Genomic DNA, 57,671 nt, shown 5'->3' with positions numbered 1-57,671 from the left:
AGTTACTCTGAAAGCCGGCGATGCTTTTGATGCCGATTTCGCCGAAGCCATTACCCAAATTCCGGCTCCTTCTCCGGAATTGAAAGGCAAAATCGTAGACGTAATAGAAAAAGGATACAAGCTTGGCGACAAGATCATCCGTTTTCCTAAAGTGGTTACGGGGCAATAAATTTCCCCAAGACCAGACAAACCTTTTGACCCAGACCTGATTACGATGAAAAAAGATTATTACGAGATATTGGGCATCAGCAAAAGCGCAGATGCCGCCGAAATCAAAAAGGCCTATCGCAAAAAAGCTATCGAATACCATCCCGACAAAAATCCGGGGGATAAGTCGGCCGAGGAAAATTTCAAAGCGGCAGCTGAGGCATACGAGATTTTAAGCGATCCTGATAAACGCAGGCAATACGACCAGTTCGGTCACCAGGCATTCAGTGGCGGAGGAGGCGGATTCCACGGAGGCCAGGGAATGAACATGGATGATATCTTCAGCCAGTTCGGTGATATTTTCGGAGGTGCGTTCGGTGGCGGTTTCGGATTTGGTGGCGGTGGCGGCCAGTCCCGTCGTCCCAAAGGAAGCAATCTTCGTATCAAAGTCAAGATGACGCTCGAAGAAGTCGTAAACGGTGTCGAGAAAAAAGTCAAGGTAAAACGCAAGGTCCAGGCCGATGGCGTTACTTACAAAACCTGTCCCACATGTAACGGCCAGGGTCAGGTGATGCGTGTTACGAACACTATCTTGGGTAGAATGCAATCGGCGTCTACGTGTCCCCAATGTAATGGAATCGGCCAGATTATCGAGAAAAAACCTGCTGCTGCCGATGCCTACGGAATGATAACTTCGGAAGAAACCGTTTCCATAAAAATTCCGGCCGGTGTTTCAGACGGAATGCAACTCAAAGTTTCAAATAAAGGAAACGATGCTCCGGGCAACGGGATTCCCGGTGATTTAATCGTTGCTATAGAAGAACTCGAACACGAGACACTCAAAAGGGAAGGCGAGAATCTTCATTTGGATTTGTACATCAGTTTCCCTGAAGCAGTTCTCGGAATCAGTAAAGATATCGATGCCGTAAACGGAAAAGTCCGTATCAAACTCGAAGAAGGAATACAGTCGGGTAAGATTCTTCGTCTTAAAGGAAAAGGAATTCCAAGCCTGAACGGATACGGAAGCGGAGATTTGCTGGTACATGTAAATGTCTGGACACCAAAGGAACTCAGCAAAGAACAACGTCAGTTTTTTGAAAAATACCTTACCGATGACAGCTTTGTGCCTGCGCCGGAAAAGACCGAAAAATCTTTTTTTGAAAAAGTAAAAGATATGTTTTCGTAATTGAAAAAACATTTTTACATTTGGAAATGTTACTAGGTAACTAGTAATTTCTTTTTCATAGCAATTTTTCCCATCCTTGTGCAAATAAGGGTGGGTTTTTTTTGCCCCCTAACCCCCAAAGGGGGAATTTTGGATCGGAAAGGTAGAAGTGTCAAAAAGACGAAAAGCAAATGCCGATTTGAAACCACGAAAGTCACAAAACAATAAAGATCCAAAAATCAGAAAAAGGACGAATTTTGAATATCAATTAATGCGTAAACGTCTGGATATTTAACCAAAATCGCAATATTCCTTCAACTCTTATCTTTTATCTGTCAACCGTTGCCTATTTTTACGGGAAATAAAACAACGCATGTCAAACATTCTCGAAGTCCGCGATGTCGTAAAAAAATATGGCGACTTCACTGCCCTCAATTCCGTTTCACTGAGTGTTCCGAAAGGAAGCATTTACGGTTTATTAGGCCCAAACGGAGCCGGAAAAACCTCTCTCATCCGTATCATCAACCAAATCACATATCCAGACAGCGGGCAGGTGCTTTTAGACGGCAAGCCACTCAGCCCGGATCACATACGCGACATTGGTTATCTTCCGGAAGAGCGCGGATTATATAAAAGCATGAAAGTAGGCGAACAGTGCCTGTACCTTGCCCAACTCAAAGGCTTGTCGCATTCCGAGGCCAAAAAGCAACTCGAATTCTGGTTCGACAAACTCGATATCAACGGTTGGTGGAACAAGAAAATCCAGGAACTTTCAAAAGGGATGGCACAAAAGATCCAATTCGTCGTGACGGTGCTGCACAAACCCAAACTGCTCATTTTCGACGAGCCGTTCTCCGGTTTCGATCCGGTCAACGCAAACATAATCAAAGACGAAATACTCGAACTCAAGAAAAACGGAGCTACTATTATTTTCTCGACCCACCGAATGGAAAGCGTAGAGGAATTGTGTGACGATATCGCCCTCATCCATAAATCGAATAAACTCATCGAAGGCAAACTCAACGACGTCAAGCGGAACCATCGGACGAATAATTATGAAGTCGGGATATTGACAGACAATGTCGAAGGCCTCATGTATGACCTGACCCAAAAATTCATGATTTCCCAGGCCGATTTCAAATCACTGAACGACGAACTCAAACTCAGTATCCAGATTGGCGAAACGCGTCCGAACGATTTATTGTCTGTACTGACCCATCGCGGACAGGTGACACATTTTGTTGAGAAAATCCCAAGTGTCAACGATATTTTCATCAATGCTGTCAGTGGCCCGACCAATGAATAATAACAATAAAAAATAAAAAATTGTCAGTAATATCACTCGTCATAAAACGCGAATTCATCGCTAAAGTCCGGAACAAATCGTTCATTGTGATGACGTTCCTGAGTCCGTTGATATTTGCCGGAATCGCTCTGCTTATCGGATATTTAAGTACGATGAAAGCAGATGTCAGGCAGATTGCCATACACGATGAAACCGGCTGGTTCGTCAATTCGTTTAAAAGCGATTCGGAATACAGATACATAAACCAATCGGATACACCGGTCAAGACACTGACTGATAGCGTCAAGTCCGGATTTTACGAAGGTGTTCTGGTCATCCCGAATTCATCCGATCCCAAATTCCTTGAAAAACACATCCAGTATTTTTCAGAAGAAAGTCCCGGAATCGGCTTTATTGAAGATATCGAAGACCTGATTTCAGACCGGCAGACAAAATTCAATTTAGAGAATGCCAAACTCGATACGCTGGCCATACGCAAAGCCGAATCTAAAGTAAGTTTGTCCATCGCCCGCGCATCCGGAGAGGAAAGCGTCAAAGGTCTCAACGAAATCAAGATCGGGATCGGCGGCGCATTTGGTTACCTGATCATGATGTTCATCATCATTTATGGAAACATGGTCATGCGAAGTGTCATTGAAGAAAAGACGAACCGCATCATCGAAATCATCATTTCATCGGTCAAGCCGTTTCAGCTGATGATTGGCAAAATCATCGGGACATCGCTCGCCGGATTGCTTCAGTTCGCCATTTGGGCGCTGATCGGGATGGCTATTTTGTTCAGTGCCAGTTTGTTTTTCGATGTTACTCCGGCCACACCAATGACATCTGTTGCGGCTACGGCAATGCAACCTCAGTTGAGCAACGCCCAGTTATATCTGACAGAAATCTGGAAACTTCCCATAGCCACGACTTTGATCGCTTTCCTGTTGTATTTCATTGGCGGTTACTTTTTATACAGTTCGTTTTATGCAGCCATCGGGGCGGCCGTCGATAGCGAAACAGATTCACAACAATTTATGCTGCCGATCATACTTCCGCTGGTTTTGGGTGTCTACATTGGATTCTTTACCGTGATCAATGACCCTCACGGAACCATAGCCACAGTATTTTCATTTGTTCCGCTCACTTCGCCAATCGTGATGCTGATGCGGATTCCGTTCGGCGTTCCAATCTGGCAGATTGCGTTATCGATAACCATTTTGTTCGCAACATTCTTTGGCGTAGTTTGGTTTGCGGCAAAAATTTACCGTATCGGGATTTTAATGTATGGCAAAAAACCGTCTTGGAAAGAGATGGTCAAGTGGCTTAAATATTAAGATTAATGGATTTTTTTGAACAGATAAAAGACTTCCTCGGAAGCAACATGATCCGCACAAAGGATATCCATTTTACATTTGGAGCCTTGATTGCGTTGATTGCCGCTTTTATCGGGACGACTTTTTTTCTGAGATACCTAAGAAAGTTCATCACCAAAAAAATTCCTCAAGGTTCCAAAAGCCGCTTCATAAGCCTGTTCCAGTTCCTGCAATACCTGATTTACATTCTCGTGATTTTTTTCACGCTTGATATTTCCGGAGTCAACATCGGGGTTTTCCTGACGGCATCGGCGGCTATTTTCATAGGCCTTGGTTTTGCGCTCCAGCAACTTTTCCAGGACTTGATTGCGGGTGTGATGATTATCATAGACCAGTCGTTATCGGTGGGCGATATCATCGAGCAGGACGGAAAAATCTGCCGCGTAGAAGAAATCAGCCTTCGATCGACCAAAGCCATCACCAAGAACGATCGCGTCATGATTATCCCGAACCACAAGTTTATGAACGACATCCTTTTCAACTGGACGCAAAACGGTTCGTTGGTCAGGGAAAATATAGATGTTGGTGTGGCCTACGGAAGCGATACTGCCCTGGTCAAAAAAGTGTTGCTGGAAGCCGTTCAGACGCATCCGAAAGTCGTAAAGGAAAATGCATCGGTTTCGTTTACGGATTTTGCGGAATCGACCCTGAGGTTTTCCGTGTTTTTCTTTGTGACCGATGTCTTTGAAGGGCAAAGCATCAAAAGCGACCTGCGGTTTGTTATTGACGATATGTTCCGCAAAAACAATATATCCATGGCATTTCCGCAACGCGATATTCACATCATACAGCAATAAAAAATAACAATAGTAATAAAGAATAAGTTGTCAAAAATACTACTCATAGAAGACGAAGCCGCAATTCGCCGCGTCCTTGGGAAAATCCTTTCCGAAGAAAGCAGCACGTATTCGGTCGAAGAAGCCGAGGACGGAATAACCGGACTCGAAAAGATAAAACAGTCCGATTACGATCTTGTGATCTGCGATATCAAAATGCCCAAAATGGATGGAGTCGAACTACTCGAAGCCGTCAAAAAAATAAAGCCGGAAATCCCAATCGTGATGATTTCGGGACACGGCGACATGGAAACGGCAATCTATGCCATGAAACTGGGCGCTTTCGATTTCATTTCCAAACCGCCAGATTTGAACCGATTGCTCAATACCGTCCGCAATGCGCTCGACAAAAAGCAATTAGTCGTCGAGAACAAGGCGCTCAAAAAGAAAATCGGGAAGAATTTCGAGATGATCGGCGAAAGCGATGCCATTTCCCAAATCAAGGACATGATCGAAAAAGTCGCCCCGACCGAAGCCAGAGTGCTCATCACCGGCCCAAACGGAACCGGAAAAGAACTCGTCGCACATTGGCTGCATGAAAAAAGCGAACGGTCTGGTGCACCTTTGATCGAGGTCAACTGTGCCGCGATTCCATCGGAACTTATCGAAAGCGAATTGTTCGGTCACGTCAAAGGTGCCTTTACATCGGCGGTTCGCGACCGGGCCGGAAAGTTCGAAGCGGCAGATAAAGGCACGTTGTTCCTTGATGAAATAGGAGATATGTCTTTATCGGCACAAGCCAAAGTACTGCGGGCGTTGCAGGAAAACAAGATTGCTCGTGTAGGCGACGAAAAGGAAATCAAGGTTGATGTTCGCGTTGTCGCTGCGACAAATAAAGACCTCAAGCTTGAAATAGCCGAAGGTCGTTTCCGTGAAGATTTGTATCACCGTTTGGCCGTGATACTCGTAAAAGTTCCGGCCCTTAACGACAGGCGTGATGATATTCCGTTGCTGGTAGACTATTTTGCATCAAAAATTGCCGACGAGCAGGGAAACGCACCAAAGTCTTTTTCATCGGAAGCCATCAAATTGTTGCAGGAATACGACTGGACGGGAAATATACGAGAACTCAGGAATGTGGTGGAACGATTGATTATTTTAGGGGGAACGGAAATCTCGGAGAGCGACGTGCGGTTGTTTGCGAGTAAATAGTTAACAGATAACGGTTAACAGATAATGGTTAAAAGTATGAATCAATAATTGTGGAACTCAAAAAGATAAACCCGAACCTGCAAAAAGCCCTCGCGGAACATAACCTTGTCCATGCGAACGAACTGCAGCAGGAAACATTCTCAACCATAAAATCAGGGGCGGATTGTATCATTGCCGCTCCGGACGGTTCCGGAAAGACAACGACACTCGTCATCAATACGATCCAGAAATTAGGCAAACCGGAAGGTGAGAGTACACGTGCGCTATTGCTTGTCGAAACCAAGGAAGATGTCTTGGAGATGGTGGAATTATTCGCGAAATATGCTACGTATACCGGCCTGCGTTTTATAGGTGTACATGAAAAAGGCGATATCGATTTTGACAAGAACCAGATTTCACTGGGAATGGATATCATCATAGGAACTCCGGAGAAGGTTAATCAGATGTTCTCATCTGCTGGCTTCAACCTGAATACAGTGAAATTTTTTGCGGTGGACGATGCCGATGTACTGTTCAAGAAGCGACAGGACAGTATTGTACTCCGACTCAGTGCCAGCGTGGCCAAAACCCAATATGTGTTTGCCTGTTCGCAGGTTACCGAACGCGTCGAAATCATCGCCGACAAAATCATGACCGAACCTTTATTTTTTGAATCCGAAGAAGACCAGGCATGAAGTGGAAAAAGTTTGTTTTGAGGTTTTCTGTCGGATTTGCCATTTTCTATGTGGCGATTTGTGTCCTGGTGTATTTTTTCCAGGTCAAGCTGATTTTCCACGCGAACCCGTTGCCCAAAGATTTCAAATTCAGTTTTGAAGGAAAATTTGAAGAACTCAATATTCCATCTTTCGACAAAACGCCAATCAACGGCATCCTTTTTCACGCCGATAATCCCAAAGGACTTGTCTTTTACCTTCATGGTAACAGCGGAAACCTTGCAGGCTGGGGAAGCATAGCCGATATTTACACCAGTCGCGGTTATGATTTGTTCATCCCCGATTACCGCGGATTCGGGAAAAGCGGCGGCACGATAGAAAGCCAGGATCAGGTGTATAAAGATTTGTCTGCGGCTTATTCCGAAATGAAAAAGCGGTATCCCGAAAGCAAGATCATCGTTGCCGGATATTCAATCGGCTCCGGATTGGCTGCCTGGGTCGCGAGCCAGAACCATCCGAAGGAACTTATGTTGCAGGCGCCGTACTTCAATTTGCTGGCCATGGCGAATTACCGCTACCCGTTCCTTCCGACATCTTTGTTGCAATACAGATTTGAAACCAATACGTATCTGCCCAACGTAACCTGTCCCATCTGGATTTTCCATGGAGACGAAGACCAGATTATTCCCGTCGTGAATTCGTATCAGCTGGCCAAAATCTTGAAGCCGTCCGATCACTTCAAAATCATCAAAGGACAGGATCATTTTAAGTTCAACCTGAACCCCGAATTCCAATCATATCTCGACGAAATCCTGCGTTGATTCTTTTTGTATAATTAATCTTTTGATAATCCGGAATTTCGCTTCAACGTACTATATTTGGCGGCATGACTCCAAAAAACATTGAAACCGACCGACTGTTTTTCCGCGAATTGCAACCTGATGATGATGCAGGAATGTTCGCCCTCGATTCAAACCCGAACGTGCATCGTTTTGTAGGGAACAGACCACAAACCGAAATCCAGCAAAGCCGTGATGTAATCGCCTATGTCCGAAGCCAGTATGAAACTACAGGCATCGGCCGTTATGCCGCCATTGAAAAAGCTACGGGTGAATTCATCGGGTGGGCCGGACTGAAAGTGGAGCGCAATGTCAACGGACGCGGCAAGTTCTGGGACATCGGATATCGCCTTCGTGAAGAATTCTGGGGCAAAGGATATGCTACCGAAGCAACGATTGCGTTCCTGGCTTACGGCTTCCACGACTTCAAGGCCGAAAAGATCAATGCGTATACAGATTCGGATAACAAAGCATCCCAACGGATTCTTGAAAAATGCGGGCTAAAGCATACCGAAACCTTCGAGCATGAAGGCAAGCCCTGGTTCTGGTATGAAATTACCAAAGAAGAATATGAAAAATGATAAGGCCGGTCTTCCGGTCTTTTTTGTGCAAGCCATGTTACGCAATTTGCCGTTACTTAAAATGACGTAACACGAAATTGCGTAACACATAATCACGAAAATAAAAAGGCCCGACATCGCGTCAGGCCTTCGTTATTTATATGGTTATGCGACTATCGGATTACAAATTTCTTCACCGTTTTGCTGTTACCAGACTGAAGCTCCAATAAATACATACCGCCAGATGCCTGTACATTGATCTCTTCCTGAAGCATTCCGCCAGTTGACGAAAGTTCTTTCTGGAAAATCAACCGGCCGCGCACATCAAATATTCTTGCGGTGTAGTTTGCTGCCGATGCCTGATCCATACGCAGGGTGAAGCTTCCGGAGTTCGGGTTCGGATACAGGGTAACTGTTCCGACAGATTGTTGGTCGACTGCAAGTGCCGATTCCAACTGGCACAAATTCAGGCTCCAGGCTTCGATCGACCCACCGTCCTGCGCAAATTCATCGAACACCTGCAATGTCCATGTTCCGGCTGATGCGTGGTTGTCAAAAGCAGCTAAAGGCTCGTCAGGACGCAGCGTACCAGACAATGCGATGGGTGAACCGCATGCCTGTTCGGTTCCGTCATCGCTGAAGGTAGCCACCACATCATCCCCATCCCAACATTCCTGGGCGAAAAGCTGGACAGCCGTTCCATCAGGCCCGATCAGGGTTGCCCAAAGATCACCGACCCATGCGTGCGGGATGTTGACAGAAACAGTCAGGTCTGTAATCTGGAAATTTTCGGTAACCGTTAAGGTAGAAGTGACTGTTTCCGATGTATCTTCCGGAATAGCAACAGGCACATCGGCCGATTCAAAAACCGAACAATCGGTGACGCCTGTCGTAAATTCCCGAATTTCACTCGCGGCTCCTTCACACGAAGCGTTCTGTGGCGTGACCATCCAATAATAATGGATGCCTTCTTCCAGGTTTTGGGGCGTATAGGAATTGGTAAATACAAGTATATTTTCAATGCTGTTGGCCATGCCCGGATCCGTAGCGATATCCACAACATAACGGTCTGCCGTTGCATCTGCCGTCCAGTTCAGTGGGGTTGAAGTGGAAACGACATCTGCATTATCCTGAGGAGAAACAAGTGTCGTGCCTTCGAATTGGGCATTGAGCAGATTGAAATAGACCGTAACTGTTTTTACGATCGAACCCGATGTTCCGGTGACTGTAATCGGATACAATCCCGGCGTAGCAGCGGTCGTGCCGGAAATAGTTAATGTAACCGTGCCATTATCCTCAACTGAATTGGAAGAGAAAAAGGCATCGGTTCCAATTGGCAATCCTGAAAGTGACAGGCTCGTCACCGCATTAAAACCATTCAATTCCTGATAGTTGAGCGTATAGATAGCCTGTTGCCCCTGGCACACCGAAATATTCTGGTTTGCAGAAGTGATATCGAACGTACTTCCTGCCGGCGTAATCGCAAAATTCTGGTTCGAGACATCGTAGAAGATATTGTTGTGTCCGCGCACCATGATACGGTTCGCCGTTCCCGGAATATTCGGGACAAGGATGGTTTCGCTGCCATCATTCGGGACTTCCGAAGCGATTATCGTATTGAAATTCAATCCGCCGTTTGTCGATAACAGAATATCCACATAAGGTGTGTTGACCCCGTTTGCCGTAGTTCCGGCCACATCCCAGGTTACGGTTTTGTTTGATGAGGCCTGCCATGTCACGGCTGAGTTCGGGGCAAGCACAACAAAAGGGCCGGCGGTTGCAGAAGCGGTGACTTTCATGAAATCGGTAGCCGATTCGCCACCATTGAGGTTGTTGTCGCGAACGGTAAACGCAAAATTGTACTCACGCCCAAAGTTGGAAATCACTTCCCAGACAGAAGCGAGGTTGTTGTTGAGTACATCTGACAATCTCGGGCAATACCGGACAGGTGTATCCGTGATGACCTGGATGCGGAAATTCGGGCCTTCTGTCGCATCCTGTGTCGGCGGTTGCTCGGTGATTTGCCTGTCGTATTGTTCCCACGTATAGGTTAGTGCCGATGGAGTCGAGTCGGTAGCCGAACCGGTCAGGATAAAAGCGGTTCCGTTCGGGATTACGTAATCAAGGCCGGCATTCGGAACAGGTGTATCGTTGTTATTTGATGTCTGTACGGCGCAATTCGCTTCCCCGTTGATCCGGGCGCGTATCTGGGCGACACTTCCCGCGAAAAATTGGGCATCGGAATTCGATTGGACGTTAGGATCGCAGATTCCCGCATAAGCCATGATGGAAGAACCGCTTCCGGGTTCGTAAGACCAATTCGTGTCTACATTTCCGCCGCAACTGTTATTGAACGTATGTGCCGCACCGAATTGGTGGCCGACTTCATGCGCGACATAATCGATATCGAACGGATCGCCCACAGGTGCGCCTGTTCCGGTTGCCCCGACCGCTTTTCCATCGGTACACGGGCTTCCGCCTCCGAGCCCGCCGCCCGAAGTTCCTACGGTGTGTCCGATGTCATAATTGTCGAATCCGATGATGTTGTTCATTTCGATGGTTCCCTGACCGATCATGGATCCTACATCTTCGTTGTCAAAATTGTCCTCGCCAATGAAGATAAGCTGGTCGTTGTTGTCTACCAATTGGAACGACATGGACAGGTCGCGCTCATACATGGTGTTCAGGCGCGCAATTGTTGTGGCCATAGCTGCCAAAACCGCAGCCCGTTGTTCCTCGATTGTCCCATCTTCCAAGCCCGCCTGCGCAATGTGGAACGCTGAATATTCAACCGTGCACGCCATGGCAAAACGATACGTACGGAAAATGCCGTTGTCCATTGTGGTTGGCGGCGACGTGATCCTGAGTTCAGGTTCGTTTGGTGGTTGTACCAGGCAATGGAATTCACGTGAAGAGGTCAATCCCTGTCGGTTATAGGAAATGTAATAATTGCCTTGTTTGGAATACGGGTCGATGTAGGAAGTTCCATTGTTCGGAGCCAGAATCATAGCGTGCAGCCCGAACAAGGTAATGCTGATGCGGATTGTGGTTGAAGGATTTTCGATTCCCTGTCCGACATACGATTTGATAGTGGGATATTTTGCCGCAAGTACAGGAGAAAGTACCGGTGCTTCGAACATGCGGAAGTTTTGGATGACACCGTTTCCGTCCGGAAAAGGAATGATTACGGGTGAAGTTGCTGAACCGCGCATGGGAGCATTGCCTAAAGCTGCTTTGATCCCGTTGAGGTCGAGCTGGAAATACGTTTGTTTTTCCGGAGTCGAAGTCCTTGTCAGTACTTTTGAATTTTCGGCTTGTTGTGGTGTTGCCTCCGTCCAGAATTGGGCCTGTAACCCTGTGGACGCTAACAGTAAAAGGAGTAGTAGTTTTTTCATGGTTGTGAGGAAAGCAGTAAAGATAGGATTTCTTTGGAGCGTTCCATATAGCCGCTGCTTCAACTTTTTACACTACTGGATCGGAAAGAAATGGTTTGCCAATCGGATTAACCAGTTGACCTGAACTGCGACTTGATTTGAAATCGGGTTCTAGTCCTTTTCTATTAATTCAGATACATTCCGTGATGTGAATAAAAACACCAACGCTACAAAAACGGACCAAAGCGTGACCAGCATCGGCGATCCTAAAATCCAGTATTGGTCCAGTAAGCCTTGGCCTAAAATTGAATTCATGATGATCAAAACCATCCACTGATCGATATAGGTCGGAAGTATAAAAAAAACAAGGAACCATACGATCGGGCTTTCATTTCCTATCACCTTGAAACTTTTGTAAAGCGGGTAAAAAGTGATTGTCAGTATAATAACCAGGCCTGCTAACCAGGCCAGTCCGTGGTTTTGCCAGATCAGGTTCAGGCCCCAGACTTCATCGCCACCGCCTGTAGCCGCCCCGAATATCCTGGCGAATGGAATGTTGGCGAAGATTAGGGAAAACCCGAACGCTTTTTGTCGGTTGTTTTTTGCTTTCTCCATCATGAAAGTTCCCATCCAGATCATGGTGAACGTGAAAGCCGGCCCGGCAAACGTCGCCAATACGGCTAATGGATTTTGTTCCGGACAGCCTTCACATAAATCCCAGACATTGAAGTCACGTTTTCCCCAACATCCGCAAATCAGCCTGCCGACAGCCGTGTGTACGATTTCATGTGCTTCATGCATGACGAATGTCAACGCCAGAAAAGGCAACACGAATGTTGGGGTCAGTTGCAGTTTTATTTTTTCCATTGTCGGTTCTTTGCAGCTTAGTTTTCCAGATAATCGATTGCAAATGAAATCCAGTCCTGTACTGATTTATCCAGATAAATATCCGGTTGGATCCCGATATTATCGATGGGGTAATCAGGCAGGCGCAGCGCCCGATAAGTAGGTAGTGAGACCTGATATCCGGAACATTCCAGATGGCTCAGGTAGGCATTGCCGTAATCCAACGCGCCGTAACTGGGTTTGCCCAACACTTTGACCTTTTTGCTTTGTTTGGCGATGAACAGGAAATATTCAGCCGAACTTCCGGTAAGTTTGTTTGCCAGAATCACGATTTGACGTGGGCTTTTTGACGCTACCGTTATCTGTTCGGTGTAATCTCCCACATTTCCAATTTCATCACGGGTCACGAAATGCCCCAGGTTATCCTTCAGTTTTTTGATGTAGTTGTCTATCTCTGCAACAGGAGTGTTGGGGGCGAGTGTTTTTTTGTAGGCTTCGAGATTGTCTATGTATGTTTGTGTGGCAAGGAATTCGGTTCCGGTGTGGCGTATGGATTTTCCTGAAATGTATGGAAGCAGTTTTTGATAGGCATCGGTGGTGCCGCCGGGATTGCCGCGCAGGTCGATGATTAGGTTTTCACTTTCTTCGAGCAGCGATTTGTTTTGTTCCAACAGGCTGTCGATTGTTTTGAGGTATTGGTATTCAAAACTCGGCAATTTTAGTATCGATGTTTTCGTAGTTACTTTTTTAAAATAAAAGCCATCGAGTCCTTTCAGCCTGGTTTCTAGTTGTTCTTTGTTTAATTCGGGAAAAGGCGTTTGCTTTACCAAGGCAACACTTACATCTTCAAGATGGAGTATGCTTTTGTCGATGAGCTTGAAATCTCCGGTTTTTAAAGTCCGGTCGAGTAAATAATATTCGAATGCGCCGGTTGTGTATAATTTGAATTTGATGTCGCCGGGTTTCCATTCCGTGTATTTAGAGTCGATGATAAATCCGGTATATTCATTCGCATTCGTTTTTTTGATGCCGAACGTATATTGTCCGTTTGACCAGATGCCTTCGTATGCATCTTTGGTCCTGCCGATTTTATTTTTAAAATCAGTGATATCCAGATTGATGGTGCCGACTGACGATATTGTCGAAGTTGCGGTGAATGGAACTCCGTTGGCACCTGCCCACAAATGAGGATCTTTAAAGAAATCGGTATATGTTTTTAATAACTGAGGACATGGAGCGGAATTGGCTTTTACAGTTTCTTCTGACAGCTTTTGTTTAAACAGACGATATGCGGCCGTGTCTTTTGTTTTTGCCGAAAAACCCGGATACTCCGTTTCGATTTTATGCGTCAGTTGATTAAAAACCGTCTTGCAATTGCAGTCCGGAGACTGTGCAGAAAGTAAATGGGTTACAATTATGCAACAGGTGACATGCCACTTTTTCATTGAAAATGTTTTTATGCCAGCAAAAGTAAGGGGATGAAAAGTGTAAGAATTGTAAAAATGTAAAGCCTAAATAAAGAGCCAGACGTTTTCTTTTTCTACATCTACGCTTTTAAAAAATGCTTGAGGATTTGATTTCGTGAGTGCCTTGAAATCTTTTACCATATGGGATTGGTCATAAAACAGGCTTTCGTAGGTAAGATGGGTAAGGCTTTTTGTCGTTTTCTTTTTTAGCAGTGCGGCTCTGAACCGGTGGATTTTTCTATATTCAGATGGTGATTTCCCAAGGTACTTCACAAACAGCGTGTTCAAGTGTTGTCTTGAAATACCATGCTTTTCTGCAATCTCATTTATTTTCAGGTCTGCTTCCACATCCCGTAAAATAAATTCTGCCAACTGAAGGTCTTTGGTTATAAATTTCGAAAGCCAGTACTGTTCGAGCTTTTCAATTTGTATCGACCTGTCTTCAAGCCTGAACAATTCTTTCATCACAGTGTAGAAATCAGGAAAAGGATTAAAGCCGACACCATTTTCCTGTTCGAACAGCAAATCTGTTTTTGGTATGAAATGATGGATGCCTAAAGGTTTGAAATAGATGGTTATTTCCTGAATCACATCTTTGTAAATCACTTCGATAGGCTTGGTATATCGGGTGACGAAATCTGCGGTAACGCTATCTTCGCCAGAAGATGCAATATAGATTTTGTCCTGACTTATCTCGACGCGGGCTCCGAGGTTGACCGAAACGATAAAAAAATTATTGGGAAATGTCCAATATTCGATTGACTTGTGGTTTTCCTGCCGTTGAATGAAATAATATCCCTCGATGTACTTTTTCAGTATAGCGTTTTTGGGTTGGTAAAAGTCTAATTTCATTCTGGAAGTTGTAATGTGGGTATTCGCAGCCAAAGGTAAGCAACCCGTTCACGATCCTGTAGCCCCAATTTAGGTTTTTGAGACTCATGCTGCAATTTTGGTCGCTCCGCTTCATCTTTTTGGAACTTCTGCTACAAGTTGACTACTTTTGCCGCTTCAAAAAATACATCATGATCACGGTCAACGACATCTCAGTTCAATTCGGCGGAACAACCCTGTTTTCAGACGTTACTTTTTCTATCAACGAGAATGACAAAATTGCACTTATGGGCAAGAATGGCGCGGGAAAATCCACGCTGCTCAAAATTATCGCGGGTGCAAATAAGCCGTCTTCAGGCAATATTTCGGCTCCAAAAGAAGCGGTGATTGCGTACTTGCCTCAACATTTGCTGACTCAGGATGATGCCACGGTGATGGAAGAAGCGTCGAAAGCATTTGCCGAAGTGTTCAAAATGAAATCGGAAATAGATCATTTGAATGAGCAACTGACTGTTCGCACCGATTATGAAAGCGACGACTACATGAAGCTGATCGAGCGCGTATCTGAATTGTCGGAAAAATTCTATTCAATCGAAGAAGTGAATTATGAAGCCGAAGTGGAAAAGGTTTTGAAAGGTCTCGGGTTCGAACGTGAAGATTTCGGGCGCCCTACTTCGGAGTTTTCGGGTGGCTGGAGAATGCGTATCGAACTCGCGAAGATTCTGTTGAAAAAGCCGGATCTGATTCTTCTCGATGAGCCTACGAACCACATGGACATCGAATCGATCCAATGGCTGGAGGAATTTTTGGTGAATCAGGCTAAAGCGGTGATCGTGATTTCCCACGACAGGGCGTTCGTCGACAATATTACGAACCGCACGATCGAGGTGACGATGGGCCGTATTTACGACTACAAAGCGAAATATTCGCATTACCTCGAGTTGCGCAAAGACCGTCGTGCGCATCAGCAAAAGGCATATGAGGAACAACAAAAAATGATTGCGGAGACGACGGAATTCATCGAGCGTTTCAAAGGAACCTATTCGAAGACGCTCCAGGTTCAGTCGCGTGTAAAGATGCTCGAAAAATTGGATATCGTAGAGGTTGATGAGGTCGATACATCGGCTTTGAAACTCAAATTCCCACCTTCACCGCGTTCGGGCCAATATCCGGTCATCGTGAATGAACTCTCAAAAAAATATGGCGATCATGTGGTTTTCAAAGATGCGAACCTCGTTGTGGAGCGCGGACAAAAAGTGGCTTTCGTAGGAAAGAACGGCGAAGGAAAATCGACGATGATCAAAGCCATCATGGGTGAGATCGATTACGATGGCGGAAAAATGGAAGTGGGACATAATGCCCAGATTGGATACTTTGCACAAAATCAGGCGTCGTTGCTCGATGGGGAACTGACGGTTTTTGATACCATTGACCGTATTGCCGTTGGTGATGTTCGCACGCAGATCAAGAATTTACTTGGTGCTTTTATGTTTTCGGGCGACGATATCCAGAAAAAAGTGAAAGTGCTTTCGGGCGGTGAAAAGACACGCCTGGCCATGATAAAATTGTTGCTTGAACCTGTTAATGTCCTGATTCTGGATGAGCCGACAAACCACCTCGATATGAAAACCAAAGACATCATCAAAGACGCACTCAAGGATTTTGACGGTACTTTGATCTTGGTTTCCCACGATCGTGACTTTTTGGACGGGCTTGCGACAAAAGTTTTTGAATTCGGTCATAAGCGGGTCAAAGAACATTTTGAAGATATCAAAGGCTTTTTGGCGATGAAGAAGATGGAGAGTCTGAGGGAGATCGAGAAATAGTTTTGGATTGAGTCGGAAAAGTCGGAAAAGTCAGGAAAGACGGGAAAGTCTGGAACGACCGAAAAGTCGGAAAAGCTTGGAAAGGTCAGGGAGTTTGGGAAAGTTTGGAAAGCAATCGTTGGAAAAAGGCTGCGAATAAAGACATAATAAAATGAATCGGGTGATTCGTATCATTTGTAAGAGCTTGATGATTCAGGCTCTTTTGTTTTTTTGGCCGGAATTGAGGAGTTTGTTAAAAAGTTGACTATTCGATAATCTATGCGATTCAATTTGCGCATTGGCAGATAAGTGTATAATTTTTTAAGGATATCGACGCGACATGGGAAATCGTTTTACACAGAATCAAAAACCTTGATGGGCTGTATGCTTTCAGAGCTATTTTTTTGTTATTTTTAGCGACTTACTAAACCACGCAATTCGTTAGAAATGAAACAAAAACTACTCATTCTCTTATTTCTGGCTTTTATCGGTGTTTCCCAGGCGCAAAACGTCGGTGACACGATTCACGTCCAGACATTCAACCACAACAGTACATCCCGCGATACACTGGTCCATTTTCCGGATACACCAGGGCTGACTTTTGAAAAAATCCTGCTTAAATACAATTTGCGTTGTAAAAACGGAACCATACTCAACGGGTCTGATGACGGCGTCACAGGCTGCGGCGAATGGGATTATTCGTGCAACACTTTTATAGCCGATAGCGCCAAAGTAGAAAAAGTCTCCGCGAACTGGCCGGACTATCAGATTTCAAATTTTACAGGTACATCTTTTCCATATACGACACAGCAGACATATGACCATTATGATTTTGCCCAACAACAGGTAACCATCAACAGTACAACATCCGAGACTTCAAATACGGTCGGTTCCGGTTCAGAAGCGATGACGAGCCTGTTCCGCACAAGTCTTCGCAGCGGGCGTTCGCATTTGTTGTTTACCGCCGCTCAATTGACTGCCGCAGGTTTTTCAGCCGGAGAAATCGACGGATTGGGATTGAATGTGACAAACGCGGGCGGACTGGCAAAATTCCTTCGCGTCAGTATCAAGACGACTGCATTGACGAGCCTTCCGGCCCAATCGGTTGGATTCACAGGCTTCACCGAAGTTTTCTTCAGCAATTACACTTTTGTTCCGGGCGCGAACCGCATACAATTCCACACACCGTATAATTGGGACGGGACAAGCAATATTATCGTTGAATTTTCTTTTTCGAACGATACGACTGCCCCGGACATACAGGTTTCGGGCTTTTCGAACAGTGAATTGCGAAGCCTGAGTGCGAGTAATATCGCTTCGATTGAAACATCGGCGGGTGATGTCGATATCAATACCCAATTCTTCAACACCATTTCAAACGAACTTTCGGTGACGTTCTGGGCCTATGGCGATCCGGTTACGCAACCAACGGATTGTAGCATTGTTTACGGCTATTCTGACGATGTCAACCAACGCGAACTCAACCTGCACCTGCCTTGGGCCGGACAGATTTATTTTGACTGCGGATATGTCGATGGAGGTTTCGACAGGATCGAGAAACCATATGGTCTGGACAGCAATATCAAAGGACAGTGGAACCATTGGGCTTTCGTCAAAAATGCGACTACCGGATCCATGAAAGTGTATCTCAACGGAGCTGTCTGGAATACAGGGACAGAAAAAACCCGCGCGATCCAATTGCTCAAATTCTACCTCGGAAAGATGATCGATGGTGGTGTCGACCGTAATTTCAAAGGAAAAATACGTGAATTGACTGTTTGGGACAAGGAGATTTCGGCTGCGAATATCCTGGCGTGGAAGAACAAATCGATCGATGCGACACATCCGGATTATGCCAATCTTGTCGCCTACTATAAACTCGATGAACTTTCCGGGCAAACGGTTTCAGACAGCAAGCACAGCATCACATCGCCGGCAAATAATATCAGTTGGGGCTTTGAAAGAGGCGACCAGCTCACGACTACGTTTACAGAATCAACTTTGCTCCCGAACCTGACATTCTATCGTGGTGTTTACGACCAAACGAATACGCCGGTGACGGAACGGTATTCATATCCGCGAGCGGCGAGAAGCGTCAGGCATTATTCGGTTACGTCCAATGAAGGTGTGGTTCCTATGATGGATGATACATTGAATCTGTTATCGACCCAATATCTTTTCGATGCATCGCCGGAAAATGTGTACAACGGATTGACCGGAGAAGTTACTTCCACGCTTCCGGTAACTGCCGAAGGAACCATTACGGTTACATCATTGGCTTACTTCAAACGCTATCCATTCTATAACGAACTCGTATCGTTTGTCACGCCTTATGGAATCGGGCTAGATTTAGGTCCTGATGGAAAGAGTTGGTTTTTCGATATGTCCGATTATGTGCGTCTGTTGAAAGGAAACAAAAGGATTATCATCAGTATGGGCGGTGAACGTCAGGAAGAAATGGATCTTGAATTTTTGTTCATCGTCGGTACGCCTCCAAGAAATGTAGTCCAATACGAGCAGTTGTGGCAAGGTGGCTATCGCATGGGTGGAATCCCAATCGCCGACATCAACAGCGGAACAAAATTGCCTACGAATAATTTTGCTTTCAGCAGTGAAGCCGCTTCGTTCAAGTTGAAATCTTCAATCACCGGTCACGGGCAACAAGGTGAATTTTCGCAGAGTGGAGGCGTTATCTCGCACCGTATCCGTGCCAATAATACACAAGTTTTGAGTTGGACGATTACACAGGATTGTTCCGAGAACCCAATTTTTCCGCAAGGAGGGACATGGGTGTATAACCGCCAGGGTTGGTGTCCGGGTCAGAGATCTTTATTGAAAGAACAGGACATCACCTCTTTTGCGACTCCTGGAACTACAGTGGCTTTGGATTACCGTACGTCGAACCCATCGGTTTCTAGCGGTGATTACAGATACATAGTCGCACATCAGGTCATTGGTTACGGAGCGCCGAATTTTACAACCGATGCTTCTTTAGAAACCGTAAAAGCGCCAAATAATGTCAACGCAGAATATTCACGTATCAACCCAATGTGCGAACAGCCGCGTATTTTGTTGCGCAATACCGGAGCCAGTGCGATTACGACCGTGAATTTTGAATACTGGCTCAATGAATCGACAGAACATCAAACCTATACGTGGAACGGCACACTCGCTTCCATGAACGCTACCGATGTGGTATTACCGACACAACAGTTATGGGACAGCGGAGTCGCGGCTTCATCTAACAAGTTCCATGTCCAGATTCTTACCGTGAACAATGCGGCTGACGGATACAGCAATAACAACAGCTTTACCTCTTCATTCAGTTTGCCCGATGTTTTACCTACGACGTTCAAGATTCGCCTGAAGACCAATTCGGCCCCGACTCAAAACAGTTATACGTTATATGACGATGCCGGAAACGTGGTCGATTCCAAAACCTTCACGGTGGCTAACACGGTAAACACCTACACCTACACGGCTCCGCAAATCACACCGGGTTGTTATCATTTGAGAGTCGAAGATACCGGAAACAACGGACTTAGCTGGTGGGCCGATACCTCTCAGGGAACAGGATATATGCGTCTGCTTGACGAAAATAACGCCATCATCAAAACGTTCAATCCGGATTTTGGCGGCGGATTCGACTATAGCTTCTCGGTGAATTCATTGCTTTCAACTGGAACTTTGGTTGCCGATCATTCCATCAGGTTATATCCGAACCCATCGAAAGGACAATTCCGTGTGGAAGGCGACAATCTTATCGATTCCAGAATCACGTTGGTCGATATGCTTGGAAAAGTCATCCGTGAAAAAATGGCAGACGACACTATTGTCACATTCGACGAAGGCCAGCTCAACGCCGGAATGTATCTGGTCAAAATTGAAAAAGACGGAAATACCGAAACCAAGAAACTGGTTATCCAATAAAAAAAAACGGGCTTCAAAAGAGGCCCGTTTTTCGTTTGAGTTAGTTGTTATTTAATTTTGCGCCAGGTAAGCTGGAGTTTCGGTTAATCTGATGAATTCTGCTTTGTATCCGTCCGGATCTTTTGTCAATCCCTGGCTCGCCAATTCACGGATGGCCTCGACGGATTTACTTTGGATATATTTAGATTCTCTGAGAACCAATCCGAACCAAGCGACTGCCGAGACGAATTTCATGTCTGCCGAAGCTTTTTCCATTGGAACCGAATTATGTGAAACCACTTTTGAGATTTCAGTACTTACGTCACCGTCTGGTTTTTTGTAGCGGAACTTTAAGGTTGCGAGTTCTTCGGGAAATTTGTTCAGAGATGTTTCGGTTTTGGTGTATTTTAGGTTGGCGCTATCGATGACAAACGGACTTTTTACGCCTGTCGGGACAATTTCATAAAGTGCCGTTACCGTGTGCCCGCTTCCGAGTTCGCCTGCATCGATGGCATCGTTTACGAAATCTTCCGGACGCAATTTCCTGTTTTCGTATCCGATGAGTTTATAACTCTGCACGAATTCCGGATTGAACTCGATTTGGATCTTTACATCCTTTGCAATGGCGAACATCGAACCTTTGAATTCCTTTCCGAGAAAACGGTTGGCTTCCTGGATGTTGTCGATGTAGGCGTAATTGCCGTTGCCTTTATCGGACAGGATTTCCATTTTAGAATCTTTGTAATTCCCCATTCCATAACCCAGAACAGTCAGGAAAACACCGGATTTTCTTTTTTGCTCGATCAATGTTTCCATATCAGAATTCGAGGATGAGCCTACGTTGAAATCTCCATCGGTTGCCAAAATCACTCTGTTATTTCCGCCTTTGATAAAATGTTCCTGTGCGGTTTTGTAAGCCAGTTCGATACCAGCGCCGCCCGCAGTGCTTCCTCCGGCTTCCAGTTTGTCGAGTGCGGCAATGATGGTTTTCTTGTCCTTGCCTGAAGTTGGTGGCAATACGAGTCCGGCAGCTCCGGCGTAAACTACCATGGAAACCCGGTCTTCATCCCGTAATTGTTTGGTCAGTACTTTAAGCGATTCCTTTAAAAGAGGCAATTTATTCATGTCTTGCATAGATCCCGAAACATCGATCAGGAAGACAAGGTTTGATGCCGGAAGATTTTCAGTCGGCAATACTTTTCCCTGAAGCCCAATGCGTAACAACTTGCTGTCTGTATTCCACGGGCAATCGGAATATTCGGTATTGATCGAAAACGGTCTGTTGTTTTGAGGCTGCGGATAATCGTATTTGAAAAAGTTGACCATTTCCTCGGTGCGTACAGCATCGACCGGAACGCGCTGGCCGTTGTTCAAAAACCTGCGAATGTTGCTGTAGGAAGCATTGTCAACATCGATTGAAAATGTGGAAAGCGGTTCGCTCTTTGGACTTGTGAACGGATTTTCGATGAGTTTGCCATAGTCTTCGTCGTTTGGAGAAGGGATGGTTTTTCCTCCGTAAATTTGTCTATTTGTAATATCATCGCGACTATAATTCATTTCTGAATTTGATGAAATACTTACTCCGGCAACACGGGTCTGAAGTGCACTGACAACCGACGACTTTTTATCATATTTTTCATAACCGACCACTACAACTTCATCAAGCGAATTTGCATCCTCCTTAAGCATAACATTTATTTTGGATAGGGCACCAACCGTAATTTTCTGGGCAACAAACCCGACAAAAGTAAATTCAAGCACATCGCCCGTTTTGGCTTTGATGCTGTATTTTCCATCAACATCAGTGTTGGTTGCGGCTTTTGTATTCCGGTTGACGACAGTTACCATGGGTAGTGGAAGTTTGCTGTTGTCAACCACAGTTCCGGTTATCGTTTTCTCTTCTTTTACAGAAGTAACAAGGCTGATTCCCGTGCCAAAAGACAGGAACGTTACAAGCATAAGAATGCCTGCCGAAAAGGTTTTGAACTTTTTCATGACGTAAAGATTTATGTGAGTAAGATTATTTTTGCTCCGTCGGAGCTTTGGATGCAGGTTTTTTGGAAGTGATGAGAATAACCCCGTCTTTACCCTTGTCGCCGTATAGAGTAACGGCCGATGAATCTTTGAGTACGTTGATCGATTCTATATTTTCAGGTTTGAGTTCCGATATTGCTATCTGTGTAGACTCTTTTCCATCCAGGATGAATAAGGGTTTTTTTGTAGTTGCCTGAAACGGTTTTGCTTCCTGTTTCGGGATTTGGTTTTTGAAGTAGATGGTGCTTCCATTATTTTGTTGGGCATAAATCACAAACGATGTAAAAAACAGGATTGTAAAGAACAGGATTTTGACTTTTTCCATGAGAGTTATTTTTTTAGCGGTTTACCATTTGTCGTTTTGATTACTACGACACCTTTTTTTCCTTTGGGCCCGAATTTCTTCACAGCTTCCGTTTCCTGGTATATTTTCATTTCTTCGATTTCCTGCTTCTGTAATGGGGCGTACGGACTTGTGGGTTTGTCGCCGAAAAGTTCATACTCGCTGTATTCCACGCCATTGATTATATAAAGTGGTTCCTTTAAATGTGTAACCGAGTCAATTTCAACTCCTTCCGGAATCATCTTTTTCTTTTTGCGGTCGTATTCTTTGTCATTTTCGGCTGTAATGGCTTTGCCGTTAACTACATAGAGCGGTTCTTTATCTTTTTGCGGGCTGGCTGAAGTGGTTTGATAATCGTCGTTAGAATTAAAATCCAGGCGACGGTTGGCGTTTGGTTTATTCACCTGTCGATTGCTCGAATATCCAACTATGGCGTCCTGCGTTTCTTCGGACTTTTCTTTTAAAATCGATTCTTCTGATTGGGGAATTTGAGTGGTGAGCGGGGCAGAGGCAACAGTTGAAACACTCGGTGCCACAAAACCCTGGATAGCTTTGGCATCGGCTTTTGCATTTGGAGAAACGAGATTCAGTTCAACCACTTTAGTTGCTGTTTTAGTAGAGACTTCCGGAACCAGGGAATCCATCTGTATCTGGGAATTTGTTCTCTTATCTTCCGGAATTGTCGATTTTTTTTCCAGTCTGATTTCAGATGGCACTTCATCAATCTTATCCTGCCACAACTGGAAACCTATCGAAACAAATAAAAGCAAAGAGGCTGCGACGGCCAGTTTCTTCCAGGTGTTTTTTGATTTCGACAGATGTTGCTTCTCGAGTTTTTCCTCGACGCGGGACCACAACTTTTCGTTGATCGGGAAGTCGTTGGCCGGTTTTCTATCGGCTTCGCGGAACAAGTCGTCTATGTTATTTTTATCCTTCATCATTTGGCTTGTCTGTAGTAATGGACGTTTACCAGATTTTGTAATTTGGTACGTGCCACATTGAGTTGTGATTTTGAAGTGCCTTCTGAAATTCCCAATTGTTCCGAAATTTCCTTGTGTCCGTATCCTTCGATAGCATAAAGGTTGAAAACAGTCCGGCAACCTTCCGGTAAAATATCGAGCAGTTTGAGTAAATCTTCTTCCTGTATTCCGGAATCGGGTTGTGTCGAATGAGCAGAATCGACGTTCGATTCTTCAATGTAAATGTTGAAATTGACCTGTCTTCTTAAACGTAAAAGACATTGGTTTACGGTTATGGTCCGTGCCCATGCCTCAAAAGCATAATCTTCGCGCAATTGATCGAGTTTGGTGAATAGGGTGAAAAACACTTCTGCGAGAACGTCTTCGATTTCTTCCTCTTTTTTGAGGTAGCGTTTACAGGTCCTGAAAAGTATCGGCCCCATAATCTCATACACCTCGCGTTGCGCCTCACGGTGCATTTTGCGGCAGGATTGTATGAGTTTTTCGCTAATCATGAAGAGTGCTTTTTTAGATAGAGTACAATTGTTGCAAAAAGGTTGGAAAGAGGTTTAAAAATTTTTTGCTTTTTTTGCGCCCGAGCTTCTTTTTTTTAGTTTTAATTATTGATTTTCAGTTGTTTAAAATTTTATTTTTTTTTGAAAATATTTTTAAATAATAATACGATGCCACAAAAAACAGGAACAGGAAAACCTTCATCAACATGCCCAAAAAGAAATTGGACGGATAAATTCCTGCGTCCGAATACATGGTCCATGAACTTGGCAGGTAATCCCGATGCAAAGAAGTTATAATGATAATGATTCGTTCAATCGACAGCATCAAAAAGAAAGCAGCGGTAAGTCGTGAAAGTATGTTGCGACGTATTTTTATGAACCTAAGGAGTTGTGTTATCAAAATCCATAAAAACGGTTGAATCCAATAGCCAAACCAATATTTCCCGAAAATCCGGTTTTTGACATCGTACAAGTCTTGTTCTGCGGACGAAGTAAGGATTATTCCCAAACCAATCAGCCAAAGAACACCATATACAATTCCGATCAAGGAAATGAGTTTGGTCGATTCCACATCGATTTTTTCGAGAATCGGGTTCGTGATGAAAATCCGGCAGGCAAGGTATAACAGGGAATACAGTCCGTAAGCGAGAAAGAAATCTACAGTGATGACCTGAAGCGTAAACGTGAGATTTTCCATCAATGAGAGATTTTCAGCTCATATATCCGGGCTTCAAGAACATCGGAATCATTGTCTTCACAAAGCAAAAATGAAACACTTCCCAAACCTGAAGCGTAAAAACTCAATCCTTCAAACTTATGGTCGTCAGAAATAATGGTAAAGTCTGTCAGTTTTCCGGTTTCCAGATTCAGTCGGCCAATGGCACTTCCGGCTACATCGCCATCGTCATATGTCGATGCGGAATTTTCGGCAGAAGCCAGGAACCAGCAATCGCCATCGACCATAACAGCATCGGTAAAGCCAGAACCGAATCCATTGATGTCAGGCAATTCCATCTCATAAAAAACAACCGTGGCAGAAGTATGGAAAAGGTCGTCAATGCTGAAAAAGCCATTTTTAGCCAGATTCCCGTTGCCGCGCTGGAACAAGAACCAGTTTCCATTAGCCCAAAAACCGCCTTCGATATTGAAATTATGTACGTCTATTCCTGAAACCGTACGCATTCTCTGATACAGAAGTGTGAGGTCGTGGGATGTGACCGATTCCGTTTTGACATCGATACAGAACAAACGATTTCGCTTAAAAGTAGATCCGGAACCGAAAGCATACAGCAATCCATCGTGAAAGGCAAGCGCTTCAAGGTCCGGTTTATCTTTTTTGGGAATGTTCTCGCAAACGGCAGCAGCATATAGCGGAATTTGTGAAACCGTATCATCTTTCGGTACATATCGGTACAAAACGGAAGCATTGTCAGAAATTACAAACAATCGGTCGTGATCAAAATATAATCCCGAGGAGGATCCGATTCCGGCAAGGGTATATACTACATCGAGTGTGATTTTTTCCATAACCTTCCATATGCTTTGCCCGAATGTAGTACATTTAAGTAAACAAGCCAACCATGAAAAAGATCAATCCCGATGATTTCAAGATAACGTCCAAACTGAAACTCAAGTCCACAGATACGTTGCTGCAGCTTTCTGCAGACGAAGCCGAAATCGAAAATGAACTCGCCGAAGTACGCGAAAAGCTCAGTAAAATACAAGATAAGATGTATGCTGACGACCATTACGGCGTTCTTATCTGCCTTCAGGGAATGGACACATCCGGTAAGGACAGCCTGATCCGTGAGGTTTTTAAAGAGATAAATCCGCGCGGTGTCGTCGTCCATAGTTTCAAGACGCCGAATACTACCGAACTCGAACACGATTACCTGTGGCGTCATTACCTCGCGCTTCCCGAACGTGGCAAAATTGCCGTTTTCAACCGGACGCATTATGAAAATGTGCTTGTGACGCGGGTGCATCCGGAATATATTTTAAACGAGCGGATTCCGTCGGTCACTTCTGTAAAAGACATAGACGATACATTCTGGGAGCAACGGTTCAAATCGATCCGCAATTTTGAAAAACACATCGCTTCAAACGGAACCATCGTGCTTAAATTCTTCCTGCATCTGTCCAAGGAAGAACAGCGCCAGCGTTTATTGCGTCGGCTGGAAGAAGAAAAACACAACTGGAAATTTTCCGCAGGCGATTTAAAGGAACGGGAACGTTGGGACGATTACCAAAAGTGTTATGAAGATGCCATCAACAATACGTCGGAGGATTATGCACCGTGGTTTGTGGTTCCAGCAGATGATAAACCATCGGCCCGATACATCGTCGGGAAAATAATCCTCGAAGAACTCCAGAAATACAAAGACATCAAAAATCCGGAACTCGATGACGAAATCAAGGCGAATGTGGCCGAATACAAAAAGCAGTTGGAAGGTGAGGGGTAATGGTTAACAGTTAACGGTTAACAGTTCAACTAGAGTTATTAAAGTTCGAACAATAAAAAAAAGCTGCCCTAAAGCAGCTTCTTCCGTTTTGGTGTTTTGAATCCTTAAAGCCTGAATCCATAGGCAAACCGCAGGGCAATCTGACCGGTGCCGTTGCGGTAATCGTTATTCCTGATTGTCGGTACATCTGAATAATATTCGTATCTCAGGCTCAAATCGAATGATTTATTAGCCCATCCTATACTTGGCGAGAGCACCGCAGATACATCATCATATCCTTTAGTGACCGGAATCGCGGCACCCGCTTCTCCCATCACATAGAACTGGTCTTCCCAGAAGAACGCTTTGAAACCGGCTTTGACGGGAATCATTCCGAGGTCTCTGGTCGGGATGTTGTTGTAATCGTCTGCGAAAAAATGATCGTAACCTGTAGTCAGCGTGACCGAATATCTTTTGGAAAAATCATATTGTAAACGAACGTCTCCACCTAATGCGAAACCATACGGGTCATCAAAAACATATCCGGGACTAACCCCGAAACCGAGGCGGAAACCTTTATCGTAATTCGCATCGCTTCCTGCCGTATCCTGTGCCGAAACCAAGGTTGAAACTCCCAGGACCAAGGCGAGGGACATCAACAGTTTTTTTACTGATTGCAATTTCATGAGTTGAGTTTTTTGAGGCGATAGTGTTTCGCCTTGTTAGTGATACAAATTTAAAAGCCGCATCAGTAGCGGCTTTACACGATATCGCTTAAATTTTATAGGGTAATTTCTGATTAAAATCCAATCTTTTGAAAAACAGTTTTTTACCTATGATGCCGCATCCGGATATTCAGCCTACCTTTGCACCCGATTTCAAATTATGGCACTTTCAAACTACACCAAAGAGTTTTCATATAACCTTAAACTGGCTTATCCGGTCATTTTAGGCATGCTCGGACACACGCTTATTGGTATTGTGGATAAACTGATGGTTGGCAGGTTAGGTGTTGCCGAACTCGCTGCGGTTTCACTGGGCAACAGTTTTGTGTTCGTTGCCATGTCAATCGGAATCGGATTTTCAACGGCTATTACGCCAATCGTAGCACAGGCCGATGCGGAAAACGACCATGGCCAGATCAAATCAGCTTTCCATCACGGATTGGTACTTTCTACTTTAATGGGTGTGATTCTTTTTGTCGCAGTCTTCTTTTGTAAACCGCTGATGCATTTTATGGGACAACCTGAAGCTGTCATCGAACTGGCAACACCATATCTCGGTTGGGTCGCTTTTTCATTGATTCCTGCCATTGCTTATCAGGGCTACAAACAATTCGCCGATGGTATGTCCATGACCAAATACCCCATGTATGCTATCGTCATGTCCAACATCATCCATATCCCGCTTAATTATTTCCTGATCTACGGCATCTGGATTTTCCCAAAAATGGGCGTCACCGGAGCCGCTATCGGAACCGTGATTTCACGTATCGCGATGGTCGTTTTCATGCACTTGCTGTTGGCTAAAAGAAGTAAGCTCAAAGAATATTTCCACGATTTTTCCTTTTCGGAATTGAAGTCGGGAATGACCAAAAAAATCATCGGGTTAGGTTTGCCTTCCGGAATGCAGATGCTGTTTGAAGTCGCGTTGTTCACTTCTGCGATCTGGCTTTGCGGAATCATTGGTACGGCAAGCCAGGCGGCGAATGAAATCGCGTTGACCATCGCCACCACAACCTACATGTTCGCTATGGGAATCAGTGTCGCCGGAACTATCCGCGTGAGCAACCAAAAGGGAATTTCAGATATTCCGGGATTGATCCGCATCGCGCGTTCGGTGTTTTTATTGGCCCTGATCGTTGAATTCGCGTTTGCGCTTATCTTTATCGTTTTCAATCAGGCATTACCCGCATTATTCCTCGATTTGCACAACACCCAGCATCAGGTAGAAAACGAGCACGTTGTTGAAATTGCCGCAAAATTGCTTATCATTGCAGCACTTTTCCAACTTTTTGACGGCGTACAGACGGTTGTCCTCGGGGCTTTGCGCGGCGTTCAGGACGTAAAAATTCCTATGTACATTGCGTTTGCATCGTATTGGGTTGTCGGGTTTCCGTTGTCGTATTATCTCGGCCTCAGGACCAATCTGGAAGCTCAGGGCGTATGGATCGGACTGCTCGCAGCTTTGGCTTGTGCGTCGGTATTTTTGTACCTTCGCTTCAATTACGTCACAAAGAGATTATCGGTAGTTTCCAATAATCCAAAAGTCCAATAATCCAACCATCCGATCAAATGACTCTACCAAAATTCGTCCTCGGCGACAATACAGATTTTCCGGAAGATATTTTTATCATCCACCTCGAATATCCGCGTTTCATCATCAACCTCAAAGATGACGAAATTGAAATAATCGACGAGGTAGAAGAAGATGAAGAAGCCGAACTCCAGGAAGAAATGGAAAGGCTCGTAGCAATGGCAAACGAGTTTTATGATAGGGAAGTAGCGCGTTACGAAGAATAATCTGGAGCTGTTTCCGGCTCTGCGCTTTTAGCTTTTCCGTTTGTCAGCGTCGTTGCAACTTCGCAGCCGGGGCTTCCAGGGTCGCCCGCCGCTCAGGCAACGTCTGCCGCCATCCGTTCAAAGGCTAATCGCTGCGATCCGGGCTAGGGCTTTCGGCCTTTAAGGAAATCTTCGAGTAATCGTGAAGCCGCGATAAAAGGAGAAATTTTCTTTTCCAAAACCTTTTTTTTCATTTGTTCCAACGATTCATTCAGGTTCGCATCCAGTTCAAACTGTTGCAGCAATCGATCTTTAAGGCTTTGGCTGAGCCATTCCAAGTCCTGTAAATTGCGTCTTTCCAAAAAGTATCCATTGGATTCGGTCAGCGATACATAATCTGAAATCGTTTCCCAGACTTCCGGAATTCCATCATGGGTAACAGCACTTGCCGTCAATGCTTTTGGCGTCCAGCCTGAAGACTGTGGCGGAAAGAAGTGCAACGCCCGCTCAAATTCCGTCCGGGCTAGTTTCGCTTTTTTAATGTTGTCGCCATCGGCTTTATTGATTACGACCAAATCTGCCATTTCCATAATGCCGCGCTTGATGCCTTGTAATTCATCGCCGGCACCTGAAATCTTGAGCAGCAGGAAAAAATCGGTCATCGCATGAACGGCGGTTTCAGATTGCCCTACGCCGACCGTTTCGATTATGATCACATCAAACCCGAATGCCTCACAAAGCGTTATGGTTTCGCGTGTGCTTCTGGCCACGCCACCCAAGGTTTTCCCGGAAGCAGACGGCCTGATGTAGGCATTTTCGTCTTTCACCAATTCTTCCATTCGCGTCTTATCGCCCAGAATGCTGCCGTGGGAAATGGAACTGCTGGGATCTACAGCGAGCACGGCCACCTTTTTTCCGAGCGCTGTCAGATGCTTTCCAAACGCTTCTATAAAAGTGCTTTTTCCAACGCCTGGAACGCCAGTAATTCCAATGCGGATGGAGTTTCCTGACTTTGGGAGACAGGCCGTAATAATTTGTGAGGCTAAATCTGAATGGGCCGGATTGGTGCTTTCGATTACGGTAATGGCCCGGCTCAGGTAAGTAATGTTTCCTGAAAAGATACCTTCTGTAAATTCATTGGCAGATGGGAATTTATTCTTCCCGACAAAAGATGTCGCCTTTGGATTGATGCTATCCGGAGATTCCACACCTTTAATTTCCTGCAATGCACTAGTTTTTTTTTCAGGCTCCACGGTTGGTAATTTGAATCCCGAAGGTAGTATAAAAGCATTGAACCAAAAAAAACAGCCCACCAAATCAGGGGCTGTTTTCCAATTTCAGGCTTATGAAATTTAATTGTGTTTTAAAAGGTGTCGGCAAAATTCAATAGTGAAACGCCGCTCAGTTGTCGTGTTACTTTGTGGTTTATGTCGCTGTATAAGCTGGTGAGGTTGTTGTTTATTTTTCGTCCGATTGGGCAACGCGGGTTTGGCTTATTGCGGGAAAAACCAAGCGATACCGATTGGAATGTCATCCGGAAAATCTCATCAAGCGTAATCCCATCGGCAGGCTTGCACAATCTGGTTCCTCCGTTTTTTCCTTCGCGGCTTTCGACAATATCAAAACGTTTGAGATTGGCAATTTCCTTTCGTACAAGAACAGGGTTCATATTCAGGCTTTCGGCAATGTGGTCAGATGACAGATACTCATGGGAATGCCTCGAAAGCAAGGTGAGTATGTGTAGTGAAATAGCAAATTTTCCAGAAATCATAACAGTTGTGGTTGTAGTTGGGTACTGCAATTTTACCGATAAAATATGGTCGTTAATCGATAATTTGTCAAAAAAAAGTTAAAATCGATGAACTGCATAGTTATAGAAACGACTATTTTTGCAGTACATGGACAGTATCCTGCTTCTTTTCCTGTGCCTCATTTCCGGCGTTATCCTGCGCCGTTTCAAAACGTTTCCGCCTAATGCACATCTGGTTTTGAACCAGTTCGTCATTTATTTTTCACTTCCGGCCGTTGCGTTATATTACATTCCCAAGATCAGGATTTCAAGTGAACTTTTATATCCGTTGGGAGTCGGTTGGCTCAGTTTCGCCCTGTCGTTTGCTTTTTTCTTTCTTATAGGAAAATGGCTCGGTTTTTCAAAAAAGCTCACCGGTTGCCTGGTTCTTATGTGCGGTTTAGGGAATACCTCTTTCGTCGGTTTCCCGATTATTGAAGCCCTGTATGGAAAAGAAGGCTTGAAAACCGCCATCATCGTAGACCAACCCGGATCGTTTATGGTCATGGCAACGTTGGGAATTCTGGTCGCATCTGTTTATTCCTCGGGAAATGTATCCTGGAATGCAGTCGGTTCAAGAATCCTGAAGTTCCCGCCTTTTTTGGCATTTGTGGTCGGATTGACATTAAATATCTTATCGGTTGATTTCCCCGAAATCTTCCAATCGGCTTTCCAAAAACTCGGAAATACGGTTTCACCTTTGGCTTTGGTAGCTGTCGGATTGCAATTGAATATTCAAAGAAGAAGCAGCCATTGGGGCGTTCTTTCTCTCGGATTGGTTTTTAAACTGATGCTGATGCCGCTGTTTTTCTATCTGCTGTACTACAAAATTTGCGGCGGAACCGGACAGACAATAGGAGTTTCAGTCATTGAATCTGCCATGGCACCCATGATCACGGCCGGCGTTTTATGCCATCAGTACGGACTAAAACCCAAACTTGCGTCAATGATGTTGGGAATTGGAATTCCGCTGTCGTTGCTCACTGTGGCTTTTTGGTATTTTCTGATAGGTTAGATTGTCCGGACCGATGGTCAATTGAATTCAGCCGTTTTATATTTTTTTTAACGAATTGACACTGATTACTCTAACGTCTGTTTTTTACTTTTAAGACGTAACCTTTAATCATTCCATTATGGCATCATTACGTTTGGGCGACATAGCCCCTGATTTTACGGCAAAAAGTACCGAAGGCACTATCAATTTCCACGAATGGCTCGGCGATTCCTGGGGAATTTTGTTTTCGCATCCGGCCGATTTTACGCCAGTTTGTACCACAGAACTCGGAACCGTCGCCAAATATATTCCTGAATTTGAAAAGCGCAATACCAAAGTCATCGCTTTGTCCGTCGACAAAATCGATTCGCACTACCAATGGGTCAAAGACATCAATGAGACGCAAGGTACGACCGTAAATTATCCGATTATTGCCGATGAGACCAAACAAGTGGCACTGCTCTACGATATGCTTCACCCGAATGCAAGCGAGAATTTCACCGTTCGTTCCGTCTTTGTCATCGGACCAGATAAAAAAATCAAACTGACCATGACGTATCCATCCTCAACCGGAAGAAATTTTGATGAGTTGCTTCGTGTCATTGACAGCCTGCAATTGACGGCTTACCATCAGGTCGCGACACCTGCAAACTGGAAAGACGGTGAAGATGTCGTCATCATTCCAGCGGTTTCAGATGAAGATGCATTGCAGAAATTTCCTAAAGGATTTGAAACCGTCAAACCGTATCTGCGTGTGACGCCTCAGCCAAATAAGTAGTAAATAAATAGTATTTTTGGGATTCGGAAACGACTCTCAAACTATGGAATTTACAGAATTGAATACCCAAATGATCGCCCGGCTTGAAGCCATAGTCGGACGGTCATTTTTATTTTTGGACAATGAAACGCGAAACGATTATGGACACGACGAAACCGAAGATTACGTATTTCCGCCGGCCGTCGTTTTAAAACCCGGAACGCCGGAGGAAATTTCATCGATCCTCAAATTCGCTTCTGAAAATCATATTCCGGTGACCCCGATTGGCGGACGAACTGGATTGAGTGGTGGTGCTTTGTCAATTCACGGCGGCATAGGGTTGTCTATGGATCGGTTTAACAATATCATTCATATCGACGAAAATAATCTGCAGGTCATAACCGAACCCGGTGTCATCACCCATAACCTTCGTGAAGCTGTCGCTGAAAAAGGATTGTTCTATCCACCGGATCCAAGTAGCCTCGGTAGTTGCTTCATTGGTGGGAACGTCGCTGAAAATGCGGGTGGCGCACGAGCCTTGAAATACGGTGTGACCAAAGATTATGTGCTGAATCTTGAAGTGGTTTTACCAACGGGCGAAATCATCTGGACGGGTGCGAATACACTAAAGAATTCCACGGGCTATAATCTGACGCAATTAATGGTAGGAAGTGAAGGAACACTGTGTATCGTCACCAAAATTGTCATGAAACTGCTTCCGGCCAACACGCATAATGTGTTGATGCTGGTTCCGTTTTATGACGAGGCCGAAGCCTGTGAAGCCGTCGCCAAAATCTTCAACGCCGGAATCACGCCGAGTGCATTGGAATTCATGGAAAGAGACGCAATCGACTGGACGCTAAAGTTTGTTGATGGCGTCAATCTCGATATAAAGCCTGAAATCAAAGCGCATTTGTTGATAGAGGTCGATGGTAATTTTCCTGATGTCTTGTTTGCCGAAGCCGAAAAAATCGCAACCGTTGTCGAACAATTCCGGATTGATGAAATCCTTTTCGCCGATTCAGAAGAACAGAAAAATGCATTGTGGAAATTGAGACGAGCCGTTGGTGAAGCGGTAAAGTCGAATTCGGTTTACAAAGAAGAAGATACGGTGGTACCGAGATATGAATTGCCGACACTTTTAAAAGGCATCAAAGCAATCGGAAAAAAATATGGTTTTTCCTCTGTCTGTTACGGTCATGCGGGTGATGGAAACCTGCACGTCAACATCGTAAAAGGTGACATGACCGATGAAGCATGGAAGTCTGAAGTTCCAAAAGGAATCCGTGAGATTTTTGAACTAACGGTTTCGCTCAAAGGAACCTTATCCGGCGAACACGGAATTGGGTATGTTCAAAAGAATTACATGGATATTGCTTTCGGGCCGGCCCAGTTGCGGTTGATGAAAGCAATCAAAGAGGCTTTTGACCCGAGTGGGATAATGAATCCGGGGAAAGTGCTGCCGGATTGGGTGAATGGTTAACATTTGACAAGTATCAGGATTAAGCGTTTTATTTTCCGTTCTGTTGTAAAAATTCTGTTGTGAAAATTTCACAACAAAAATTTTACAACATTTGTAACCTGATCTGAGCATCAACCTTTAACGCCGCATCGTCATAAAAAATAAAACCCGAGGCGCAGCCGGCCCGAAGCTTTAGCTGAATTGGCGAAGCAATTGTATGGAGCGCAGCGTAATAAATAAGAATAAGAAATAACTAAGAATACGTCAAATGCCTTATTGACAAAAGGTTGTCTTGGGCATACTTTTAACCTCTCAAACCGCAATGGTTGAGACATAGTCAAGACGGAAGTCCGGCGACTATTTTGTTTTAGTTTTTAAAGAAAAACCACCGCGACGTGCAGTGGTTTTTCTGATTTTAATCTTTTTTGTTTTTCTTCTTTTCCTGTTTTTCGAGTCGTTTTTCCTTTAGGGTTTTCGTAGACTCTTTCTTTTGTTCTTTCCGGGCGTCGGTTCCTTTTGCCAAAGTTTTTGAGTTAACGGGTAACAGTTAACAGATAACGGTTACCTTGGTTAGTGAAGCCAATTTAGTAAAAAAGGAAATTATTTCGGTTGTTTTCAAATTTCGTTAACCAAAAAGTCTTTCTGCTTACCGATTCTAGTCTGTTATTCCCTTGTAAGAACATCTCATTTTTCAATTATTTAAAATAAAAAAAGCCGGTCCAGAAGTGGACCGGCTTTAACTGTTATCCGTTAACTGTTATCCGTTAACCAAAACCCATTCACCAGACTGAATCATACCCTCAGCCTTCTTGAATTTCATGGTTTCGGTTTTCCCGCTCATGACGTGTTTGATGGTTACATTGTCGTTACGGTTGATTTTCGGCATTTCACGAACGATGGTTTCGGTCACCTGGCGTTGTTGCGTATTTCCAGCTTCGCGGGCTTGTTCGGCCAATTCGTCTGTGTTGTCGATATCTTCTTTGGTCGTCTTGTAATTTTCTTTCGGACGAGGCAATTCACGCGCTTCTGAAATTTGTTGGTTCTGCTGAGGCAAATCGCCTTTGAACAGGAACGACAGCACTTCTTTGTTCACGTTGTTGATCATATTACTGAACAAATTGAAAGCCTCGAATTTATAGATAAGCAGCGGATCTTTTTGCTCGTGTACGGCAAGTTGTACCGATTGCTTCAATTCGTCCATTTTGCGTAAGTGCTTTTTCCAGGCTTCGTCAACAATGGCAAGTGTGATGTTCTTTTCGAAATCGGCAACGAGCTGACGACCTTCAGATTCGTAGGCTTTCTTCAAATCGGTAACAACATTCAATGTCTTTACGCCATCGGAGAACGGAACCACGATTCGTTCAAAACGATTGTCCGGTGCTTCATAAACGTTCTTGATGATCGGGAAAGCTTCACGCGCATCGCGTTCGTTTTTCTCGGTGTAATAGGCCATTGCGGCTTTGTAGACTTTACCGGCGATTTCCATTTCGGTCAGCTTTTCGAATTCACTCTCAGAAACCGGAGACGTGATCGAGAAATAACGGATCAGTTCAAACTCGAAATTCTTGAAATCTTTGGCCTGCTTGTTTTGGGAAGCAATGAGTTCGCTTGTGTCGTACATCATGTTGGCGATGTCGAGTTTCAGGCGTTCCCCGAACAAGGCGTGGTGGCGGCGTTTGTAGACCACTTCACGTTGGGCGTTCATTACATCATCATATTCAAGCAAACGTTTACGGATACCGAAATTGTTCTCTTCCACTTTTTTCTGGGCGCGTTCGATGGATTTCGTCATCATCGAATGCTGGATGACTTCACCTTCCTTAAGCCCCATTCTGTCCATGATCTTGGCGACACGGTCAGATCCGAACAAACGCATCAGGTTATCTTCAAGCGACACATAAAACTGCGAGCTTCCCGGATCTCCCTGACGACCGGAACGACCTCTGAGCTGACGGTCGACGCGGCGTGAATCATGACGTTCGGTACCAATGATGGCCAAACCTCCGGCAGCTTTTACTTCCGGCGTGAGTTTGATATCGGTACCACGACCGGCCATATTCGTTGCAATCGTGACTACACCGGCTTTTCCGGCTTCCTCGACAATCTGTGCTTCCTGTTTGTGGAGCTTCGCGTTTAGGACGTTGTGCGGAATGTTACGCATTTTAAGCATACGGCTCAGTAATTCCGAGATTTCTACAGATGTCGTTCCGATAAGCACCGGACGGCCTGCTTTTGACAATTCCGTCACATCTTCGATTACGGCGTTGAATTTTTCACGCACTGAACGATAGATCAAATCCTGCTGATCCTTTCTTGCAATTCCTTTATTGGTAGGAATTTCGACGACATCAAGCTTATAGATTTCCCAAAGTTCGCCCGCTTCTGTAACGGCTGTTCCCGTCATACCGGCGAGTTTGCTGTACATCCGGAAGTAATTCTGAAGTGTAATGGTGGCAAAAGTCTGGGTAACCGCTTCGATCTTTACATTTTCCTTGGCTTCGATCGCTTGATGCAATCCATCAGAATAACGGCGTCCGTCCATAATACGACCGGTTTGCTCGTCAACGATAAGGATCTTGTTGTCCATAATTACATATTCCACGTCTTTTTCAAACAACGCATAGGCTTTGAGCAATTGTGTCAGCGTGTGGATACGTTCACTTTTGATGCTGAAATCCTGGAACAGTTTTTCTTTTTCCTCAGCTTCCTGATCTTTTGGAAGACCGAGTTTTTCAATGCGGGCTATTTCAGTTCCGATGTCTGGCAACACGAAGAAATTATCGTCCGTTCCCTGTGAAAGATATTTGATTCCGTTGTCTGACAATTCAACCTGATTGTTCTTTTCCTCAATCACAAAATACAGCGCTTCATCAATCAGGTGCATGTCGCGGTTGTTATCCTGCATGTATTGGTTTTCCGTTTTCTGCAGAATTTGCTTGACACCTTCTTCAGACAGGAATTTGATAAGTGCTTTGTTTTTTGGAAGTGCCCGATAAGCGCGAAGCAGGTTGAAACCTCCGTCTTTGGTGTTTCCTTCGGCAATAAGTTTTTTCGCATTCGTCAAAAAGCCGTTCGCAATTTGGCGTTGCTGGTTGACAAGCGTCTCGATTTTCGGCTTCAGTTCGTTGAACTCATGACGATCGCCTTGAGGAACCGGACCGGAAATAATCAGTGGTGTACGTGCATCATCTACAAGAACCGAATCGACCTCATCCACAATAGCATAATTGTGTTTGCGCTGAACTAAATCAGATGGCGTATGTGCCATGTTATCCCTGAGATAATCGAAGCCGAATTCGTTGTTGGTTCCGTAGGTAATATCGGCATCGTAAGCCTTTTTACGGCCTTCTGAATTCGGTTGGTGGTTGTCGATACAATCAACAGTCAATCCGTGGAATTCAAACAAAGGTGCTTTCCAGGTGCTGTCCCGTTTGGCGAGGTAATCGTTGACGGTTACCAAATGAACGCCGTTTCCTGTGAGTGCATTAAGATAGAGTGGAAGCGTGGCTACGAGGGTTTTTCCTTCACCCGTTTGCATCTCGGCGATTTTTCCCTGGTGAAGTACCATTCCACCAATAAGCTGGACATCGTAATGGATCATATCCCAGGTAATCGGTTTTCCGGCAGCGCTCCAGGAGTTTGCCCAGACCGAAGTTTCGCCTTCAAGGGTAATATAACTTTTTTCAGCCGAAAGTTCGCGGTCAAGAGGAGTCGCCGTAACGCGGATTTCGGTATTTTCCTTGAAACGTTTTGCCGTTTCCTTTACGACTGCAAAAGCTTCCGGAAGTATATCATTGAGTACTTTTTCAGATATTTCATAAGCGTCTTTTTCAAGCTTATCGATAGTCTGGTAAATGTCTTCTTTTTTGTCGATGTCCTCGATGGCGTCCGCTTCCAATTGAAGTTTCGCGATCTGGGCGTCTTTATCGGCACGTGCGTCTTTTATCTTTTGTCGGAAAGCGGCCGTACGGGCACGCAGGTCATCATGGGATAAGCCCGATAGTTCAGATTCGAATGATTTGATCTTATTGATCGATCCCTGTAACGCTTTAACGTCTTTCTGCGATTTATCGCCTACGAAAACCTTCAGGACACTATTGATGAAACTCATGATGGATGGTGTATTCTGTTATAAAAAATTGCGCAAATTTAAGCAAAAAAAAAGCCTCCCTAAAGAGACTTTTATGATAGTTTATTTTTTTTTAGTATTCGTCCTCGTTCCACAGATAATCTTCATCCGTCGGATAATCAGGCCAAATCTCTTCCATGGATTCGTAGATTTCGCCTTCGTCTTCTATGGATTGCAGGTTTTCCACTACTTCAAGCGGAGCACCGGCACGGATCGCATAGTCAATCAGCTCGTCTTTTGTTGCAGGCCACGGGGCATCGCTCAGGTAGGATGCCAATTCTAATGTCCAATACATCTTTTAGGTCGATTTTTAGTTTATGCAAAAATAAATTTTAAACTCAAAAAGTCAAGTAAAAATTGAAAAAAGTCAAGAACGTAGTGTCAGAGCATGCTCAGAATAAAAAATCCCAATAAAAAATAATAATAGATAAGTTTATTCTGATTTTTCAGGAATCCATTTCACCTCTTCGGCTCCGAGCTCGCTGGTCAACTTCCTTGCCAGCACAAAAAGATAGTCAGAAAGTCGGTTTAAATAACGGATTACAAGCTCATCCACCACATCTTCATGTGACAAATGGACAGAAAGACGCTCCGCACGTCTGCAAACACATCTTGCAATGTGACAATATGACACAATAGGATGTCCTCCGGGTAACACGAAATGCGTCATTTGCGGCAACTGGCTATCCATAAAATCGATGGCGCGTTCCAATTGCTCGATATCTGTTTCAGAAACTTTTGGGATATTGAGCCTGTCTTTTCCGTTCTTCAGGGTTTCTTTTTCAGGCGGCGTAGCCAATTGTGCACCGGCAGTAAACAATCTGTCCTGGATACGGATAAGCAAATTGATATGGATTGGGTCGATTTTCTGGTCACGTATCAAACCGATATGTGAATTGAGCTCATCGATGGTCCCGTAAGCTTCAATCCGGATATGATCTTTGGGAACGCGGGTTCCGCCAAATAATGCGGTGGTTCCTTTATCGCCTGTTTTGGTATAAATTTTCAATTCAATGAATGATTAACAATGAACAATTAATAATTAATAATGTAGCACGTCAAGGGATTAAAAATAAAAAGGAACAATCAATTAGTCGAATCGCTTTCGATCAACCCGTCGCGTAAACGGATAACCCTTTTGGCATAAGCGGCGATATCTTCTTCATGAGTCACCAGAATCACGGTGTTTCCGTTGTTGTGGATTTCTGCAAACAGGTTCATGATTTCTACCGATGTCTTGCTGTCGAGGTTTCCTGTCGGCTCATCGGCAAGAATAATTGACGGTTTATTGACCAAAGCCCTTGCAATGGCCACGCGCTGACGTTGTCCGCCGGAAAGCTGGTTGGGCTGATGGTCCATCCGATCCGATAATTTTACCTGGTCGAGAACTTCGGTCGCGCGAGCGTTGCGTTCCGATTTCGAATAACCGGCATAAATCATCGGAAGCGCCACATTATCCAAAGCCGTCGTGCGCGGCAACAGGTTAAATGTCTGGAATACAAAACCGATTTCCTTGTTTCGGATTTCGGCCAGTTCGTCATCATGCATTTTGCTGACGTCTTTCCCGTTGAGAATATAGGAGCCGGAAGTAGGCGTATCGAGACATCCGAGCAAATTCATCAGCGTCGATTTTCCGGAACCGGACGGCCCCATCAATGCTACATATTCGCCTTTATCTATTGTCAGGTCGATTCCTTTGAGGACGTTCACGATTTCGCTTCCTAAGACAAAGTCGCGCTTGATGTTTGTGATTTTTATCAGATTTTCCACTGAGTACATATTTCGGAATTACAAAAGTGAGTCGATTTTTTCAATTTAGGTTACGTTGGTTTACACAATTTTCTGCCGACGTTTCAGGGTTATACTATTTTTGGAAGTAATTATTGATTATTCCGGATAATTTCGCAACCTTGTATATGAATTCGTCAATTGATGCGTGTGAATTCTGTAAATAATTTAATTAATCGTAAAATATTCAACCATGAAAACTAGAAATCTGATACTGGGAATGGCCGCAATTGGAGCCACATTTACGTCGTGTAAAAACGAAGAACAGCAAAAAGCCGACAAGACAGTCGATATGCAAACTACTTATGTGGATTCGGTCGCTTCAATTTCTGCAGATGAAGCACAGGCTAACTGGGCCGCCATCGATGCCGCTTACCAACAACACACTATGGATGCGGAAGCTGCCGTCGCCAATGCCGCAGATAAAGCCAAAGCCCAGGAAAAAGTAGACAAAAGCAAAGCTAAATATGAAGAAGTGAAAGCAAAAGTCCAGGCTGCAATGCCACCGCCGGCGCCAACCGTTTCAGATGCGACAGGTCCGGCACGAATCCAGGCGTTGCGTGATTCTTTCTTTGGAGCCGGAAAAATTGGTTCCGATGTAAGTTTTGCGTGGGTCAATAAAGATAACATCGTTTCGGTTTACGAAAACTTCTACAATACGTTCGATAAAAACCAGGATTCGTATAGCCGTGAAGACCTTGATGAAATCAAAACGTTGTATGAAGCTTTGGACACACGTAAAAATACGGTAGAGAAAGAAGGGCTTTCCGGGCCGGACAATCGTAAAATCGCTGCGTTGAAATTGAAATTCGCCCCTAAATTCAAATGGGACAGGGTAACTTCTAAAGGAGAAGAGAACAAAGAAGCCAAAAAAGAGGCGAAATAATTCCTTATACATCAAATCGTTAAAAGGCAATCTGTCATAGATTGCCTTTTTTGATTTAAATTTTATCGATAAACGGCATATAATTAAGCGATTATGGTTGCATATCGCTAAATCAGGTTATTTGTCGAAAAAATTATTTCGTATAAATCCGATGCCCTTATTTTGACCCTGCCTTAATAATCTACATTATGAAAAACGCCTACTCTAAGATACTTTTGGTATCCTTATTATGTTGCGGTTCAATTTCCCAGGCACAATGCTGGGAATCTGTCTCTGCCGGAATCACGCATAATTTAGCCATAAAAGCAGAAGGCTCGCTTTGGGCCTGGGGTGAAAATTACGATGGCCAGCTTGGCAACGGAAATTTAGAAACCGCCAATTCCCCTCAACAAGTTTCGATTGCGACCAATTGGTCGAAAGCATCTGCGGGCGTTTCGCATTCTTTGGCGGTAAAAGACAATCATACACTTTGGAGTTGGGGTTCGAATACAAGCAATGCACTTGGTGTGGCTGTAGGGTCTTCGTCCGATGTTCCGGTCCAGGTCGGTTCAGATTCAAACTGGGCGAGTGTAGCTGCGGGTGCGTTTTGTTCATTCGCCATCAAAACGGACGGGACCTTGTGGGCTTGGGGCGATAATACCAACGGACGTTTGGGTGACGGTACAACCATAAACAAAGCGACTCCTGTACAAATAGGTACAGATATCGACTGGACTTTCGTGGATTGCGGCGGATTCCACACCGTAGCCATGAAATCAAACGGAACCATCTGGGGGTGGGGCTTGAACGATTACGGACAACTCGGTCTCGGAAGCAGTTCCGGAAGCAACGTTCCCGTTCAGCTCAGCGAAGATGCCTGGACTATGGTTTCGGCCGGAATGTATGATGTAATCGGGATAAAATCAGACGGATCTCTTTGGGGAACAGGCGTTAATGAAACGGGTCAGCTCGGTGACGGATCGGCTGAAAACCACACCGAATTCACCCAAATCGGAGCCAATACTACCTGGGTTTATGTCAATGCAGGCCAGAACCACACCATGGCAATCCGCGCCAACGGAAGTCTTTGGGGTTGCGGGCTCAATTCTTACGGAGCGCTCGGAACAGGTGGGACATCAGACAAATTTTCATTCGTACAATGCGGCACGGCTACCAACTGGGAAGAAGTATCGGCAGGCGAATATCATACACAAAGCATAAAAACGTCAGGTGATCTGTTCGCTTACGGATTGAATTCTTCGGGCGAACTTGGCACCGGAAATACATCGAATTCCACAAGTCCGGTCCAATTGCCATGTCCGCTTTTGGGAGTCGAAGAAATTGAAAACCCAGTAACTATAGATTTGATTGTGTATCCGAATCCGGTCAAAAACATGCTCAATTTCAAAATTTCGAACGGTTCGGAACCTGAAACCATAGTGCTTTACAATATGTACGGCAAACGCATACTCGAAACCAAATACCACGAAAATATCAATGTCAGTTCACTGTCGACAGGGCTCTACATAGCCGATGCAACCGTTGGCGGTAAACATTTCACAAAAAAAATTAGTAAGCAGTAAAAACAAGTTGCAATTCACTCAATGATGCGCGTCATGGCTTCCCTAGAGTCGTGGCGCGTTTCTTTTAGATCAAAAGTTCATGGATCGGGAGTTCGGAAGATTTTAGATGGAATCAGGTATTGTGTAACTGATGGGTTAATATTAAAGATTATGTGTCTTAACATTTTCGGCAGAAAAAATGTAAGGTGGTAATTTCGGCAAAGTATATCTTGCAACGGGGAGGGGCCGGTGTGGTCTCTATGAATTTCGGAAAAAATTATAGTACATTTTTTTGCTCTGCACAGTTCGCTGCGCTCGCGTCTGCCGAAAATGTAAAAAAAACTATTGGTAAATTTTGGATGTGTAAAGCATGATCCCCGGTGCCCGCTCATAGCTTTTTTAAAACATCACGGTTTGCAGGTTTATTCCACGAGCCTTTACTTCGTACAGTTTGCTTTGCTTGGCCATTGGTCGCTGCGCCCTAAACGCAAATCCGAGTTTTTTTTCAAAAGGCTAACGGCTAGTCCCGATAGCTATCGCGAGAACTGGCTTTACGTCTTGAATTGATTAAGACCGGATGGTGAAATGCTCTTTTTCCTGTTCTTTCCTGAAAAAGACCAAACCCCATTGAAAAGTGTCGATTGTCACGGTAACTTTAGGGTGATTCTTTATCGTTTTCCAGGCTTCTTCCATTTCCGTCGACCAATGGATGTCGTCAAAAATCCATACGGAATTGTTGGTTGCAGATGGGAGTAACTTTTCAAAATAGTCGAGTGTAGCTGCTTTTTGGTGGTTGCCGTCAAAGTATATCAGGTCGAATGTCGAATGTTGCAAGCCAAAAGAAAGCAATTGATTGAATTCGCCAATTTCAAATTTGATGTTTTCCAGTGCGGATTTTTCAGCCTGAAATTTTGCGACAGCAGCAGTTTCAGGACAACCTTCGAGCGTCGTTACTTGTGCCGATGCATTTCCAAGGCTCAAAGCCGAAGTTCCGAGGCCTAACGATGTCCCGACTTCCAGAATTTTCGTCGGTTCAAAATAACGGACAATCCGAAATAACAATTCAGCCCGTTTTTCTGTAATTCCGGCCGTTTTGGCAATCCGTGAAACTTGGCGTCGGTTAGATTTGAAAACTTTCGATCCCGAACCAAAATCGGTCACTTCAATAAAATCCGTATTATCGAGAAGCTGTTGCCGGTATTTTTTGAGCAGTTTGTATTCCGGGTATTTGCGTCGGTCGTAAAAACATTTCGTGACCAAATCAAACACAAAGGGCGAATGTATTCCGTGTTGATTGTTTGATGCCAACATGAAACGTAAATAAGCTCTTATGGAATGGAATAGTGACAAAGCGATGTTATTCCATTTTCAAACTCAATTCCAGCCAGCGTTCTTCTTTGTTTTCCAATTCAGATATCACTTTTTGCAATTCCTCAGCTTTTTTCTGGATATCATTTTCGGCGATGGTTCCGTCTGAAAACAAGCTCTCGATTTCCTTTTTCCTTTTTCCAAGGTCTTTGATTTCCTTCTCGATTTTGGTAAATTCCTTTTGCTCGTTGAAATTCAAACCTCCCGATTCTGATTTCTGCTTCCAGTTATTCTTTTCTTTAGGAGAATCATCTTTGACTGGTTCGGCACTTTCTTCGTAAGTCCGCCAGTCTGAATAATTCCCTGGAAAATCCTCAATTTCACCTTGTCCTTTAAATACGAACAAATGGTCAACGATTTTATCCATGAAATAACGGTCGTGCGAAACAACCACAAGGCAACCCGGATAATCGAGCAGGAAGTTTTCGAGCACGTTGAGCGTGACGATATCGAGGTCGTTCGTCGGCTCGTCGAGAATCAAAAAGTTTGGGTTCTGGATCAGAACCGTACACAAATACAGTCGCTTCAATTCACCTCCGGAAAGTTTCTCGACATAATCGTGTTGTTTTTTTCTGTCGAATAAAAAGCGTTCAAGCAATTGTCCGGCAGATATGGTGCGTCCTTTCGCAAGTGGTATATATTCACCGAATTCCTTGATGATATCGATTACTTTTTGCCCCACTTTCGGGTCGATGCCGCTTTGGGTGTAATAGCCGAGTTTGATGGTATCACCAATGACGACCTTGCCTGAATCCGGAGCCAGATTTCCGGTTACCATATTGAGAAAAGTCGATTTTCCCGTTCCGTTTTTTCCAATAATGCCAATGCGTTCGCCTCGCTGGAAATCGTAATCGAAATTGTCCAGGATCACTTTTTCCTTGAATTTTTTGGATACTTTGTGCAGTTCAATCACTTTTGAACCAAGGCGTTCCATGTTGATTTCGAGCTCGACCTGATTTTCCTTGCGTCGGCTTTGGGCTTTTTCCTTGATGATGTAAAAATCATCCTGACGCGACTTTGATTTGGTAGTCCTGGCTTTTGGTTGGCGTCGCATCCAATCGAGTTCCTTGACGAACAGGTTCTGGGCTTTGTCGATGCTGGCATTTTCAGATGCAATCCGAAGCTCTTTTTTTTCTAAATAATAAGAGTAATTTCCTTTGTACTGATACAGCTTTCCGTTTTCGAGTTCAATGATTTCATTGCAGACGCGTTCCAAAAAGAATCGGTCGTGCGTCACCATGAACAATGTCATATTCTCTTTGGAGAAATAATTTTCGAGCCATTCGATCATTTCCAGATCCAAATGGTTGGTCGGTTCATCAAGAATCAAAAGATCGGGACGATTTATAAGAATTATGGCAAGGGCAAGGCGTTTTTTTTGTCCACCCGACAGGTTTTTTACTTTCAGCGTCAGGTCGTCAAGTTTCAGTTTGAACAGGATTTGCTTGAATTGCGTCTCGAAATCCCAGGCATTGTGACGGTCCATGTCATCGAAAGCCTTTTGGTATTTCTCGGCATCTTCCGGATTTTCAAGTGCTTTTTCATAACGCTCGATCACATGGAGAATTTCGTTGTCCGATGCAAAAATGCTTTCCTCTATAGTCAGTTCGTCCTGAAGGTTCGGAACTTGTGACAGGAATGCCATTTTGATGTCTTTGCGGATGACGACCTGGCCCGTATCGGCTTCATCGGCTCCCGTCAAAATATTCATAATGGTGGTCTTTCCGCTTCCGTTCTTGGCGATGAATGCGATTTTCTGGTCTTTATTGATCCCGAAAGAGATGTTGTCGAACAACGTGCGTTCGCCGTACGATTTGGAGATGTTTTCTACTGATAGGTAATTCATGCGGCAAAGATAGTTTCAATTAATAAGTAACAATGAATAATTAATAATTGATTGCGACCCACATGAGGTTTGTATTTTTTTATGTTGTAAGGACGTGTGAAAAAAGCACGAATGACATTTTGACTTGTTAAAAGACAAAAAGTCAGTTAAAATTCCATCGGCATCAAACTTGACAAAGGCGGATCAAATAAGAATGAAAAAAAATAATAACAATAAAGAATAATCAAAATGACACATTTAAAAAGACACCACAACCCTTTTTTTCCTGCTTTAATGGACGAATTGTTGCGTCCGGATTTAGGAGGAAGACAAGCAAATTATAATGTTCCGGCTGTAAATATCCGTGAAACCGAAAATGCTTTCGAAGTCGAATTGTCGGCTCCCGGAAAACCAAAAGAAGATTTCAATATTGAACTGGATAAGAATTTGCTGACCATTTCAAGTGATGTCAAAAACGAAACTACCGAAGATAACGGAAAATATACACGTAAAGAATTTACGGTTTCGTCTTTTAAAAGATCGTTTACGCTTCCGGAAACCATTGCGGCCGATGATATAAAAGCGGCATACGAAAACGGAATTTTGAAACTGACGTTGCCTAAAAAAGAAGAAGCACTGCCGAAAGCTAAAAGGTTGATTGATGTATTGTGATGATCGGCAGTGTTGATTGTTGATTGAGTTTTTAGTGGAAAGCGCCTTGAGAGAGGCGCTTTTTTTTTGCTCTTTGGGAGTTGAAATTTTTTTGTTGGACTGGATTTTTTTCGTTACCATAGACCTTCCAGGTTTTATAATCCTTCCAGATTTATAAAACCCGCAAGGATTATAAAACCTGGAAGGTCTTAACTGGCCTTTTCCTACAACAGATTCACACAATCCGCATCCCAAACAAACGCTATATTTGCCCATGCAATTGTCAATAATAATCCTCAACTACAACGTCCGTCACTTTCTGGAGCTTTGTTTATTAAGTGTCGAGAAAGCCATTTCGGGCCTGAATGCCGAGATTATCGTGGTCGATAACAACTCCCCGGACGACAGTTGCAAAATGGTGGAGCGCAAATTCCCTACTGTCAATCTGATTGAAAACAAAGAAAATTCCGGTTTTCCAAAAGGCAATAACATTGGTGTCGCAGTTGCAAAAGGAGAATATATCTGCATCCTGAATCCGGATACGGTTGTGGCTGAAGACACGTTCCGGAAAGTGCTGTCGTTTGCCCAAACCAAGCAGGATCTTGGAATTGTAGGTTGTAAATTGATAGACGGAGTGGGGAATTTCCTGCCGGAAAGTAAGAGAGGTGTTCCAACTCCTTTTGTGGCTTTTACCAAAATCACTTCGTTATATAAAATAGCTCCTAAGATTTTTGGTAAATATTACGCCCAGCATCTGACAGAAAACCAAACCGGAAAAGTGGAAATCCTCGTCGGTGCTTTTATGCTGATGAAACGTCAGGTCTATCTGGATGCCGGTGGATTTGATGAGGACTGTTTTATGTATTCGGACGACATAGATCTGTCATACACCATCCTCAAATCCGGAAAAGATAATTATTATTTTGCCGATTCGTCTGTAATCCACTTCAAAGGGGAAAGCACGGTGAAAGACGGTTTGTACATGCAGCGTTTCCGTCAGGCGATGAATTTTTTCTACAAAAAGCATTTCAGGGTTTCTGCTTTGTTCGATGTGTTCATGAAAGCAGGTGCGTGGTGGTTTGCCCGAAAGAAAAGAGCCCAGACCGTAAAAGTTGTTGAGCCGTTGACGTATGTGGTGGTTTCTTCTGATGGCGGACTTGTAAACAATGCCTCGAAATTGTTAGGAAAAAAGGTCGTCCAGACACTGGAGTCAGATCAAAAAAAATTAAATTCGCTACGTTCCGGACCGACGCAATTTTGGTTTGATGTTGACCTTTTGGATTTTAAAACCATCATCGGGCTAATGCAATCGCTGGCCGGAAAAGGAATAAGTTTTCGATTCGTGACAGATAAAACCGTGATTGGCAGTGATTCAAGCATGGATCGTGGCGAAGTCCGGATTTTATAGATAGGCATTTGAGCGAAATCGATTGCAATTCACCTTAAAATTATAGTATCGTTAGCATTGTGAAGTTTAATTCGGTAATTTCGCAAACAGAATTTAAATTTTACCTCTTGGCTTAAGAATATGGCAAGATATGAACTGAAGCTTCCTAAAATGGGAGAAAGCGTTGCCGAGGCGACAATTACAAATTGGTTAAAGCAACCGGGCGATCATATCGATACAGACGAAGCTGTCCTCGAAATAGCGACCGACAAAGTCGATAGTGAAGTTCCGTCTGAAGTTTCCGGTAAATTAGTCGAAATCCTTTTTCAGAAAGACGATATCGTAAAAGTCGGGCAAACAGTGGCAATCATTGAAGTCGAAGGCGGTGTTGTCGTCGATGCGCCTTCCCTGCCTGAAGCCGCCACAATTCCGGTCCAGCATTTTGCCGCTGAAGCTGAAAAAACAGTTGAAGCTGCACGCCAGTTTACAGCCGCTCCTATTTCATCTGGAAACCCTCCATCTAAAGAAGAATACCATAATTCAGATAAGTTCTTTTCGCCTTTGGTTAAAAACATAGCCAAAGAAGAAGGTGTTTCAATGGCCGAACTCGAAAGTATTTCGGGAACCGGAGCGGAAGGTCGCGTGACCAAAACCGATATTTTGGAGTATGTGGAAAATCGCAAAAAGAACCCGGTAGCTCAGGCAACTCCGGCTAAGCAACCTGTTCCAACCGAACCAAGGTCCGAACCGGTACAAACCCAGAATGCCGCCCAGCCACAATCATTGTATCAAGCCTCAACTACTCAGCAACCAACACCAGACAGCCGACAACCGTCGTCCAATCAGCAAACGGTCAAAACACCTCCGTCTGTGAACGGACAGGATGAGATTGTCGAAATGGACCGTATGCGCAAGCTCATTGCCGGTTATATGGTGCAGTCTGTCCAGACATCGGCCCATGTGCAATCTTTCATCGAAGTAGATGTGACCAATATTTGGGACTGGCGCGAAAAAAATAAAAACGCATTCGAAAAGCGGGAAGGCGAGAAGCTGACTTTCACTCCGATATTCATGGAAATCGTGGCCAAAGCGCTCAAGGATTTCCCGTTGATGAATATTTCGGTCGAAGGGGATTACATCATCAAAAAGAAAAACATCAACCTCGGAATGGCTGCTGCATTGCCGAACGGAAACCTGATTGTTCCGGTAATCAAAAACGCCGACCAATTGAACCTGATTGGAATGGCCAAAGCGGTAAACGATCTGGGCAACCGCGCCAAAGCCGGAAAACTCAAGCCTGACGATACGCAGGGTGGAACTTATACCGTAACAAACGTCGGTACGTTCGGATCTGTTTTCGGAACGCCGATCATCAACCAGCCGCAAGTTGGGATTTTAGCTCTCGGTGCCATCCGGAAAGTACCTGCGGTAATCGAGACGCCGGATGGTGATTTCATCGGAATCCGCAAGAAAATGTTCCTGTCACACAGCTATGATCACCGTGTTGTAGATGGTGCCCTTGGCGGAAGTTTCGTTAAACGTGTTGCAGAATATATGGAAGCTTTTGATGTGAACAGAAGTTTTTAGTAGCAATCGATTATAAAAAAGCCCCTCGGAAACGAAGGGCTTTTTTTTGATTTCAGGATGTTTCAGAAAATAACTTTGCGATACGTTATGTTGTCTTCAGAATCGATGATCCTTACAACAAGAACCTGATTGGATTGGTCAATGATCGCTGAAAATAAATTGGTATTAATATTTTCTTTTGACCATAACTGCTTGCCTGATAGATCGAAAACACTGACTGCCTGTATTGCAGCTTGTTTTGAATCTATTATCAGTTGTTGATTTTTTACGAATATGACAATTTTTTCCGCGATTACATTATCAGTTGTTCCTAAAGTTGACAGGCCCAAAATGACATTCGGACGTTCCCAAACGGGTTCCATTATAGAAGCCGACGTCCACGGATTGTTTCCGCCGCAGCCAATAGTTCCATCGTCGTAACCGGCAGATAGTTTATTGTTTGCGGTAGTCGTATATCTGTATTGCGGCCTTCCGGATTCGATGCAGGTTGATCCAACGACCAGTATCGCCAGGTTTTTAGATGTATCGGAATAAGCGAATGGTGTATCGAGAGAAACTTCTTTCCAACCGTTCCCATTGTTAGGAATGGTGCCATCGTAAACTAAAACGTAGCTGTTGAAACCTGTTCCTATTGCATAGTCTGCAGATAAAACAGAAGTTGTCGTCATTTTCATATAAATTTTGACTTCGGGGGAAACTGTACTTGAGCCTGATGCTTTGTCAAAAGAGATTTTGGTGATGAGACCTGTCACCCCGATTTCCGAATTCATATAAATGCTTTCCGTTGCCGAAGATTCGTACCAACTGGCGATTGGGGCATACGTTCCGGAACCTGTTCCGTTGCCTATTGTGATAGTGGATTGTGCAACAATCGTATTGATCGTGCCTGCCAAAAGAGCAGCTACTAGTAAAACTTTTTCCATTCGTTTAAATTACCTTATTTATAATCATTAAAAATAAGAGCAAAAGTAAACGATGTTTCTGCTGTCTGCAAGTCAAACTGAAAAGAAAATCATGCTTTGATCCGTGCTGTTTCCGAATAGGCCGAAGCCGCTTTTTCCAACCGCCGCTTAATGCGCTGCGCCAAATGCCTAGGCCCAAGCACCTTGACAAAATCAGCGAAGCCCAAAATCTCGCGTTCCAGCTCAAAGTTCAGGCAAACATCGAGGCGAATGATGGTGCTGGCAACATCCTGTTTCAATATTTGTTGCGATTGATGTATGGGTTTGGTCAATATGTAAGGCGCATGACTACTGTCGAATTCCAAAACTACTTTACAGGCTCTGTCCCGCTCGGTTTTTGTCACGCCAAGCAAATCGCCAAAATACCGTTCAAAGTCAACGCCTTGATATTCTATAAAGGTTTCTTTTGGGATTTCCTGAAACTCAATAATCCTGTCGAGTGCCATAGTTACCAACGCTGAACCTTTTTTGGGCAATGCCAGCAAAAACCAACGATTGCGATATTCCTTGAGCAAATACGGATAGTAAATTTTGGTGTGCGATTGCAATGCCTTGAAAGACTTATACTCTATCAACAGTGGAATACGCTTTAAAATGGCCTGATAAATCGGGTTTATGTGCCCAAGGCCTTTGAGTTGCGCATTGCTTTCAAACTGGATGTAGTTTTTCTTTTTATCGCCCGATTTTTGGATGTTGTTCTCCAGTTTGGCAATCATCTCGCTCATCTCATCAAAATACTGAAAGCCATTAAGATGCTTGAGAACACTCACTATTTCCTTCATTTTTTCCATGTCCGATGCATTGATGGGTGAATTCGTGATGCTGAAATCGGCAGTTTCATAGCAATAGAACTTGCGGTCGACAATGACAATCGGCGCGTTGTAACCGAGTTTGTCGCTGCGCATCATCTGCAAATCCCCCTGGATCGTGCGTTTGCTTACTCCTGACGTAATGCCTTCATATTCATAAAGCGCATCCGAAACCTTTTCCATCAAATCCTCAAGCGTCCATTTGCGGAACCGGTTTTTCAGACAATCATCGATTGTTTTATAGCGAATCAACGCCACTTTATTTGTAGCCATAATTATTTCTTTTTGGGCGTTCCCCTTGTATAAAAAGCTGATCGCATTTTCAAACCCGCGTCAGGCTATGCTTCGCGAGTTCGGCTAAAGCCTAGTGTCGGCATTCTCTTTCTTACATCTGAACCACCAAAACCTTAAGTGTCTTTTGCGAAAACAGCATCTGAAAGTCCGTTTAGAGCAGTTTGTGAAAAAGAGCTCAGGCAACTGCTTCCATCCTCTTAATGCGACAATCCATGGGAAACCATCTGCTAAAAGTAACAAATCTTCATTCGACTACGCAGTGTATTTGCGTACTAAACCGATAAATAATTGAAATAAAAAATATTATGCATACTAAGCCATTGATTGTCAAAATATAATGAAAATAAATAATAAAAATAATCGACTGCGCAATTCCCTTGCACACTGAAGCGGCCATCTTTGCCATGTCAGGAATCGACAACGACACACGTTTAAAAATATATACAATTTCAATCAGGTCTTGTTGGGTGTTTCGGTATAGCACTATTGCGACAGGTTTTGCCAAAAGGTATCAAATGCTGTTGTCCAGCTTGGTTTGAAGGTTTTCGGGTGTTTCCTTAAATATCCGCACGCTATGTGTCGCGGGTTCGAATCCCGCTCCGGGAAACCGGATAGCTCAGTACGGTTAGAGCAATAGGAAGTTGAAGGTTCGAATCCTTCACGCATTTTAGGTATGCGTTAACTCAATTGGTAGAGTGCTACACTGTTAATGTAGTTGGAGCGGTTCACTCCTAAAAAGAATCAAAAAATCAGAAAGCGAATTGCCTTTTCCTGCGTCTAGAGCGCGAATCGGGTAAAGGCCTGAAGCCGGGAAATCACAACCTGGCATCACGGATTTTTTCTATTGCAGCGGCGGTGATTAAATAGAAGGTTGCCGCCAAAACGAGAGAACATTTTCATGAGCCACTTGTGAATCCTGCCTTCCGCACGAACAAGGTGGCAAAAGGCAAGACGTTTTCTTTAATACGTAACATAAAAAAATAATAGTCATGTTAAACCATTTCAACATCAAAGCAAACAAAACAGGTTTGGTTTTCAAAAACGGAAAATTGATTCGGGTTTTAAGCTCAGGCTACCACTGGACATTTTTTGGAGAAAGCATTGAAATCCATGATATGACGCAGCCATTTTATGCGTCGGCAGATTTGAATATCATGCTTCGCAATCAGGATCTGGCCGCAATGTTAGAGGTGATTGAAGTCAAAGACGGTGAAATAGTATTGCAATTCGCAAATGGTATCTTTAAAGAAGTATTGACCGCCGGTCGCTATGCATTCTGGAAAGGCATATTGGATTACACTTTTACTAAAGCAGATATTTCAACCGTTTTCATAGACCAGCAAATACCAAAATATGTACTGGAAACGGTCAAAGTTCGGGCATTTATAAGAAAATTTGTCGTTGCGTCAACAGATGCAGGAATTTTGTTCATAGACGGAAAATTTGAGAAACAAGTGGTTTCAGGAACATATGCATTCTGGGCTAACTCTACATCTGTAGAAATAAAGACAGTCGATTTAAGAACGCAACACCTCGAAATTTCCGGTCAGGAATTGTTGACCAAAGACAAAGCGGGTTTGCGTATCAATTTCTTTGTCCGGTTCAAAGTAACTGACGTAATCAAAGCTTTGGTGGCCAACAAAGAACATGAAAAGCAATTGTACATTTTGATGCAATTGGCTTTGAGGGAAAGCGTCGGGGCTTTGGCACTGGACGAATTGTTGAGTAAAAAAGAAACGTTGGGCTCAGAAATCATAGCAATCGTTTCTGAAAAAGCAAATGAACTGGGTGTCGAAGTCTCTGATGCCGGAATACGTGACGTAATCCTGCCAGGAGATATGAAAGACATTATGAACCAGGTTCTGGTGGCCGAAAAAAAAGCACAGGCCAACATAATCATGAGACGGGAAGAAACAGCTTCTACCAGAAGTTTGCTGAACACCGCAAAGCTGATGGAAGAAAATACTATGCTCTTCAAATTGAAGGAAATGGAGTATGTAGAGAAGATTGCAGAGAAAATCAACAACATTTCATTGTCCGGAAGCGGCCAGATTGTGGATCAGCTGAAGCAGATTTTTGTAAAATAGTCAACAATTAATAGTTGTGGAAACCCTGTCGGGCATTGGATTCCGGCAGGGTTCGCGAAAGCAAATCAAAGGTCTTGTAACTTAAAAGGAAAAGTGGCGGAAAAATATTGAATAACTTAAGATTATGAAAACTAAAATTACCGGAACAGACCTGATGTCCATCGGATATAAACAAAACGAAATATTGGGGTTGGTACTTAAGGTTGCGAACTCCAACTACGAAGAATTAAATTCAGACGAAATACTGGCGCTTTTCAAAAAAGTGCTCGATTATCCCGAAAGTTTTCTCGACGACGAAATCCTTGAAAATCTTGCTGCAAAAATGATCGGAGCCGTAAATGCTCCTGCAGACGAAACGATTGCCCTTAACGAAAATCCAAACGATTATGTCGTTTATGGAAGCCAGCATATCGAGCAAGGTGCGCACAACCAAATGAAAGTCGCCATGCAATTGCCGGTAACTGTCGCCGGAGCGTTGATGCCGGATGCGCATCAGGGTTATGGGTTGCCGATTGGAGGTGTTTTAGCCACAAAAAACGCAATCATTCCTTATGGAGTCGGGGTTGATATTGGCTGCAGGATGGCTTTGTCAATCTATGATATTCCGGCCGATCACTTTGAGGAAAACAGATCGAAGTACCAACGGGAATTGATTGCCCATACCAAATTCGGCGCGGGCCACGGATTCCATGGTCAGCATAAAGCGGAGCATGAGGTTTTGGATAAGTCTGAATTCAACATGACGCCAATGGTGAAACAGTTGAAAGATAAAGCCTGGAGCCAGCTCGGAACATCGGGCGGCGGAAACCATTTCGTGGAATTCGGAATCCTGGAATTCGATGAAAAAGATGAAATCCTCGGCATCGAAAAAGGAAAATACGTGGCTTTACTGACGCATTCCGGCTCGAGAGGATTCGGGGCGACATTGGCCGGACATTATACCAAACTTGCCAGACAATTGACCAAATTACCTGCTGAAGCACAGAATCTGGCGTGGCTTTCCCTCGATTCGCAGGAAGGCCAGGAATACTGGATGGCGATGAATCTGGCTGGTGATTACGCTTCGGCCTGTCACCAGATTATCCACGATAAAATGGCGAAGGCAATCGGTGCAGAAGTTCTGGCCAAGATAGAAAACCACCACAACTTTGCCTGGAAGGAAATCTGGAACGGAGAAGAAGTCATCGTACATAGAAAAGGCGCGACCCCAGCCGGAAAAGGCGTTATGGGAATCATTCCGGGCTCTATGGCCGCACCCGGATTCCTGGTCAGGGGAAAAGGCGAGGAGCGGGCGATCAATTCCGCTTCACATGGAGCCGGACGACAGATGAGCCGAACCCAGGCCGTGAAATCGATCACCAAAAACCAAATGCGAGAAGTCTTGAAGGATAATAATGTAACCTTAATTGGAGCCGGACGCGATGAAGCGCCAATGGCCTACAAAGACATCACGGTTGTCATGGAATCCCAAAAGGAGCTCATTGATGTAGTGGCGAAATTTACACCTAAGATTGTACGGATGGCCGATGATGGAAGTCGGGAAGATTAAGGGAAAGCGGCCTTGCGGCCGCTTTTTTTATTCCGTTTATTTCAGGTTTTAACCCTGTTCCGGTTTCAAAATCAGGCAGGGCTAATTATATTTTATCAACGGCAATTGATATCCTCAAACCCTTATCTTTGCCTTCCAACAACAAACTATGGAACTCAAATTAAGCCGTCCTATTTGCTTTTTCGACCTTGAAACTACAGGAATAGATATTTCAAAGGACAGAATCGTGGAAATATCGATCCTCAAAGTTTTTCCCAACGGAAACCGCGAAAGCAAGACCTGGCTCGTGAATCCGGAGATGATGATTCCGGCAGCCTCTACGGCTGTGCATGGGATTTCAAATGAAAAAGTGGCAAACGAGCCCACATTCAAAGATCTCGCTTCTGCCGTTCATGCCATGATCAAAGACAGTGATTTGGCGGGATATAATTCCGATAGATTCGACATTCCGTTGCTCGCAGAAGAACTGTTGCGCTGCGGGGTCGATTTCGATATGAAAAGCCGTGTGGCCGTTGACGTCCAGACTATTTTCCATAAAATGGAAGAACGGACGCTGAGTGCCGCTCTTAAATTCTATTGCGGAAAATCACTTGAGAACGCACATTCAGCAGAAGCCGATACTACTGCGACTTATGAAATCCTCAAAGCCCAATTGGATCGCTACCCGGAATTGGAAAATGACATGAGGTCTTTATCCGAATTCACGACGCGGAAAAAAAGCGCCGATTTTGCAGGGTTCATTATATACGATGAAAAAGGACGCGAGACGTTCGGGTTCGGGAAGCATAAAGGCGTTTTGGTAGAAACGGTTTTTGACAACGAACCCGGTTATTACGGATGGATTCAGGGAGCCGATTTTCCGTTGTATACCAAAAAGGTGCTTACGGCAATTAAACTGCGTAAACTCAATACTAAATTCTAGGCTATGGCAACCCAAATTTGTTCCTGTGAAGGCCTGAATCCGAAGTGTCCGATATGTTTCGGCAGTGGTTATGTTGAGGTGAAAGATTCCGGAAAAACGGCACAAGCGGCAAAGGAAAAAACCAAAAAGGCCAAACAGGAATCTGCGTTGCCAGAAAATTTAAAGTCGCTACAGCGGAACGAAATAGAAAATATTGCCCTTAAGATTATTGAATCACTCGATTTGAAATCGAAGAAACAAATGCAGGTTTTGAATTCGATCCCGTTTAGTACGACAACGTTCAGACGCGATTTCAAGCCGAAGTTTGAAAGTCTGGCCATGCTCGAAAACCAGAAGCGTTTTTTGAGGAGCGAACTCACAAAGATTCTTCAGGAAACGGCTGAGAAGAAATATTTCCAGAGTTTCAGCTTTGGACATTATTTATCGGACAAAGAAATTGACGTGACTTCGAACCGACAGCTAAAGGAATTGATACGTGGCTATAAAAAATCAAAGGCCCAGCCCTGATGCGAGCGTTTAGCCCACAGTTTTTAAATCCAGTTTTTTGCACATTGCCGTAGCGACCAACGACCCGAGCGAAGCGAACTGTACGAAGTAAAAGCTAACGGGAATTTGACAAAAAACGGTTTTAAAAACGAGGACTAGAAGCGGGCAGCAGGTTTCCGGCTCCAAATCAAATCAATGCATCAACACCCGAGGCGCAGCCGAATTGTATGGAGCGCAGCGGAATAAAATCAACACATCAACATCAAGTGAAAATCATCTGCATAGGACGGAATTACGCCTCCCACATCTCGGAACTCAACAACGAACGCCCGGACGAACCGGTGATTTTCCTTAAACCCGATACGGCCATCCTGCCAAAACAGTTTCCGTTCGTGATTCCGGAGTTTTCCAGCGACGTACACCATGAAGTTGAAATTGTGGTTCGCATCAATAAGGTAGGGAAATACATTGACGCCAAATTTGCACATAAATATTATGATGAGATTTCTGTCGGGATTGATTTTACGGCCCGAGATGTACAACAAAAGCTGAAAGACAAGGGGTTGCCGTGGGAGAAAGCCAAGGCGTTCGACGGATCGGCAGTGATTGGCGACTTTGTTCCGAAAAATATTTTTTCTTCGACGGAAAGTCTTACATTTGGCCTTACCCGAAACGGTGAAACGGTCCAACAGGGAAATACCACACAAATGCTCTGGAAGATTGATGAAATCATTGCTTATGTTTCCCAGTATTTTACTTTGAAGACAGGCGATGTGATTTTTACCGGTACGCCACAAGGAGTTGCGAAAGTGAATCCGGGCGACGTACTCGAAGGGTTTATAGAGGAAAAAAAACTATTCAGGATAGCAGTCAAATAATGGCCCTACATTATAATCTAGCAAAAGTTCACGCCCTTAGCGATAACGATGAGGAGTTCGTGATGCAAATCATAACGTTGTTCGTAAGCGAGGTTCCGCAGGATATGATCCAGATCAAACTCGGGATCAAAGCCAAAGACCACAAGCAGGCCTATGCTTACGCCCACAAAATCAAGCCGACACTGGACTTGCTCGGCATGACCCAGGCTTTTGAGGAAATCCTCGAAGTCGAAGCCTGGACCAAACGCGAAGGCAAGCGCAAGGAAATCGAGGAGATTTACGAAAGCGTGGAAGACCAGGTGGAAAAAGCCATCAAGGAAATCAAGAAAGATTTTAATTTGTAGGTTAAACAGTTAACGGATAACAGTTAACAGTGGATTCGGATTGTCATCAATTGGTTTCAAATCAACAATTTTCATAAATTAACCGGATGAATCTCACTCGTCCGGTTTTTTATTTGCTTTTTCTGTGGCTGTTTTTCCC

General features: G+C 44.2%; 50 protein-coding genes and 1 tRNA gene (2 of these 51 cut by a window edge). 30 read left to right on the top strand and 21 right to left on the bottom strand.

All coding sequences use genetic code 11. The features are described 5' to 3' along the window. The 9 genes from G6047_RS14910 to G6047_RS14870 all read left to right on the top strand — a co-directional run. Positions 1-169: the 3' portion of a nucleotide exchange factor GrpE gene (locus G6047_RS14910; RefSeq protein WP_169528426.1), read on the top strand. Its footprint begins 386 nt before the window's first position; the window shows 169 of its 555 coding nt (coding positions 387-555); its start codon lies off the left edge, out of view; the stop codon is at positions 167-169. A 45-nt stretch (positions 170-214) separates the two neighbouring features. Then, entirely contained in the window at positions 215-1,333 is a 1,119-nt protein-coding gene (gene dnaJ, locus G6047_RS14905; protein ID WP_169528425.1) for a molecular chaperone DnaJ, read from the top strand. Between the two features lie 352 nt (positions 1,334-1,685). After that, entirely contained in the window at positions 1,686-2,618 is a 933-nt protein-coding gene (locus G6047_RS14900) for an ABC transporter ATP-binding protein (RefSeq protein WP_169528424.1), read from the top strand. 20 nt (positions 2,619-2,638) lie between these two features. After that, a complete protein-coding gene (locus tag G6047_RS14895; protein WP_169528423.1) occupies positions 2,639-3,934 on the top strand; it encodes an ABC transporter permease in 1,296 nt (431 codons plus the stop codon). 5 nt (positions 3,935-3,939) lie between these two features. Next, entirely contained in the window at positions 3,940-4,770 is an 831-nt protein-coding gene (locus tag G6047_RS14890) for a mechanosensitive ion channel family protein (protein WP_169528422.1), read from the top strand. 27 nt (positions 4,771-4,797) lie between these two features. Then, complete coding sequence (locus G6047_RS14885; RefSeq protein WP_169528421.1) at positions 4,798-5,961, top strand: sigma-54-dependent transcriptional regulator; 1,164 nt, start codon at positions 4,798-4,800, stop codon at positions 5,959-5,961. A 50-nt stretch (positions 5,962-6,011) separates the two neighbouring features. Further along, complete coding sequence (locus G6047_RS14880) at positions 6,012-6,635, top strand: DEAD/DEAH box helicase (protein ID WP_169528420.1); 624 nt, start codon at positions 6,012-6,014, stop codon at positions 6,633-6,635. Beyond that, positions 6,632-7,435, top strand: coding sequence for an alpha/beta hydrolase (locus G6047_RS14875; RefSeq protein ID WP_169528419.1), 804 nt, complete (start codon positions 6,632-6,634; stop codon positions 7,433-7,435). Before G6047_RS14880 ends, G6047_RS14875 begins: the two co-directional genes overlap by 4 nt. A gap of 65 nt (positions 7,436-7,500) precedes the next feature. Next, positions 7,501-8,034 (top strand): GNAT family N-acetyltransferase, encoded by a 534-nt coding sequence (locus G6047_RS14870; protein ID WP_169528418.1) that lies wholly within the window; start codon positions 7,501-7,503, stop codon positions 8,032-8,034. A gap of 152 nt (positions 8,035-8,186) precedes the next feature. Here G6047_RS14870 and G6047_RS14865 read toward each other — a convergent pair whose 3' ends face one another. The 4 genes from G6047_RS14865 to G6047_RS14850 all read right to left on the bottom strand — a co-directional run bounded on the left by G6047_RS14865 (position 8,187) and on the right by G6047_RS14850 (position 14,551). After that, positions 8,187-11,408 (bottom strand): zinc-dependent metalloprotease, encoded by a 3,222-nt coding sequence (locus tag G6047_RS14865; RefSeq protein WP_169528417.1) that lies wholly within the window; start codon positions 11,406-11,408, stop codon positions 8,187-8,189. 150 nt (positions 11,409-11,558) lie between these two features. After that, positions 11,559-12,254: a hypothetical protein gene (locus G6047_RS14860; protein ID WP_169528416.1), complete on the bottom strand. Its 696-nt coding sequence runs from the start codon at positions 12,252-12,254 to the stop codon at positions 11,559-11,561. Between the two features lie 17 nt (positions 12,255-12,271). After that, positions 12,272-13,678: a S41 family peptidase gene (locus G6047_RS14855; protein WP_169528415.1), complete on the bottom strand. Its 1,407-nt coding sequence runs from the start codon at positions 13,676-13,678 to the stop codon at positions 12,272-12,274. 66 nt (positions 13,679-13,744) lie between these two features. Next, positions 13,745-14,551, bottom strand: coding sequence for an AraC family transcriptional regulator (locus G6047_RS14850; protein ID WP_169528414.1), 807 nt, complete (start codon positions 14,549-14,551; stop codon positions 13,745-13,747). Positions 14,552-14,721: 170 nt separating this feature from the next. Here G6047_RS14850 and G6047_RS14845 point away from each other — a divergent pair, with 170 nt between their 5' ends. Next, a complete protein-coding gene (locus tag G6047_RS14845) occupies positions 14,722-16,356 on the top strand; it encodes an ABC-F family ATP-binding cassette domain-containing protein (RefSeq protein ID WP_169528413.1) in 1,635 nt (544 codons plus the stop codon). Positions 16,357-16,782: 426 nt separating this feature from the next. Continuing rightward, positions 16,783-20,265 (top strand): T9SS type A sorting domain-containing protein, encoded by a 3,483-nt coding sequence (locus G6047_RS14840; protein ID WP_169528412.1) that lies wholly within the window; start codon positions 16,783-16,785, stop codon positions 20,263-20,265. Positions 20,266-20,316: 51 nt separating this feature from the next. Here G6047_RS14840 and G6047_RS14835 read toward each other — a convergent pair whose 3' ends face one another. The 6 genes from G6047_RS14835 to G6047_RS14810 all read right to left on the bottom strand — a co-directional run bounded on the left by G6047_RS14835 (position 20,317) and on the right by G6047_RS14810 (position 25,622). Next, the gene (locus tag G6047_RS14835) at positions 20,317-22,239 is read right to left on the bottom strand and encodes a vWA domain-containing protein (RefSeq protein WP_169528411.1); all 1,923 of its coding nucleotides are present in this window, start codon (positions 22,237-22,239) and stop codon (positions 20,317-20,319) included. A 25-nt stretch (positions 22,240-22,264) separates the two neighbouring features. Then, positions 22,265-22,603, bottom strand: a complete 339-nt coding sequence (locus G6047_RS14830) for a TonB-dependent receptor plug domain-containing protein (RefSeq protein WP_169528410.1) — start codon at positions 22,601-22,603, stop codon at positions 22,265-22,267. A gap of 5 nt (positions 22,604-22,608) precedes the next feature. Further along, positions 22,609-23,562, bottom strand: a complete 954-nt coding sequence (locus G6047_RS14825; protein ID WP_169528409.1) for a hypothetical protein — start codon at positions 23,560-23,562, stop codon at positions 22,609-22,611. Further along, entirely contained in the window at positions 23,559-24,095 is a 537-nt protein-coding gene (locus tag G6047_RS14820) for an RNA polymerase sigma factor (protein WP_235946568.1), read from the bottom strand. The genes G6047_RS14825 and G6047_RS14820 overlap by 4 nt, the downstream gene beginning before the upstream one ends. Positions 24,096-24,210: 115 nt before the next feature. Further along, positions 24,211-24,792 carry a hypothetical protein gene (locus G6047_RS14815; RefSeq protein WP_169528408.1) on the bottom strand — a complete coding sequence of 194 codons (582 nt, stop codon included), beginning with the start codon at positions 24,790-24,792 and terminating at the stop codon, positions 24,211-24,213. Continuing rightward, positions 24,792-25,622, bottom strand: coding sequence for a DUF6929 family protein (locus tag G6047_RS14810; protein WP_169528407.1), 831 nt, complete (start codon positions 25,620-25,622; stop codon positions 24,792-24,794). The genes G6047_RS14815 and G6047_RS14810 overlap by 1 nt, the downstream gene beginning before the upstream one ends. A 53-nt stretch (positions 25,623-25,675) precedes the next feature. Here G6047_RS14810 and G6047_RS14805 point away from each other — a divergent pair, with 53 nt between their 5' ends. Continuing rightward, a complete protein-coding gene (locus tag G6047_RS14805; RefSeq protein WP_169528406.1) occupies positions 25,676-26,557 on the top strand; it encodes a PPK2 family polyphosphate kinase in 882 nt (293 codons plus the stop codon). 104 nt (positions 26,558-26,661) lie between these two features. On the opposite strand, the gene G6047_RS14800 is transcribed toward G6047_RS14805, so the two are convergent. After that, a complete protein-coding gene (locus G6047_RS14800) occupies positions 26,662-27,222 on the bottom strand; it encodes a hypothetical protein (RefSeq protein ID WP_169528405.1) in 561 nt (186 codons plus the stop codon). Positions 27,223-27,421: 199 nt separating this feature from the next. Between G6047_RS14800 and G6047_RS14795 the strand changes: the two genes are divergently transcribed. Together G6047_RS14795 and G6047_RS14790 are read left to right on the top strand one after the other, a co-directional pair. After that, positions 27,422-28,813, top strand: a complete 1,392-nt coding sequence (locus G6047_RS14795) for an MATE family efflux transporter (RefSeq protein ID WP_169528404.1) — start codon at positions 27,422-27,424, stop codon at positions 28,811-28,813. Between the two features lie 17 nt (positions 28,814-28,830). Further along, positions 28,831-29,058, top strand: coding sequence for a hypothetical protein (locus G6047_RS14790; RefSeq protein WP_169528403.1), 228 nt, complete (start codon positions 28,831-28,833; stop codon positions 29,056-29,058). Positions 29,059-29,201: 143 nt separating this feature from the next. Here G6047_RS14790 and meaB read toward each other — a convergent pair whose 3' ends face one another. Together meaB and G6047_RS14780 are read right to left on the bottom strand one after the other, a co-directional pair. Continuing rightward, positions 29,202-30,290, bottom strand: a complete 1,089-nt coding sequence (gene meaB, locus G6047_RS14785; protein ID WP_169528402.1) for a methylmalonyl Co-A mutase-associated GTPase MeaB — start codon at positions 30,288-30,290, stop codon at positions 29,202-29,204. A gap of 110 nt (positions 30,291-30,400) precedes the next feature. After that, complete coding sequence (locus G6047_RS14780; protein ID WP_169528401.1) at positions 30,401-30,808, bottom strand: RrF2 family transcriptional regulator; 408 nt, start codon at positions 30,806-30,808, stop codon at positions 30,401-30,403. A 127-nt stretch (positions 30,809-30,935) separates the two neighbouring features. On the opposite strand from G6047_RS14780, the gene G6047_RS14775 reads away from it, so the two are divergent. The 3 genes from G6047_RS14775 (at position 30,936) to G6047_RS14765 (ending at position 34,060) form a co-directional block, all read left to right on the top strand. Next, positions 30,936-31,841 (top strand): AEC family transporter, encoded by a 906-nt coding sequence (locus G6047_RS14775; protein ID WP_169528400.1) that lies wholly within the window; start codon positions 30,936-30,938, stop codon positions 31,839-31,841. 118 nt (positions 31,842-31,959) lie between these two features. After that, positions 31,960-32,598 carry a peroxiredoxin gene (locus G6047_RS14770; RefSeq protein WP_169528399.1) on the top strand — a complete coding sequence of 213 codons (639 nt, stop codon included), beginning with the start codon at positions 31,960-31,962 and terminating at the stop codon, positions 32,596-32,598. 43 nt (positions 32,599-32,641) lie between these two features. Then, a complete protein-coding gene (locus tag G6047_RS14765) occupies positions 32,642-34,060 on the top strand; it encodes an FAD-binding oxidoreductase (protein WP_169528398.1) in 1,419 nt (472 codons plus the stop codon). 736 nt (positions 34,061-34,796) lie between these two features. Here the strand turns inward: G6047_RS14765 and secA are convergent. The 4 genes from secA to G6047_RS14745 form a co-directional block, all read right to left on the bottom strand. Next, on the bottom strand, positions 34,797-38,150 hold the full coding sequence (gene secA / locus G6047_RS14760) for a preprotein translocase subunit SecA (RefSeq protein ID WP_169528397.1): 3,354 nt from the start codon (positions 38,148-38,150) through the stop codon (positions 34,797-34,799). 91 nt (positions 38,151-38,241) lie between these two features. Further along, on the bottom strand, positions 38,242-38,463 hold the full coding sequence (locus tag G6047_RS14755; protein WP_022828503.1) for a DUF2795 domain-containing protein: 222 nt from the start codon (positions 38,461-38,463) through the stop codon (positions 38,242-38,244). Between the two features lie 138 nt (positions 38,464-38,601). Next, positions 38,602-39,177, bottom strand: a complete 576-nt coding sequence (locus G6047_RS14750) for a cob(I)yrinic acid a,c-diamide adenosyltransferase (RefSeq protein ID WP_169528396.1) — start codon at positions 39,175-39,177, stop codon at positions 38,602-38,604. A gap of 77 nt (positions 39,178-39,254) precedes the next feature. After that, on the bottom strand, positions 39,255-39,938 hold the full coding sequence (locus tag G6047_RS14745) for an ABC transporter ATP-binding protein (RefSeq protein WP_317168293.1): 684 nt from the start codon (positions 39,936-39,938) through the stop codon (positions 39,255-39,257). 211 nt (positions 39,939-40,149) lie between these two features. Between G6047_RS14745 and G6047_RS14740 the strand changes: the two genes are divergently transcribed. Continuing rightward, on the top strand, positions 40,150-40,842 hold the full coding sequence (locus G6047_RS14740) for a hypothetical protein (protein WP_169528395.1): 693 nt from the start codon (positions 40,150-40,152) through the stop codon (positions 40,840-40,842). 188 nt (positions 40,843-41,030) lie between these two features. After that, a complete protein-coding gene (locus tag G6047_RS14735) occupies positions 41,031-42,404 on the top strand; it encodes an RCC1 domain-containing protein (RefSeq protein ID WP_169528394.1) in 1,374 nt (457 codons plus the stop codon). A 546-nt stretch (positions 42,405-42,950) separates the two neighbouring features. Here G6047_RS14735 and G6047_RS14730 read toward each other — a convergent pair. Beyond that, positions 42,951-43,694: an O-methyltransferase gene (locus tag G6047_RS14730; RefSeq protein WP_169528393.1), complete on the bottom strand. Its 744-nt coding sequence runs from the start codon at positions 43,692-43,694 to the stop codon at positions 42,951-42,953. 46 nt (positions 43,695-43,740) lie between these two features. After that, positions 43,741-45,597 (bottom strand): ABC-F family ATP-binding cassette domain-containing protein, encoded by a 1,857-nt coding sequence (locus G6047_RS14725; protein ID WP_169528392.1) that lies wholly within the window; start codon positions 45,595-45,597, stop codon positions 43,741-43,743. Between the two features lie 228 nt (positions 45,598-45,825). Here G6047_RS14725 and G6047_RS14720 point away from each other — a divergent pair, with 228 nt between their 5' ends. From G6047_RS14720 to G6047_RS14710, 3 genes are all read left to right on the top strand, one after another. Then, positions 45,826-46,248, top strand: a complete 423-nt coding sequence (locus G6047_RS14720; RefSeq protein WP_169528391.1) for an Hsp20/alpha crystallin family protein — start codon at positions 45,826-45,828, stop codon at positions 46,246-46,248. Positions 46,249-46,501: 253 nt separating this feature from the next. Beyond that, entirely contained in the window at positions 46,502-47,635 is a 1,134-nt protein-coding gene (locus tag G6047_RS14715) for a glycosyltransferase family 2 protein (RefSeq protein WP_169528390.1), read from the top strand. A 120-nt stretch (positions 47,636-47,755) separates the two neighbouring features. Further along, complete coding sequence (locus G6047_RS14710; protein ID WP_169528389.1) at positions 47,756-49,201, top strand: dihydrolipoamide acetyltransferase family protein; 1,446 nt, start codon at positions 47,756-47,758, stop codon at positions 49,199-49,201. A gap of 62 nt (positions 49,202-49,263) precedes the next feature. Here the strand turns inward: G6047_RS14710 and G6047_RS14705 are convergent, their stop codons facing one another. Both G6047_RS14705 and G6047_RS14700 read right to left on the bottom strand, forming a co-directional pair. After that, the gene (locus tag G6047_RS14705; protein WP_169528388.1) at positions 49,264-50,124 is read right to left on the bottom strand and encodes a T9SS sorting signal type C domain-containing protein; all 861 of its coding nucleotides are present in this window, start codon (positions 50,122-50,124) and stop codon (positions 49,264-49,266) included. A gap of 89 nt (positions 50,125-50,213) precedes the next feature. Continuing rightward, positions 50,214-51,245 (bottom strand): helix-turn-helix transcriptional regulator, encoded by a 1,032-nt coding sequence (locus G6047_RS14700; protein WP_169528387.1) that lies wholly within the window; start codon positions 51,243-51,245, stop codon positions 50,214-50,216. Positions 51,246-51,937: 692 nt separating this feature from the next. Here G6047_RS14700 and G6047_RS14695 point away from each other — a divergent pair. The 8 genes from G6047_RS14695 to G6047_RS14660 form a co-directional block, all read left to right on the top strand. Then, positions 51,938-52,046 (top strand) — tRNA-Asn (locus tag G6047_RS14695). Positions 52,047-52,255: 209 nt separating this feature from the next. Next, entirely contained in the window at positions 52,256-53,353 is a 1,098-nt protein-coding gene (locus tag G6047_RS14690; protein ID WP_169528386.1) for a slipin family protein, read from the top strand. A 124-nt stretch (positions 53,354-53,477) separates the two neighbouring features. Continuing rightward, a complete protein-coding gene (locus G6047_RS14685; RefSeq protein WP_169528385.1) occupies positions 53,478-54,902 on the top strand; it encodes an RtcB family protein in 1,425 nt (474 codons plus the stop codon). 148 nt (positions 54,903-55,050) lie between these two features. Continuing rightward, positions 55,051-55,824 (top strand): 3'-5' exonuclease, encoded by a 774-nt coding sequence (locus G6047_RS14680; RefSeq protein ID WP_169528384.1) that lies wholly within the window; start codon positions 55,051-55,053, stop codon positions 55,822-55,824. Positions 55,825-55,827: 3 nt separating this feature from the next. Then, entirely contained in the window at positions 55,828-56,331 is a 504-nt protein-coding gene (locus G6047_RS14675; protein ID WP_169528383.1) for a hypothetical protein, read from the top strand. Between the two features lie 245 nt (positions 56,332-56,576). Further along, positions 56,577-57,188 carry a fumarylacetoacetate hydrolase family protein gene (locus G6047_RS14670; RefSeq protein WP_169528382.1) on the top strand — a complete coding sequence of 204 codons (612 nt, stop codon included), beginning with the start codon at positions 56,577-56,579 and terminating at the stop codon, positions 57,186-57,188. Further along, on the top strand, positions 57,188-57,532 hold the full coding sequence (locus tag G6047_RS14665; RefSeq protein WP_169528381.1) for an Hpt domain-containing protein: 345 nt from the start codon (positions 57,188-57,190) through the stop codon (positions 57,530-57,532). Before G6047_RS14670 ends, G6047_RS14665 begins: the two co-directional genes overlap by 1 nt. Positions 57,533-57,618: 86 nt before the next feature. Then, a protein-coding gene (locus G6047_RS14660) for a hypothetical protein (protein WP_169528380.1) crosses the window boundary here: on the top strand, positions 57,619-57,671 show its start. The gene runs 616 nt beyond the window's last position; the window shows 53 of its 669 coding nt (coding positions 1-53); the start codon lies at positions 57,619-57,621; the stop codon falls past the right edge of the window.

Origin of the sequence: Flavobacterium silvaticum (assembly GCF_012911565.1) — a bacterium.
GTDB lineage: Bacteria > Bacteroidota > Bacteroidia > Flavobacteriales > Flavobacteriaceae > Flavobacterium > Flavobacterium silvaticum.
Note: the sequence above shows the minus strand (reverse complement) of the source record. Positions and strands in the feature narration are given on the sequence as shown.

What these genes read in the sequence shown, in the direction of transcription:
- dnaJ (WP_169528425.1), top strand. Translation starts at nt 215, where the DNA reads ATGAAAAAAGATTATTACGAGATATTGGGCATCAGCAAAAGCGCAGAT.
- G6047_RS14900 (WP_169528424.1), top strand. Translation starts at nt 1,686, where the DNA reads ATGTCAAACATTCTCGAAGTCCGCGATGTCGTAAAAAAATATGGCGAC.
- G6047_RS14890 (WP_169528422.1), top strand. Translation starts at nt 3,940, where the DNA reads ATGGATTTTTTTGAACAGATAAAAGACTTCCTCGGAAGCAACATGATC.
- G6047_RS14875 (WP_169528419.1), top strand. Translation starts at nt 6,632, where the DNA reads ATGAAGTGGAAAAAGTTTGTTTTGAGGTTTTCTGTCGGATTTGCCATT.
- G6047_RS14870 (WP_169528418.1), top strand. Translation starts at nt 7,501, where the DNA reads ATGACTCCAAAAAACATTGAAACCGACCGACTGTTTTTCCGCGAATTG.
- G6047_RS14865 (WP_169528417.1), bottom strand. Translation starts at nt 11,408, where the DNA reads ATGAAAAAACTACTACTCCTTTTACTGTTAGCGTCCACAGGGTTACAG.
- G6047_RS14860 (WP_169528416.1), bottom strand. Translation starts at nt 12,254, where the DNA reads ATGGAAAAAATAAAACTGCAACTGACCCCAACATTCGTGTTGCCTTTT.
- G6047_RS14855 (WP_169528415.1), bottom strand. Translation starts at nt 13,678, where the DNA reads ATGAAAAAGTGGCATGTCACCTGTTGCATAATTGTAACCCATTTACTT.
- G6047_RS14850 (WP_169528414.1), bottom strand. Translation starts at nt 14,551, where the DNA reads ATGAAATTAGACTTTTACCAACCCAAAAACGCTATACTGAAAAAGTAC.
- G6047_RS14845 (WP_169528413.1), top strand. Translation starts at nt 14,722, where the DNA reads ATGATCACGGTCAACGACATCTCAGTTCAATTCGGCGGAACAACCCTG.
- G6047_RS14840 (WP_169528412.1), top strand. Translation starts at nt 16,783, where the DNA reads ATGAAACAAAAACTACTCATTCTCTTATTTCTGGCTTTTATCGGTGTT.
- G6047_RS14835 (WP_169528411.1), bottom strand. Translation starts at nt 22,239, where the DNA reads ATGAAAAAGTTCAAAACCTTTTCGGCAGGCATTCTTATGCTTGTAACG.
- G6047_RS14830 (WP_169528410.1), bottom strand. Translation starts at nt 22,603, where the DNA reads ATGGAAAAAGTCAAAATCCTGTTCTTTACAATCCTGTTTTTTACATCG.
- G6047_RS14825 (WP_169528409.1), bottom strand. Translation starts at nt 23,562, where the DNA reads ATGATGAAGGATAAAAATAACATAGACGACTTGTTCCGCGAAGCCGAT.
- G6047_RS14820 (WP_235946568.1), bottom strand. Translation starts at nt 24,095, where the DNA reads ATGATTAGCGAAAAACTCATACAATCCTGCCGCAAAATGCACCGTGAG.
- G6047_RS14815 (WP_169528408.1), bottom strand. Translation starts at nt 24,792, where the DNA reads ATGGAAAATCTCACGTTTACGCTTCAGGTCATCACTGTAGATTTCTTT.
- G6047_RS14810 (WP_169528407.1), bottom strand. Translation starts at nt 25,622, where the DNA reads ATGGAAAAAATCACACTCGATGTAGTATATACCCTTGCCGGAATCGGA.
- G6047_RS14805 (WP_169528406.1), top strand. Translation starts at nt 25,676, where the DNA reads ATGAAAAAGATCAATCCCGATGATTTCAAGATAACGTCCAAACTGAAA.
- G6047_RS14800 (WP_169528405.1), bottom strand. Translation starts at nt 27,222, where the DNA reads ATGAAATTGCAATCAGTAAAAAAACTGTTGATGTCCCTCGCCTTGGTC.
- G6047_RS14795 (WP_169528404.1), top strand. Translation starts at nt 27,422, where the DNA reads ATGGCACTTTCAAACTACACCAAAGAGTTTTCATATAACCTTAAACTG.
- G6047_RS14790 (WP_169528403.1), top strand. Translation starts at nt 28,831, where the DNA reads ATGACTCTACCAAAATTCGTCCTCGGCGACAATACAGATTTTCCGGAA.
- G6047_RS14780 (WP_169528401.1), bottom strand. Translation starts at nt 30,808, where the DNA reads ATGATTTCTGGAAAATTTGCTATTTCACTACACATACTCACCTTGCTT.
- G6047_RS14775 (WP_169528400.1), top strand. Translation starts at nt 30,936, where the DNA reads ATGGACAGTATCCTGCTTCTTTTCCTGTGCCTCATTTCCGGCGTTATC.
- G6047_RS14770 (WP_169528399.1), top strand. Translation starts at nt 31,960, where the DNA reads ATGGCATCATTACGTTTGGGCGACATAGCCCCTGATTTTACGGCAAAA.
- G6047_RS14765 (WP_169528398.1), top strand. Translation starts at nt 32,642, where the DNA reads ATGGAATTTACAGAATTGAATACCCAAATGATCGCCCGGCTTGAAGCC.
- secA (WP_169528397.1), bottom strand. Translation starts at nt 38,150, where the DNA reads ATGAGTTTCATCAATAGTGTCCTGAAGGTTTTCGTAGGCGATAAATCG.
- G6047_RS14755 (WP_022828503.1), bottom strand. Translation starts at nt 38,463, where the DNA reads ATGTATTGGACATTAGAATTGGCATCCTACCTGAGCGATGCCCCGTGG.
- G6047_RS14740 (WP_169528395.1), top strand. Translation starts at nt 40,150, where the DNA reads ATGAAAACTAGAAATCTGATACTGGGAATGGCCGCAATTGGAGCCACA.
- G6047_RS14735 (WP_169528394.1), top strand. Translation starts at nt 41,031, where the DNA reads ATGAAAAACGCCTACTCTAAGATACTTTTGGTATCCTTATTATGTTGC.
- G6047_RS14730 (WP_169528393.1), bottom strand. Translation starts at nt 43,694, where the DNA reads ATGTTGGCATCAAACAATCAACACGGAATACATTCGCCCTTTGTGTTT.
- G6047_RS14725 (WP_169528392.1), bottom strand. Translation starts at nt 45,597, where the DNA reads ATGAATTACCTATCAGTAGAAAACATCTCCAAATCGTACGGCGAACGC.
- G6047_RS14720 (WP_169528391.1), top strand. Translation starts at nt 45,826, where the DNA reads ATGACACATTTAAAAAGACACCACAACCCTTTTTTTCCTGCTTTAATG.
- G6047_RS14715 (WP_169528390.1), top strand. Translation starts at nt 46,502, where the DNA reads ATGCAATTGTCAATAATAATCCTCAACTACAACGTCCGTCACTTTCTG.
- G6047_RS14710 (WP_169528389.1), top strand. Translation starts at nt 47,756, where the DNA reads ATGGCAAGATATGAACTGAAGCTTCCTAAAATGGGAGAAAGCGTTGCC.
- G6047_RS14705 (WP_169528388.1), bottom strand. Translation starts at nt 50,124, where the DNA reads ATGGAAAAAGTTTTACTAGTAGCTGCTCTTTTGGCAGGCACGATCAAT.
- G6047_RS14700 (WP_169528387.1), bottom strand. Translation starts at nt 51,245, where the DNA reads ATGGCTACAAATAAAGTGGCGTTGATTCGCTATAAAACAATCGATGAT.
- G6047_RS14690 (WP_169528386.1), top strand. Translation starts at nt 52,256, where the DNA reads ATGTTAAACCATTTCAACATCAAAGCAAACAAAACAGGTTTGGTTTTC.
- G6047_RS14685 (WP_169528385.1), top strand. Translation starts at nt 53,478, where the DNA reads ATGAAAACTAAAATTACCGGAACAGACCTGATGTCCATCGGATATAAA.
- G6047_RS14680 (WP_169528384.1), top strand. Translation starts at nt 55,051, where the DNA reads ATGGAACTCAAATTAAGCCGTCCTATTTGCTTTTTCGACCTTGAAACT.
- G6047_RS14675 (WP_169528383.1), top strand. Translation starts at nt 55,828, where the DNA reads ATGGCAACCCAAATTTGTTCCTGTGAAGGCCTGAATCCGAAGTGTCCG.
- G6047_RS14665 (WP_169528381.1), top strand. Translation starts at nt 57,188, where the DNA reads ATGGCCCTACATTATAATCTAGCAAAAGTTCACGCCCTTAGCGATAAC.